This is a genomic window from Desulfatiferula olefinivorans (assembly GCF_054657895.1).
Window position 1 is genome coordinate 56,438 of the sequence record NZ_BAAHXV010000009.1, and the last position, 57,671, is coordinate 114,108.

At 56.7% G+C, this 57,671-nt stretch carries 52 protein-coding genes and 1 tRNA gene (2 of these 53 running past the window's edge); 27 read left to right on the forward strand and 26 right to left on the reverse strand.

Annotated elements, in window-relative coordinates:
* Positions 1-264, forward strand: partial view of a TetR/AcrR family transcriptional regulator gene (locus ACYQ11_RS08615; protein WP_459923370.1) — the 3' end only. The gene continues 417 nt to the left of window position 1, outside the view; the window shows 264 of its 681 coding nt (coding positions 418-681); its start codon lies off the left edge, out of view; its stop codon occupies positions 262-264.
* 331 nt (positions 265-595) lie between these two features.
* On the opposite strand, the gene pabB is transcribed toward ACYQ11_RS08615, so the two are convergent.
* The 7 genes from pabB to ACYQ11_RS08650 form a co-directional block, all read right to left on the reverse strand.
* On the reverse strand, positions 596-2,836 hold the full coding sequence (pabB, locus tag ACYQ11_RS08620; RefSeq protein WP_459923371.1) for an aminodeoxychorismate synthase component I: 2,241 nt from the start codon (positions 2,834-2,836) through the stop codon (positions 596-598).
* Positions 2,837-2,846: 10 nt separating this feature from the next.
* Entirely contained in the window at positions 2,847-3,452 is a 606-nt protein-coding gene (locus ACYQ11_RS08625; RefSeq protein WP_459923372.1) for an anthranilate synthase component II, read from the reverse strand.
* Positions 3,453-3,647: 195 nt separating this feature from the next.
* Positions 3,648-4,424 carry a FecR domain-containing protein gene (locus tag ACYQ11_RS08630; RefSeq protein WP_459923373.1) on the reverse strand — a complete coding sequence of 259 codons (777 nt, stop codon included), beginning with the start codon at positions 4,422-4,424 and terminating at the stop codon, positions 3,648-3,650.
* Between the two features lie 6 nt (positions 4,425-4,430).
* A complete protein-coding gene (locus ACYQ11_RS08635; RefSeq protein ID WP_459923374.1) occupies positions 4,431-5,153 on the reverse strand; it encodes an FHA domain-containing protein in 723 nt (240 codons plus the stop codon).
* A 188-nt stretch (positions 5,154-5,341) separates the two neighbouring features.
* Positions 5,342-6,169 carry a PP2C family protein-serine/threonine phosphatase gene (locus ACYQ11_RS08640; RefSeq protein WP_459923375.1) on the reverse strand — a complete coding sequence of 276 codons (828 nt, stop codon included), beginning with the start codon at positions 6,167-6,169 and terminating at the stop codon, positions 5,342-5,344.
* Positions 6,170-6,310: 141 nt separating this feature from the next.
* Entirely contained in the window at positions 6,311-8,857 is a 2,547-nt protein-coding gene (locus tag ACYQ11_RS08645) for a CHASE2 domain-containing serine/threonine-protein kinase (RefSeq protein WP_459923376.1), read from the reverse strand.
* Positions 8,858-9,043: 186 nt separating this feature from the next.
* A complete protein-coding gene (locus tag ACYQ11_RS08650; RefSeq protein WP_459923377.1) occupies positions 9,044-9,478 on the reverse strand; it encodes an acyl-CoA thioesterase in 435 nt (144 codons plus the stop codon).
* 270 nt (positions 9,479-9,748) lie between these two features.
* On the opposite strand from ACYQ11_RS08650, the gene ACYQ11_RS08655 reads away from it, so the two are divergent.
* Together ACYQ11_RS08655 and ACYQ11_RS08660 are read left to right on the forward strand one after the other, a co-directional pair.
* Positions 9,749-11,104: an acetyl-CoA hydrolase/transferase family protein gene (locus ACYQ11_RS08655; protein ID WP_459923378.1), complete on the forward strand. Its 1,356-nt coding sequence runs from the start codon at positions 9,749-9,751 to the stop codon at positions 11,102-11,104.
* A gap of 260 nt (positions 11,105-11,364) precedes the next feature.
* Positions 11,365-12,552, forward strand: coding sequence for a DUF362 domain-containing protein (locus ACYQ11_RS08660; protein WP_459923379.1), 1,188 nt, complete (start codon positions 11,365-11,367; stop codon positions 12,550-12,552).
* Positions 12,553-12,776: 224 nt separating this feature from the next.
* On the opposite strand, the gene ACYQ11_RS08665 is transcribed toward ACYQ11_RS08660, so the two are convergent.
* The 4 genes from ACYQ11_RS08665 to ACYQ11_RS08680 form a co-directional block, all read right to left on the reverse strand.
* Positions 12,777-13,496, reverse strand: coding sequence for a hypothetical protein (locus ACYQ11_RS08665; protein ID WP_459923380.1), 720 nt, complete (start codon positions 13,494-13,496; stop codon positions 12,777-12,779).
* A 583-nt stretch (positions 13,497-14,079) separates the two neighbouring features.
* Positions 14,080-15,444, reverse strand: coding sequence for a flavodoxin family protein (locus ACYQ11_RS08670; RefSeq protein WP_459923381.1), 1,365 nt, complete (start codon positions 15,442-15,444; stop codon positions 14,080-14,082).
* A gap of 101 nt (positions 15,445-15,545) precedes the next feature.
* Positions 15,546-16,532 carry a hypothetical protein gene (locus tag ACYQ11_RS08675; protein ID WP_459923382.1) on the reverse strand — a complete coding sequence of 329 codons (987 nt, stop codon included), beginning with the start codon at positions 16,530-16,532 and terminating at the stop codon, positions 15,546-15,548.
* Positions 16,533-16,570: 38 nt separating this feature from the next.
* Positions 16,571-18,037, reverse strand: coding sequence for an InlB B-repeat-containing protein (locus ACYQ11_RS08680; RefSeq protein WP_459923383.1), 1,467 nt, complete (start codon positions 18,035-18,037; stop codon positions 16,571-16,573).
* 92 nt (positions 18,038-18,129) lie between these two features.
* On the opposite strand from ACYQ11_RS08680, the gene ACYQ11_RS08685 reads away from it, so the two are divergent.
* The 11 genes from ACYQ11_RS08685 to tatC all read left to right on the forward strand — a co-directional run bounded on the left by ACYQ11_RS08685 (position 18,130) and on the right by tatC (position 28,964).
* Positions 18,130-18,318 carry a hypothetical protein gene (locus ACYQ11_RS08685; RefSeq protein ID WP_459923384.1) on the forward strand — a complete coding sequence of 63 codons (189 nt, stop codon included), beginning with the start codon at positions 18,130-18,132 and terminating at the stop codon, positions 18,316-18,318.
* 11 nt (positions 18,319-18,329) lie between these two features.
* Positions 18,330-19,823 (forward strand): SPFH domain-containing protein, encoded by a 1,494-nt coding sequence (locus tag ACYQ11_RS08690; protein WP_459923385.1) that lies wholly within the window; start codon positions 18,330-18,332, stop codon positions 19,821-19,823.
* 64 nt (positions 19,824-19,887) lie between these two features.
* On the forward strand, positions 19,888-20,106 hold the full coding sequence (locus tag ACYQ11_RS08695) for a hypothetical protein (protein WP_459923386.1): 219 nt from the start codon (positions 19,888-19,890) through the stop codon (positions 20,104-20,106).
* 157 nt (positions 20,107-20,263) lie between these two features.
* The gene (locus tag ACYQ11_RS08700) at positions 20,264-21,280 is read left to right on the forward strand and encodes a TRAP transporter substrate-binding protein (protein ID WP_459923387.1); all 1,017 of its coding nucleotides are present in this window, start codon (positions 20,264-20,266) and stop codon (positions 21,278-21,280) included.
* Positions 21,280-21,783 (forward strand): TRAP transporter small permease, encoded by a 504-nt coding sequence (locus ACYQ11_RS08705; protein ID WP_459923388.1) that lies wholly within the window; start codon positions 21,280-21,282, stop codon positions 21,781-21,783. Before ACYQ11_RS08700 ends, ACYQ11_RS08705 begins: the two co-directional genes overlap by 1 nt.
* Before the next feature lie 13 nt (positions 21,784-21,796).
* Positions 21,797-23,098: a TRAP transporter large permease gene (locus ACYQ11_RS08710; RefSeq protein WP_459923389.1), complete on the forward strand. Its 1,302-nt coding sequence runs from the start codon at positions 21,797-21,799 to the stop codon at positions 23,096-23,098.
* A gap of 279 nt (positions 23,099-23,377) precedes the next feature.
* Positions 23,378-25,690 carry a HAMP domain-containing methyl-accepting chemotaxis protein gene (locus tag ACYQ11_RS08715; RefSeq protein ID WP_459923390.1) on the forward strand — a complete coding sequence of 771 codons (2,313 nt, stop codon included), beginning with the start codon at positions 23,378-23,380 and terminating at the stop codon, positions 25,688-25,690.
* Between the two features lie 143 nt (positions 25,691-25,833).
* The gene (locus ACYQ11_RS08720; protein ID WP_459923391.1) at positions 25,834-26,748 is read left to right on the forward strand and encodes a DUF3786 domain-containing protein; all 915 of its coding nucleotides are present in this window, start codon (positions 25,834-25,836) and stop codon (positions 26,746-26,748) included.
* Positions 26,749-26,762: 14 nt separating this feature from the next.
* Positions 26,763-27,701, forward strand: a complete 939-nt coding sequence (locus tag ACYQ11_RS08725; protein ID WP_459923392.1) for an alpha/beta hydrolase — start codon at positions 26,763-26,765, stop codon at positions 27,699-27,701.
* Positions 27,702-27,904: 203 nt separating this feature from the next.
* Positions 27,905-28,177 (forward strand): twin-arginine translocase TatA/TatE family subunit, encoded by a 273-nt coding sequence (gene tatA, locus ACYQ11_RS08730; protein ID WP_459923393.1) that lies wholly within the window; start codon positions 27,905-27,907, stop codon positions 28,175-28,177.
* Positions 28,170-28,964 carry a twin-arginine translocase subunit TatC gene (tatC, locus tag ACYQ11_RS08735; protein WP_459923394.1) on the forward strand — a complete coding sequence of 265 codons (795 nt, stop codon included), beginning with the start codon at positions 28,170-28,172 and terminating at the stop codon, positions 28,962-28,964. Before tatA ends, tatC begins: the two co-directional genes overlap by 8 nt.
* Positions 28,965-28,971: 7 nt before the next feature.
* Here tatC and ACYQ11_RS08740 read toward each other — a convergent pair whose 3' ends face one another.
* Positions 28,972-30,747 carry a Na/Pi cotransporter family protein gene (locus ACYQ11_RS08740; protein ID WP_459923458.1) on the reverse strand — a complete coding sequence of 592 codons (1,776 nt, stop codon included), beginning with the start codon at positions 30,745-30,747 and terminating at the stop codon, positions 28,972-28,974.
* 600 nt (positions 30,748-31,347) lie between these two features.
* Between ACYQ11_RS08740 and ACYQ11_RS08745 the strand changes: the two genes are divergently transcribed.
* A complete protein-coding gene (locus ACYQ11_RS08745; RefSeq protein WP_459923395.1) occupies positions 31,348-31,941 on the forward strand; it encodes a single-stranded DNA-binding protein in 594 nt (197 codons plus the stop codon).
* A 78-nt stretch (positions 31,942-32,019) separates the two neighbouring features.
* Here ACYQ11_RS08745 and ACYQ11_RS08750 read toward each other — a convergent pair whose 3' ends face one another.
* The gene (locus tag ACYQ11_RS08750) at positions 32,020-32,769 is read right to left on the reverse strand and encodes a substrate-binding periplasmic protein (RefSeq protein WP_459923396.1); all 750 of its coding nucleotides are present in this window, start codon (positions 32,767-32,769) and stop codon (positions 32,020-32,022) included.
* Positions 32,770-32,813: 44 nt separating this feature from the next.
* A complete protein-coding gene (locus ACYQ11_RS08755) occupies positions 32,814-33,578 on the reverse strand; it encodes a TorF family putative porin (protein WP_459923397.1) in 765 nt (254 codons plus the stop codon).
* A 415-nt stretch (positions 33,579-33,993) separates the two neighbouring features.
* Here ACYQ11_RS08755 and ACYQ11_RS08760 point away from each other — a divergent pair, with 415 nt between their 5' ends.
* The 4 genes from ACYQ11_RS08760 (at position 33,994) to larB (ending at position 40,020) form a co-directional block, all read left to right on the forward strand.
* Positions 33,994-36,696 carry a response regulator gene (locus tag ACYQ11_RS08760; protein ID WP_459923398.1) on the forward strand — a complete coding sequence of 901 codons (2,703 nt, stop codon included), beginning with the start codon at positions 33,994-33,996 and terminating at the stop codon, positions 36,694-36,696.
* A 337-nt stretch (positions 36,697-37,033) separates the two neighbouring features.
* Positions 37,034-38,077 (forward strand): HD-GYP domain-containing protein, encoded by a 1,044-nt coding sequence (locus ACYQ11_RS08765; RefSeq protein WP_459923399.1) that lies wholly within the window; start codon positions 37,034-37,036, stop codon positions 38,075-38,077.
* A gap of 111 nt (positions 38,078-38,188) precedes the next feature.
* Complete coding sequence (locus ACYQ11_RS08770) at positions 38,189-39,253, forward strand: ParM/StbA family protein (RefSeq protein ID WP_459923400.1); 1,065 nt, start codon at positions 38,189-38,191, stop codon at positions 39,251-39,253.
* Positions 39,250-40,020, forward strand: coding sequence for a nickel pincer cofactor biosynthesis protein LarB (gene larB, locus ACYQ11_RS08775; RefSeq protein ID WP_459923401.1), 771 nt, complete (start codon positions 39,250-39,252; stop codon positions 40,018-40,020). Before ACYQ11_RS08770 ends, larB begins: the two co-directional genes overlap by 4 nt.
* Before the next feature lie 134 nt (positions 40,021-40,154).
* Here larB and ACYQ11_RS08780 read toward each other — a convergent pair whose 3' ends face one another.
* The 3 genes from ACYQ11_RS08780 to ACYQ11_RS08790 form a co-directional block, all read right to left on the reverse strand.
* Positions 40,155-40,436 carry an integration host factor subunit alpha gene (locus ACYQ11_RS08780; RefSeq protein ID WP_459923402.1) on the reverse strand — a complete coding sequence of 94 codons (282 nt, stop codon included), beginning with the start codon at positions 40,434-40,436 and terminating at the stop codon, positions 40,155-40,157.
* Positions 40,437-40,562: 126 nt separating this feature from the next.
* Entirely contained in the window at positions 40,563-41,867 is a 1,305-nt protein-coding gene (locus tag ACYQ11_RS08785) for a GGDEF domain-containing protein (RefSeq protein WP_459923403.1), read from the reverse strand.
* 184 nt (positions 41,868-42,051) lie between these two features.
* Positions 42,052-42,140 (reverse strand) — tRNA-Leu (locus ACYQ11_RS08790).
* Between the two features lie 298 nt (positions 42,141-42,438).
* Here ACYQ11_RS08790 and ACYQ11_RS08795 point away from each other — a divergent pair.
* The 4 genes from ACYQ11_RS08795 (at position 42,439) to ACYQ11_RS08810 (ending at position 45,352) form a co-directional block, all read left to right on the forward strand.
* Positions 42,439-43,059, forward strand: coding sequence for a Maf family protein (locus tag ACYQ11_RS08795; RefSeq protein WP_459923404.1), 621 nt, complete (start codon positions 42,439-42,441; stop codon positions 43,057-43,059).
* The gene (locus ACYQ11_RS08800) at positions 43,049-43,750 is read left to right on the forward strand and encodes a YggS family pyridoxal phosphate-dependent enzyme (protein WP_459923405.1); all 702 of its coding nucleotides are present in this window, start codon (positions 43,049-43,051) and stop codon (positions 43,748-43,750) included. Before ACYQ11_RS08795 ends, ACYQ11_RS08800 begins: the two co-directional genes overlap by 11 nt.
* Positions 43,747-44,283: an epoxyqueuosine reductase QueH gene (locus tag ACYQ11_RS08805; RefSeq protein WP_459923406.1), complete on the forward strand. Its 537-nt coding sequence runs from the start codon at positions 43,747-43,749 to the stop codon at positions 44,281-44,283. Before ACYQ11_RS08800 ends, ACYQ11_RS08805 begins: the two co-directional genes overlap by 4 nt.
* A gap of 142 nt (positions 44,284-44,425) precedes the next feature.
* A complete protein-coding gene (locus ACYQ11_RS08810; protein ID WP_459923407.1) occupies positions 44,426-45,352 on the forward strand; it encodes a transposase in 927 nt (308 codons plus the stop codon).
* 316 nt (positions 45,353-45,668) lie between these two features.
* Here the strand turns inward: ACYQ11_RS08810 and ACYQ11_RS08815 are convergent, their stop codons facing one another.
* From ACYQ11_RS08815 to ACYQ11_RS08850, 8 genes are all read right to left on the reverse strand, one after another.
* Positions 45,669-47,963, reverse strand: coding sequence for an ATPase, T2SS/T4P/T4SS family (locus ACYQ11_RS08815; protein ID WP_459923408.1), 2,295 nt, complete (start codon positions 47,961-47,963; stop codon positions 45,669-45,671).
* A 78-nt stretch (positions 47,964-48,041) separates the two neighbouring features.
* Positions 48,042-48,275, reverse strand: a complete 234-nt coding sequence (locus tag ACYQ11_RS08820; RefSeq protein WP_459923409.1) for a hypothetical protein — start codon at positions 48,273-48,275, stop codon at positions 48,042-48,044.
* An 88-nt stretch (positions 48,276-48,363) separates the two neighbouring features.
* On the reverse strand, positions 48,364-50,223 hold the full coding sequence (locus ACYQ11_RS08825) for an ABC-F family ATP-binding cassette domain-containing protein (RefSeq protein WP_459923410.1): 1,860 nt from the start codon (positions 50,221-50,223) through the stop codon (positions 48,364-48,366).
* A 199-nt stretch (positions 50,224-50,422) separates the two neighbouring features.
* Positions 50,423-50,842: a MaoC family dehydratase gene (locus tag ACYQ11_RS08830; protein WP_459923411.1), complete on the reverse strand. Its 420-nt coding sequence runs from the start codon at positions 50,840-50,842 to the stop codon at positions 50,423-50,425.
* A complete protein-coding gene (gene phaC, locus ACYQ11_RS08835; RefSeq protein ID WP_459923412.1) occupies positions 50,839-52,044 on the reverse strand; it encodes a class III poly(R)-hydroxyalkanoic acid synthase subunit PhaC in 1,206 nt (401 codons plus the stop codon). Before phaC ends, ACYQ11_RS08830 begins: the two co-directional genes overlap by 4 nt.
* Before the next feature lie 68 nt (positions 52,045-52,112).
* The gene (locus ACYQ11_RS08840) at positions 52,113-52,991 is read right to left on the reverse strand and encodes a poly(R)-hydroxyalkanoic acid synthase subunit PhaE (RefSeq protein ID WP_459923413.1); all 879 of its coding nucleotides are present in this window, start codon (positions 52,989-52,991) and stop codon (positions 52,113-52,115) included.
* A 403-nt stretch (positions 52,992-53,394) separates the two neighbouring features.
* Positions 53,395-53,826: a hypothetical protein gene (locus ACYQ11_RS08845; RefSeq protein WP_459923414.1), complete on the reverse strand. Its 432-nt coding sequence runs from the start codon at positions 53,824-53,826 to the stop codon at positions 53,395-53,397.
* A 107-nt stretch (positions 53,827-53,933) separates the two neighbouring features.
* Positions 53,934-54,536, reverse strand: a complete 603-nt coding sequence (locus ACYQ11_RS08850; protein ID WP_459923415.1) for a LysM peptidoglycan-binding domain-containing protein — start codon at positions 54,534-54,536, stop codon at positions 53,934-53,936.
* A 199-nt stretch (positions 54,537-54,735) separates the two neighbouring features.
* On the opposite strand from ACYQ11_RS08850, the gene ACYQ11_RS08855 reads away from it, so the two are divergent.
* From ACYQ11_RS08855 to queC, 4 genes are all read left to right on the forward strand, one after another.
* The gene (locus tag ACYQ11_RS08855; protein ID WP_459923416.1) at positions 54,736-55,605 is read left to right on the forward strand and encodes a formylglycine-generating enzyme family protein; all 870 of its coding nucleotides are present in this window, start codon (positions 54,736-54,738) and stop codon (positions 55,603-55,605) included.
* Between the two features lie 101 nt (positions 55,606-55,706).
* Complete coding sequence (locus ACYQ11_RS08860) at positions 55,707-55,961, forward strand: cytoplasmic protein (protein WP_459923417.1); 255 nt, start codon at positions 55,707-55,709, stop codon at positions 55,959-55,961.
* Positions 55,962-55,966: 5 nt separating this feature from the next.
* Entirely contained in the window at positions 55,967-56,611 is a 645-nt protein-coding gene (locus ACYQ11_RS08865; RefSeq protein WP_459923418.1) for a radical SAM protein, read from the forward strand.
* 39 nt (positions 56,612-56,650) lie between these two features.
* Positions 56,651-57,358 (forward strand): 7-cyano-7-deazaguanine synthase QueC, encoded by a 708-nt coding sequence (gene queC / locus ACYQ11_RS08870; protein ID WP_459923419.1) that lies wholly within the window; start codon positions 56,651-56,653, stop codon positions 57,356-57,358.
* 243 nt (positions 57,359-57,601) lie between these two features.
* Here the strand turns inward: queC and ACYQ11_RS08875 are convergent, their stop codons facing one another.
* On the reverse strand, positions 57,602-57,671 hold the end of the coding sequence (locus ACYQ11_RS08875; RefSeq protein WP_459923420.1) for a response regulator. 608 nt of this gene lie beyond the right edge of the window; the window shows 70 of its 678 coding nt (coding positions 609-678); the start codon falls outside the window, past its right edge; the stop codon is at positions 57,602-57,604.

Consider the following 57,671-nt stretch of genomic DNA (forward strand, 5'->3'; position numbering starts at 1 on the left):
AAAATCGATGCCGTCATCGAAAAGGCGGGATTTCACACCGGTAACCGACTGTTTTCCCATGTCCTTTATGCCTCGCTCAACGGCATCATGATGACCTTTCGAAACTATCCGGGACGAAGCCGGGCGGACATCGAAAAGCACGTGCATCGCCTGGCCGCCATGCTGTGCAAGATCTTCCGCTACGGGGTGGCGTCTCCGGTGTTTGACGACATCACGACCCATGTCGAAACCCAATCCGCCGACATGGCCGAACCACCCAAATAGCAAATGATTTCTTTATATTTCAGCTATATAACAACGTTCATACAAATTATCTTTGACCAATGTTGATCGCTGAAAAAGGCCGGTGCTATAATCGGATCAACCTTGAAATGATTGGGTGCCATCCTTCTTCAACATCGATGATTTAACCCTGTGCAGGCCGCCAAGGCCGCCAATGGTTAGCTTATACCAAGGGAGCTAGTGATGGCATTGATCATAAACGTCCGGATCGCAGGGGCGAATCGCCGCCCGGCGCATCCGGATGTTATCGGGTGGTTGCGGCTCAGGCCGGGCCACCCTTTTTTTTGTCTTTACACGGCGACGCCGTCAAACATCAGGGGATGTCGGCCAGAGCCCGGTTGAGCGCCGCGCAGAGGGCCGACGCGTCGGCTGTTTTCCGGCCGTCCACGGTCAGGACCGGAACGGCCCCCATCAGTGAATTGGTCAGCAGAACCTGAACCTCATCCGACAGGTCCTCCGGAAACAGCGGGCGTCGGATCACGCGGTAGCCCCTATGTGTCATCAGATCCAGCACCTGCTGCTCCATGACTCCCGCAAGAACATGGGGCGAGGCCGGACAGACCACCTCTTTTCCGCGAACCGTCAGCAGATTGGCCGTTGAGGTTTCCGACACGCTGCCGTCCGCGTTGAGGATCATGGCTTCATCTCCCCCCGCCTTCCGGGCCTCGATGCCCGCGAGATAATAATACTGATAATTCATGGACTTGTAGTCGGCGAGAAAACTGTGTCGCCGATGAGGCCAGGTGACCAGATCCAGGCCGGACTTGGACAAAGCCGCCAACCGATGGGTGTAAGGCCGGGCCGATACCACCAGATGGTCGTCCCAGGGGGCTTCGGTGCGACGGCCCCTTAGGGCCATGATCTTGACGGCGGCGCACTGCTCCGAGAGTCCGCAGGCCCGGATCACCTGATCGATAACCAGAGGCCAGGACACCTCGGGAAACGGACGGGGGAAAAAATCCCGCCAGGCCCGTTCGAGACGGGCCAGATGTCCCTCCAGATAACGGATATGGCCCGCGTCCGCCCTCAGTGTTTCAAAAAAGCCATGGCCGTACTGCACCCCGGGATCGGCCACCGGCAACAGGGCCTGATCCAAAGGTTTCAATCCCCCGTCGATCCAGACCCACGGGACCGCGGCACCGTCTTTCCCCGACGCAGACAGGGTATCTATAAGGGTTCGGCCTTTATGGAGGGTTTCGTGATATTCATCCTCGGGGTCCGAATCGTACACCACTCCCCCGCCCACGGAAAAGACCAGCCGGCCGTTGACGATCGTGGCCGTCCGGATGGCGATGGACAGGTCCAGCGTGTCGTTGAATCCGATATAGCCGATGGAGCCGGTGTAAATGTGACGCCTTCGGGTTTCCAGTTCATCGATGATTTCCATGGACCTGATTTTCGGACAGCCGGTGATGGAGCCCCCCGGAAAGGTCGCCCGGATCAGATCCACCGCATCGACCCCGGGATCGAGCACCCCGTCGACAATGGAAATCAGGTGGTAGACATTGGCATAGGCCTCCACCCGTTTATGTTCCCGGACCGTGACCGAGCCGCCCTCGCAGACCTTGCCGATATCGTTACGCATCAGATCCACGATCATGCTGAGTTCCGCGTCGTCCTTGGGACTTTCGGCCAATTCCTGCCGCAGGCGGGCATCCTCGCCGGGGTTGCCGCCCCTGGGCCGGGTCCCCTTGATGGGCCGGGTCTCCACATGCCGCCCCTTAAGCGTGATAAACCGCTCCGGCGAGGTCGACACGATCACATGGTCCCCGGCATGAACAAAGGCGAAAAACGGGGCCGGATTTTTGTGATAAAGAGCCTTGAACAAGGCAAAGGGGTCTCCCGCAAACGGGGTCTCAAAGCGCTGGGACATATTGACCTGATAGATATCGCCTGCGGCGATGTAGTCCTTGATTTTTCGAATGCAGTCCATGTAGGCGGGCGGATCAAAATTGGAACGGAAGGAGCCGTCCCCATGAAAGGCGCCACCCGGACCGCCGGTTTTCCGGCGCCCTTCATCCACATAACGCCGGGCGGCCTCACGATCCCCATCCTGACCCTGATCGAACAGTGGGACGCAAAGCCGGGTCCGCTTCTCCAGTTTGTCTTCGATGACCAGAACGGAAGGTGCCGTCATAAAAAGGGACGGCAGGCCCAGGTCATCGACGGCGGTCCGGGGCAGCCGCTCGATCCGGTCCTTGAGATCATAGGCCAGATACCCGAACAGACCGGCGGCCACCGGATCGGGCAGGGCCGGGTCGGACATCCTGAAATGGTTGAGAACCAGGCGCAAGGCATCGAAGGGATCGACCTCGATGCGGCTGGTTTGGCCCAACGCGCAAAGCTCGACGGCCGTACCCCGGGCCGACAGCGATAAAAAAGGCCGGGTGGCCAGGATATGATACCGAGCGCAGTCCAGGTCCCCCCCGCTCATCAGACAGACGGTACCCGGCCGGTCGGCAAACCGGGCGGCAAAATCGATGAAGGGTTCATTGAGAGCGAGGTCTTCCTGATGAACACCCCGAAGGGTTCCCAGTCGTTTAAGCAGATCCATGGCACATCCTTTATGGGGCTTGAGGAAGTTCGACCGTCAGGGGGCCGCTGCGCAAAAAATTCTCAATCATGGTAAATCCGTGGTCGGTCAGAAAACTCTCCGGATGAAACTGAACCCCGAACAGGGGATAGGTCTCGTGATAAAGACCCATGATCACCCGGCCCCCGTCGCAGTGGGCGTTGAACCGAAGGCCCCGGGGGTCTACCGGCGGCTCGATCATCAGGGAGTGATAACGGGCCACGGTAAAGGGCGAAGGAATCCCTTTGAACAACCCCTGACCGTCATGAGTAACGAGGCTGGTCTTGCCGTGGACGGGCACCGGGGCGCGGACGGTCTGCCCGCCGAACACCTCGCCGATGCACTGCATGCCCAGGCAAACCCCCAAAAGGGGTTTTTCCTTGTAAAAGGTGCGAATCAGGGCCTTGGAGACACCGGCCTGGGACGGGTTGCCGGGGCCGGGACTGATCAGGATGTAATCGGGGTCGATGATGTGAACCTGCCGTTCCGACACCTGGTCGCTGCGGTACACCTTGACGGCAAGATCGTACTGCCTGAACATCTGGACCAGATTAAAGGTGAACGAATCGTAGTTGTCGATCACAAGAAGGGTCGCCACCGTGTTTTTTGCCTCCCATAAATAGCAAACGCCCCCCGGAAGAGTCTGGGTGGCGTTTGCCTGTAACATAACTCAGGAAAGTAAAACTCAGATTTACGGAAACTCAGGGTTTCCGGTGTTACCGGGATACTCGAACCTGTCTATCCGAACCCAAAAACGATGTCAAGCAGGAATTGGAACCCTGAAGGGAAAACATCATTGAGCGCCCTCGGGTGCGTCATGGCGATAGGCATCGAGAAATTCTCCGGCAAAGCCCTCGAGATCCTCGAACACCGCCTTGTCTGACGGGGCCATACCCCGCTGGTCCACCCGGTTTCCCCGGATGCGGATCACCTGATCGGCCTCGAGGAGAAAGGACTTCTTGAAGGCCACATAATCATCCTTCTCCTTTTGGATAAAGGCGTCGCCTTCCTGTTTCATATCGGCAACCCCCTTCTCCATCTCGGCCTTGAAGGCTGAAAGCTCATCCTCCTCGGTCTTCCGGTGAATCTCGAAGGCGCCCTGGGGGGCCTCCACGTGGACCTTTCCCTCTTTGAGAGAAAGGGTGTCCCCGTCCTCGCCGGCATCGACCACAAAGGAGGTTGCCCTGACCCCGAACACCGCCGAGGGTGCCCGGACCATCCGGGTGGGCCCGGTATCCCGGGCAAAGGCAAAGAGAATTTTCCCCTTGAGCTGGGCGAACAAGGTGGGTTTTTCGATGCCCAGACGGCTGTTCTCGCCGATGACCGTGACGGACCCGTTGGTGAAGGTGACCACGGCCCGTCCCCCTTCATGGGTGTTGATTTCCTCATCGGTGACGGCAATGTAGTCCGACACCTCGGGCGTACGTTCCTCCCCGTTCTGACTGCGAATCAGCACCTCGCCCCGGCTTTTGACGATTTTTCCATGAAAATCCCCGGCCGGGCAGATTGAAGGTATCACAAGGGCGGCCAACAGGACCGCCAGGGTCGTTTTTCCCGTTCTGATCGTCATCGCCGTCTATCCCCTTAAAATAAATGTCGCCTTCATCGGACCGAGGGTGATGGTGTCAAACTCTTCGAGTTTCACCGATTCCTTCACGGTCTTGTCGTTGACCTTGGGCTTGGCCATGCCGCCCACATAGCTCAACTGATACCCGCCGGGCATCATGCTGATGGTGGCGGCCACCTTGCCCACGGTGAGCCCCTTGACCACGATGTCGCTGGACGGATCCTTGCCGATCTTGGTCAGTTTCTTGGCCAGGGTCAGTTCGCCTTCCCCGCCGCTCAGAAACGACAGCACACCCATCTTGCCCGCGGGCATCCGTGTCTTCATATCCGAGGCGGTCCGGGCCAGCATGTCGCGGTGCTCTTCGGTGTCCAGCACCATGGTTTTTTCCATCCAGCCTTCTTCGTCTTCCTTGCCCTCGTTGTCAGGACGTTTTTCACCTTTCACATAACCAAAAATCAGCCGGTGCTTGCCCACGGAAATGATATCCCCGTGCCTGAGGGGGTGGGTGGTGATCATTTTGTCGTTGACGAAGGTTCCGTTGGTGCTGTTCAGATCCATAATCATGAATCCGCCGCCTTCGGTGGTTTCCACCTTGGCGTGTTTGCCGGAAACGGACACGTTCTCGATGACGATATCGTTGCTTTCACGCCGGCCGATGGTCAGGCTTTTGCCCTTTTCCAGCCGGTATTTGCTGATGATCTTGTCCTTGAACTGAAGTTGAAGAATCGGCATGTCATCCTCTCTTTGAATGATATTGTATTCTTGACGGCTTCGTAAAAAGTCCGATATCTGCGTTACGCGTCAGCCCTCGTCACTGCGGCGTACCCTTTAGTACGCCTCATTCCTCGGGCTTCGCAAGCCTTGATCTCGAACATTTTACGAAGCCGTCCAAACATTGACTTTTTACGAGACCATCATTCTTACCCCTGAAGCCGTGCGCTGATTTTTTTCAACCACGTTGAAATCAGACTTCCGCGGGATGCGCGTTTCATTTTTTTCACCCGGACCACAATCACGGTGATGTTGTCGTCCCCGCCCCGTTCCTTGGCCATGTCGATCAGCCGGCGGCAGGCCCGTTCAGGATGTTCGTCCTTGACCACCAGAAGAATTTCATCGGGGCTCAGTTTGTCGCTCAGCCCGTCCGAGCAGATGACGAAGGTGTTGCCCTTGTAGCACTGGTTCTCACAGATATCGGCGTCCACCGTTTCGGCCACGCCCATGCCCCGGGTCAGCATGTGCCGGAATTTCTCGTCAATCTGGACCTCATCGTCGCCGGCCATGGACGCCTGCTCGGCCAGAACCGTATGGGGCACGGAAAGCAGTTCGATGGAATCTCCCTGAATCAGGTAGATGGGACTGTCGCCCACATTGGCCGCCACAAAGGAATCGTCGGTAAACCAGACCGCAGACACCGTGGAACCCATGCCCCGGCAGGCGTCCCTGGCTTGGGAGATGCTGAAAACACTTCGGTTGGCCAGTTGAATGGCGGCCAGCATCCGGTTGGATTCCCGGGTCAGGCCCGTGTCCGTGTCCGCCAGTTCCTCGACCTCGGCACCGTCTGCAAACCGCTCCATGTAACTTTTCATGGTTTCGATGACCACGCGGCTGGCCACTTCGCCCGCCTGGTGACCGCCCATGCCGTCGGCGACCACGTACAGTTTCAGGTCATCGCTGACAAAAAAACTGTCTTCGTTGCCCGCCCGCTTGCAGCCCACATCCGTCATCCCGGCCGATTCAACTACCACCATAAGCGTTCCCGATCATCCCGCGTTGTTTGGTTATACCCGTATGCATGATCCGCTTCGTCAAGACACCGGGAGTTTCCAGAGGGTTTGCGTGGGTCATTTTCCCCTATTTTCATTAAAAAAACAACCTTAGATCCGTCCTCGTCATTTCGAAACCTGTTTTTTGGCCATCACCGCATCGATTTTCCGTCCCAGTTCCCGCAGATGGGCGGCCATGATCCCCGCCCGGGGGTAGCGTTTTTCCCGGTCTTTGGCCAGGGCCTTGTCCAGAATGAGCACCAGGGGTTTGATGATCTTCGGGTTCAGGGTCCGGGGATCGGGATGGGGTTCGTTCAGGATGCTGTGCATCAGCGCCGCCGGGTTGTCTCCCCGGAAGGGCAGACGGCCGGTCAAAAGACGGAACATCAGGGTGCCCAGACTGAAGATGTCCGACCGCCCGTCGACTTTTTGGCCTGAAAACTGTTCGGGGGACATGTAGTGGGGCGTTCCCTTGATGACCCCGGTCATGGTCTGGGACGTGGCCGTGATCCTGGCGATGCCGAAATCGGTGATCTTGATCACCCCTGTGTCGAGCAGCATGATGTTGGCCGGCTTGATGTCCCGATGGACGATGCCTTTCTGATGGGCATAATCCAGACCGTCGGCAATGTCGGCCACCACGTCGATGACCTTGCGCATGGGCAGCAGGTGATCGGGTTTGGTGAACTGGTCAAGGTCCTTGCCTTCCAGGTACTCCATGGCGATGTAGGCGATATCCTTTTCCGTTCCGGCGTCGTAGATGGTGACGATGTTGGGGTGGGACAGGGTCCCGGCGCTTTCGGCCTCCCGGAAAAAGGTCTCGGACATTTTTTTGGCTTCCTCGGGCTCGAAATCATCGGAAAACCGCACGGTCTTGATGGCGGTGGTCCGGTTGATCCGGGGGTCCTGGCCCAGGTAGACCACGCCCATGGCACCCTTGCCCAGCTGCTTGATAATTTCGTAGCGCCCCAGGGTGGGCCGCGTCCCCGTCCCCGTGGCCGCCAGGTTCTCCGACGACGAGGAGCCTCCGCCCAGAAAACCGTCGCCGAACACCAGGGTTTCCGAAGCCAGGGTCAGTTTCTTTTTCCGCTCGACGATGTCCTTGTACCCGGCATCGTACTCGGCCATGTACTCATACACCGAGGCGGCCTTGTTCAACTGGCGTTTGCGTTCATAGTCCTGGCCCAGGTTGTACAGGACGCCCATCATCTGGTTGTCCAGGGGAACCCGCCTGAACTTGTCGAAGGCCATGTCCAGCATCCCCTGTTCCTGAAAGGAAACACCCAGCATGCGGTTGGTTTCGGCCGATTCCCCTTCGATTTTCTCCTTGCCCGCCTCGGTGAGAAAATATCGGATGCTGATCACCCCGATGTAACCGAACAGAAGAAGCAGGGCCGGGCAGGTCACCGCGATCCAGAGGCCCCGCCCGACAAACAGGTAGCCGGCTCCGAAAAGAAGACCCGTCATCAGGCCGAAGAAGGTCAAGCCCGCGGCCAGGGCTTTGATCCGCGGGAGAACAAGGGTGACGACGAGCCCCAGACCGATGATCAGAAGCAGTTCCGCCAGGGCGGCCCAGGGCGGCACCGTTATATACCGTTCGTTGAGAATGGCCCAGACGGTGTTGGCGGAAAATTCCCCCATGGGCATGCTGATGTCCGCCGGGGTGTTCAAGGGATTCATGATCCCCGAAGCCGACGGACTGATCAGGACCATCCGGTTCTTGAAAATGGACGGCGGAACCTTGCCGTGGATCACGTCATAGAAGGAATAGCGTTTGAACGCGCCCCGGGGGCCCTTGAAGCTGATGAGGAATTCCGAATAGCGGGTCAGGGGAATCTCACGGCTGCCCACGGTCAGGGAAAAACCCAACTCGGCCCGGATGCGTTCGATGGGCACGTCCAGATAGGCCGCCGCCAGCCGCAGCGGATAAGAGGGAATGTAAAGGCCCTGGAATTCATAGATCAGCCGTTCCTTACGCACCGAGCCGTCCATGTCTGCGCCGAAATTGATATGCCCGATGCCCAGGGCCGCCGATAGAAAGGCGTCGATGGGCAGAATGATTTCTCCGGCCCGGGGGCAGTCCGTTCCCGGCGGGATGGTCACATGGGCAATGCTCTGATCGGTGAGGGGATGATTCTCGTCGGCCAGGGCGTCACTGATCACGGCGGCATCTTTGAAAAACGCAGGGAGCATCACCCGCCCCGACGTCATCATGGCGTCTTTGAGTCTGCTGTCGTTGTCCAGGCGTTTCTGGGCCAGGGCCAGGGCGTCGGCGAACGCCTCACCGCTTCGACCGGTCTGCTGCCTGAGTGTCCGAGCAAACAAGGATTCCAGGTCCCTGATTTCCTTGAGGCCCGTGTTCTGTTCCGCTTCGCTGAGAATCAGGTTCAGGCCGATAACCTTGGGATCGGCGGCACTGATCGCCTCGATACCCCGGGCCACCAGGGAGCGGGGCCAGGGCCAGCGGCCGAGCTTCTCGATGGATTCGTCGTCGATGTCCACGATGACAATCTCGCTCGACGCCGCAGCGTCCCCCCGGAGCTTCATCCGGATATCGTAGTATTTCAGTTCCAGGCCGTCGAAAAAATCAAGGCCCGTCAGCCAGAACGCCAGAAAGAGAAAGGTCAGACTGAGGCCCGAAACCAGGGCCGGCTGTTTTTTGATGAATCCCATCAAGCGGTATCCCATGTCTGCGAGTTATCGATCAAGGACGGAACAGGCACACCCCAAACGGCGAAACCCGGCGCGATCCGGGCCGTTCTCCGGGACAGAATGACGGCTGCCTCCGAAAACCCCCGCCAAACCCGCATCGGATCACCCCTTTGGATGTCTTTTCGGAGTTTACACGAAAACCCCGAATTAATCACTTTTTTTTTCAAGAAGACGGATGCGCTCCGTGAGCACCTCCGGCAGGCGTGCCTTGGCGTTTTTTCGGTAATCGTACGCCACGATCAGCGCCTCGCCTTCCGCGGCCGTCAGATTCCTCGTTTGACTGACCACGATGTACTCCATGGTGAAACGATCGTCGCCGATCGTCGAAACCCGGGTCCCCACCGACACCGTGTCCGGATAGGTGAGCGGCACCTTGTAACGGCACTGGGTCGACGCCAGGATGGGCCCGATGCCCGTTTCCTCCATGAGATTCATCATGTCGAGCTTTTCGAAATAGGCGATCCGGACACTTTCAAAGTATTTGAAGTAAATCACGTTGTTGACATGGGAAAAGGCATCCATCTCTCCCCAGGCTACGGGGATCGGGATGATGACGGGGCAGGCTTTCAATAAATCGCTCATGGTTCTCCTTTGACCGGGATGGGGTTGGGGGCATAAACCGCTAACCTATGCAGAATGCGCGACTTTTGACGTGGAGTCAAGCCCATGATCGTTTACAGGTCGTCAAATCCATGGACACCCGGGCGGGGGGAAAAAACGCCCGTCCGTTCGCATTAACGCTTATTTATTTGAAATCAAACGGCAAAAAACGGCCGTCATTTCCGGCACGCCCTGTGCGATAGGGGTTCTTTCTATCGCGTTTCACCAAAAAAGGCACAGGAGACCATGACCATGACCCACCCGAACCGAAAACTCTACCTCGAAAAACGTGTCACCGCTGATGAGGCGGTTCAAAACATCCAATCCGGCAGCCGGATTTACTACGGCGAGTTCGTCCTTTTTCCGGAGGCCCTGGACCGGGCCCTGGCCCGGAAAACAGCGGACGGGAATCTTGAAAACATCACCATCGAATCGGTCTGCCTGACCCGGGTCCCCGAGGCGATGAAACACGATGAGACGGCCCCGGCCCTGTCCGTCCGGGACTGGCACTTCGGGGCCGTGTCCCGAAACCTGTATGCCAACGACCAATGCGCCTACAAACCCCTTACCTACCACCACGGCCCTCGCATCATCCGGAAATATGAGACCTACGACGCCGTATTCCTGCCCGTCTGCCCCATGGGTCCCAGGGGCAACTTCAATTTCGGCCTGTGCAACTCCTTGAGTTCGGCCGTGCTGGACAAGGCCAAAACCATCATCGTGGAGGTCAACCGGAACATTCCAAAATGCCTGGGGGGCAATCAGGAATCCATCCATATTTCCCGGGTCACCCATGTGGTCGAGGGCGAAAACCCGCCGCTTCTTGAGGTTCCTCCGGCCAGGCCCACGGACACGGACATCATGATTGCCCGGCATCTGATGAAGGAAATCGGGGACGGTTCCTGCCTGCAACTGGGCATCGGCGGTCTTCCCAACGTCATCGGCGAGATGATCGCAGACAGCGATCTCAAAGATCTGGGCCTGCACACGGAGATGATGGTGGATTCCTGTGTGGATCTCTACGAAAAAGGCCGGATCACCGGCGCCCGGAAGGTGGTGGACAAGTACAAGATGGCCTACACCTTCGCCATGGGGACCCGAAAGCTCTATGACTTTCTTGACGACAATCCGGTCTGCGCCTCCTATCCGGTCAACTACATCAACGACCCCCGCATCATCGCCCTGAACCCCAAGGTGGTGGCCATAAACAACGCCCTTGCGGTGGATCTGTTCAGTCAGGTGGCCTCGGAGTCCGTCGGCCCGCGCCATATCTCGGGGACAGGCGGCCAGCTGGATTTCATCATGGGTGCCTTCTACTCCCATGGGGGCAAGGGGATCATCGCCCTGTCCTCCACCCACACGGACCGAACGGGCAACCGAAAATCACGGATCGTGCCCACCTTAGACCCCGGCACCATCGTCACCGTGCCGCGATCCATGGTGCATTACGTGGCCACGGAATTCGGTATCGCCCAACTCAAAGGCAAATCCACCCGTCAGCGGGCCGAGGCCCTCATCGGTATCGCCCATCCCGGCTTCCGGGATGAGCTGATCGCCGAGGCCGAGCGGATGGGGCTGTGGAAACCCTCTCGCTCCAAAGGAGAGTAACCGGGGAACGCGAAAAAAATCATCGGGACAGTCAACGACACGGTGGCCCCGGCATGGTTTTTCTGATATGGAAAACGGATTCATAAGGGTCGCGGGAAAACTATTTTTCTGAGGCCCTATCATGATTTTATGACCCCATGGAGGAAAAGACGATGTCGCCCACCGTTTCATTAACGTCATACGCCCCGAACGCGCAATCACTGCAAACCGCCATCACCCGGTGTGACGGCTTCGCCCGCCTCAAACCCACGGACCGGGTGATGATCAAACCCAATCTGGTGGCCTTTGACGACCAGTTCCCCATTGCCCCCTTCGGCGTGTACACCACCACCCGCCTGGTGGAAGACCTGATTGTCTGCCTGAAGGATTTCGGCTGCTCGAACATCACCATCGGCGAAGGCTCGGTGGTCATCAAGAAGGGGATCGACACCCGGGCCGCCTATGAGGGCCTGGGCTACACGGCCCTTGCTAAAAAATACGGGGTATCCCTGGTGGATCTCAACGAAAGCGAGGCCGCCGTGTTCAACTACCATGACGGCATGGAACTCCATATCGCCAAAGACGCGGTGGAGCAGGATTTCTTCATCAATTTTCCCGTGCTGAAAACCCACGGCCAGACCAAGGTTTCTTTGGGCATGAAAAACCTCAAGGGCTGTCTGAAACTGAAATCCAAACGCCACTGCCACAACCCCGACTCCCACCTGGAGTTCGCCTTTTCCCACATTGCGGATTTCGTCAAACCGGCGCTGACCCTGGTGGACGGGATCTACGCCCTGGAAAAAGGCGCCCTTCACTTCGGCAACGCCTACCGGAAAAATGTCATCATCGCCTCCACGGACCTTCTGGCGGCGGACCTTCTGGCCGCCCGCACCATCGGTTACGCCGGTGAAGATATCGATCATTTCAGGCACTATGCCCATCGCCACGGAAGATCCCTGTCTCTGGACGACTACACCCTCTCGGGCGAGCCCATAGACGACCACATCACCCCCCTCAAGTGGGACTGGACCTGGACAGCCGATAACACAGGGCCGGGCATCTTCGCCAAGATGGGCGTCACCGGCACGGCCCTGCCCAAATACGACGAAACCCTCTGCTCCGGCTGCTCCCCCATCGCCAACATGACCAATATCCTCGTCCTGTCGGCCTTCAAGGGCCGGCCCCTGCCCAGCGTGGAAATCCTAAACGGCAAAAAAATGCAGGCCCGCCCCGGCTACGAAAAAACCGTGCTTCTGGGCAACTGCATGATCAAGGCGAACAAGGACAGCGACACCATCGCCTGCGCCGTTCCGGTCAAAGGCTGCCCCCCCTCCGAAGACGACGTGGTCGCGGCCCTGAAAAGCGTGGGCCTCGACGTCAACATCCTGGCCTATTACGGCTACATGAAACAGCAGAGTGAAAAATACACCGGCAAAGAGGGCTACGAGACGGCGTTTTATACGGCCTGAGGGGAAAAGGGAAAAGAGAAAAATCGGCCTCCGGCGGCCCTGCCGGGGGCCCTGCCGGGGGCCAACCTTTTGAAAAGGTTGCCAAACGGGTTTTTTAAGATATTTCAATGTCCACCCTGTCCACCCTGTCCACTCCGTCCACCCTGTCCACCCCGCCCGTGTAAAAACTGTTTTTTTTGGTGCAACACCGTGTGGGGCCCTGACATCATTCAGTTCAGCCGTATTCAATCGATCCGCCGGTAGCTTGCGCCGGTGGCGGTGACCACGAAGGTGGCGTGGTGCAGGGCTTCGTCGGGGTTCGCGTCCGACCTGAGCAGTAATTTCCGATCGATGTCGTCGGCGCCCGCCACGTCATACACCATGCCGAACTCCATGCGGCCCACTTCCTGCCCCCGTTGATCGACGAAAACCGTATCGCTTCGAGCTTCAGGAAGGTTCGAAAGCCTGCGTTCACACTGCTCACACCAGAGCCGCCGCACCGAATCCGGACACCCGGCGTAGTCGGAAAGGGTGATATCCTTGAAGGGCCGGGTCTGAACGCGCCCGTCCTCCCCCACCTCGATGTGGAGGCCTGCCGCACTGAATGCCACCCGCTGTGCGTCTTCTAAAGTTTCCTCGCTTGCCGGGGCAAGTTCCAGGGCTTTTCGGTAATGGGTCCAGGCGTCGTTCAGACGGTCGGCCTCCCAATGGACCAGCCCTTTGAGTTCATAGGCGATGGACAGACCCGGACAGGTTTCAAGGGCCGCATCGCAGGCAGACATCATCTGGTTTTCGCTCATCGTTGAGGTCTCGGCCACATAATCATTATAGATACCGGTGATCTCCTGATGAAGCCGTGCGCATTTTTCCTCCTGAGACGTGCAGCCGCTGATCATCAACGCATGCCCGGCCGCAACAAAAACAACCATGGCGCATCCGAAACGCCGTAACAATGCCTGCATCATGTCCTCCTCCTCATGTGATGAACTCGTAAAAAGCATTTCCAGGCCCAATAAGGCCCCATATCCGAAAGGAAGTGTGTTAAATCGCTTTGTTGCAAGATTGAATAAACGACCCCGCCGCAAGCTGCCGGTGCATTGGGACCAGGCAACCGCAGGTAGCATTCGTTCACGTGCATGTTCACGTTCACGAGCACGAGCACGACAGGCCGAGACCGGTTCGACCGCCATCGTGAACGTGATCGTGGCCGTAAACGTGAACGGCATTATTCCGTCACGCAGGATAGGCCCATGTGTTTATAGACCATACATGCGATTGGATAGTGGGCCGTCTTTGAAAAAACGTAGACGCTTTTTTGCGCCCCAAGGGGCGGGGTATTAAACCCGCAGCTGCGCAATCAAGCACCGTGGCGCGATGGGACATGCCGGGCCATGGAAAAACGGCCCGCAACACCCTCCGCGCCATCCGTCCACCCTGTCCACCCTGTCCACATTGTCCACGCCGTCCACTCTGTCCACCCCCCCACCTGCCAAACCACCGGCGCCCAAAAAGCAAACTCCCCCTATCTTTTTCTTCGTGACCGCCTCCTCATTTGGTTTCGACGACCTTCTGATGGGGTTTGACCATTTCGGACTTGAGCATCTTCCGTATGGCGTCCCGCATCTGGGGATCTTCGGTCAGTTCGAACATGGTTTTGTTGGTTTCCATGGCCCGCTTGTCGTCATGGGGGAAATCGTAAAGACCATGGCTCTCGAAATAGGCGTGATCGGCCTGGAACACAAACCGGTGCCGTCCGAACACATCGTCCCTGAACACCTTCATTCCGGCCCGGCCCAGAAAGGTCGCAGGCGCCACATAAGATGCCCCGGCCAGGGTCAGACATCGGTCTGCGGCGTTTTGGATCAGGGCGTCGATGGCGGCACTGTCCACCCCTTCGTCTGTGACGATATCCACCAGGTTGGCGCCCTGCCATTCGGTGAAGGCCTCGATCACCTCGCGCAGGGGAAACACCTGGGAAAGGGGGCCTGAAACAAGGAAACACAGCTGCTTGCCGGTCATGGTGGGGGTATGGGTGTTGTAAAAGCCACGGTCAAAAAACCGTTTCCATGTCGACGACAGAAAGCGGTCCCTGATCTCTCCGGCCATGACGATGATATCCGCCGGTTTGACGCGGGTTTCATAAAGGGCGATCAGATCGTCCTTGTCCGCGTACACGCACTGGTGGTCAAACCCGCACTGCACACAGCCCAGACAGCCTCCGCTGACCCGCACCTCGGACAGGTCGATCACCTCGGCCCCCGCAATACGGTCCGCAAAGGCCCGGGCCATGGCCGGGACATTCGAGCCGCTGCGTTTTTCATCGATCATGACAATGACCTTCTTGTCCGTGGGTTGGGCTGCCGAAGATCCTGGCCGGTAGGCGAAATCACGGCGGACGACCGGCATAAAAGCCTTCGCGCAGGGCCGCTTCGAGACCGCGGTATCGATGGCCTGATCGGCAAAGGCCAGAAGCCGGGACCGTTCACCTTCGGCCAGCAGATCGTAGGAATCGGCGGAAAAGGATCCGGCAACGTGCATGCCCAGATCCTCACACACCGCCCGCAGGTAGGTGTGGGCGCAATGGTCGAAAAAATGGATGGAGGTGGTCAGTAAAGCCGCGTATTTTCCCTTGAAGGACGAAGGATTGTCCCAGATGATTTCGATGAACCGCTTGAACTGCGAGGGCACGTTGAACACATAGACCGGACAGGCCAGAATCACCAGGTCCGCCCGGGCCACCCGCGCCATCACATCGGCGAGCTTATCCGGATCCTTTTCAAGGGCCTTGATGTCCCGGCCCACATGAACGATGTCGACGGCATGGTCCGGCCGATGTTTGGCGATGTAATGCACGGATTGAAGGGTGACGGACAGCTCCCCCTTGGGGCTTCCGCTGAGCACGCAGATCTTCATGATGACTCCTTGTCGGGATGGGGGGTACGGGTTTACAAAAAACAATGATGCATACAAACTAAATGAAACGGCCGTTTTCTTCAACCTTCATTTCATGTTTTTCACGATTTGATACTGCGTATCAGTTCGTCGTAGATCCGGCCCAGGTCGATGAAGGCCTCGTGGGTGCCGCCCCGGTCCGGGTGCAGCTCGGCGGCTTTTTTACGGTACAGGCGCTGGATGTCCCTGCGGCCCATGGCCTTGAGGACCGAGGCCGACAGGCCGAACACGGCGGCGGCATCGGCCATGACCGCATCCGCGGGGCGATCGGTCTGACGGTGGTAGCGGCGACGGTTGAACCTTGCGAACTCCAGGTTTTCAAACAGGCGGGAGGCCTGGTATTCGAAATCGAAAAACATCAGAAGGTAACGGATCAGATAGGGATGAAGCGACGCGGTCATGTCCATGCCCGCCCAGAACGACGGATCACCGTTCAGCCCGCACAAATCGTCGAGCAGATGGTCCTCGACCTTGTCCTGGTCCAGACCCTGGGGCATTTCCCGGGCGATCAGGGCGGTGAAATGGCGCTGGATGTCGAAAATCACGTAAACATAAGCCTTGATCTCTTTGGATGACAATGCGGCCTCGTCGCGTATGAAGGCCTGTTCCAGCTCGTCCCGTGATTTGGCAACCAGAGGACGGAACAGGGCCGCCGGTGCCTTGTCGATGTGGCGCTGGTTCATGCAGCCCGTGCGGAGGAAGGACATCCGGCGCTTGTCGAACACATGGACGGCGGACACGTCGGGTTTGACGCCGTCGCCGCTCCGGCGGGACCGGGGCCCGGCATAAAGACGACGGATCTCCGGGCGGACAAAGGGCCAGAACATCTCGTCCAGGTCATCGGGATTGACCGGCCCCACGGCCGCCCGCAGGGTGTCCTCGACCACGGAATCAATATAATAGGACCGCCCGTGGGGATAATGGACGAACCTTCGGGGGTCCGGCCCCAGATCCATCAGCCGGCGACTGCGGTACACCCCGCCGTCGGCATAGGACTCCCGGATCGAAAACCGGTTTTCTCCCTTATGGACGGACCTTGCGATATACACCCTCGTTCCTTTTCATCTTAGCCGATGCAATCCCGCCATCATTCCAGGGTCCCGTCCCAACCGGCGATGCGTGCCCAGAGCCACCAGGCCGCGTAGGCTCTCCGGTTGCCGGTGATATGCTGGGCATAGGCGGGATTATCATCGGTATGGGCCGGATAATCCACATTGCCCGTCACCCAGTTCCGGCAGGCAAACCAGTCCTCGCCTTCGGTGTGGGACTGCTGATAGTTGAAATGCTGCACGTTGGCGTTGCCGCTTTCCGTGGGCTTATAGGTATCATCACCGTAATCGTAGACATCCTGGCTCCAGTAATCCAGACAGAAATAGCCGTTGGCCCGGCAGTGGTCCACGATGGCTTTATGATTGACATAGGGCGAGCGGGAGGCGTCGGGGTCGTCCCCGTCCGACCCCCTGGCATAGCCGGTCATCCACACGAAGGTCACCGCGTTGTCGTCCGTCCGGCCCTTGCTGCCCCCGGCGCGGTACATGGCCGTCAGCTCGTCGAAGTTGTCGAGATAGATCGACACGTCGTGGCCCTCGATGCTGCACCAGGACCACATGACGACGTTGACGTCGGCGTGGGTGTCCAGATAGGACACGGTGCCGTTGAAATAACCGGTGTGACCGCTGCCGTCCACGCCGTCATTGCTCAGATCCGTGCCGTTTGCACCACGATAGTGAATATCCAGCTTGCCGGCCACCTTGGTTCCGTCGGTGGTGAAGTCGAAGCGGGCGGCGTCACCGGCTTTGTATTGCGTCAGCCCCGCCATACCCTCCATGACCTGCTGGGAATGGGAGGTACCGCAGTACAGAATATGCAGATTGTCCCGGGCCGCCGAAAGCGCCGACTCGGGAATACGCCGAAGCACGCTCTCTTTGGCGATGGTCTGATCGGCCACGTACAGTTCGGTCACCTGCGCCGCCTCCACCCATCGTGCGTAGAGGGTCACGTCGGAAGTACCCATGGCAAAGGTCTGGCTTTGGGTATACACCGTTCCGGTTCCCGAAGCGTTGAGGCACCATCCTGAAAACACATGGTCCGAAAGGGTCAACCCTCCCCCGTTGCCCAGCACCGTCACGGCCTGCCCCTGTTCGTAGGCCGCCGAAGATGCCGGCACCGCACCGTCATCAGCGCCGTTGCCGTCATAGATCACTGTCCAGGTGGGGCTTTCGGTCCATTGGGCATAAAGGACCACATCGTCGGCGCCCATGGTGAAGGTCTGGGCCTCCTGAAATGCATCACCACCTCCCCCGGATTCGGTGTTCCAGCCTATGAACGAAAACCCCGTCCGAACCAGATCGCCGGTGTTTCCGAGAACCGCCACGGTCTGTCCGTCGGCATAATCGGTATCATCGATCGGTTCTTCACCGCCGTCGGCACCGTTGCCGTCATATATGACCGCATAGGTGACAGTTCCCCGGTTGCTGGTGTCATCTCCGCACCCCGCAAGCACCATCACCGCCATCATCAGAGGCATCCATAGCCTCAGCCTGCCGTTTCTCATCGCCTGCTCCCTGCTTTGATTGTCCGAAACACTGTGCGTTCCAAGGGGCTCAAGCCCGTGGAAGGATCTTATAACGGGCCAAGGACTGCATAATGCCTGCCAACATTGCCTGTTTTCCAAAAAAACAGCCCCGGATCACAGATATGCCGGCCGCCTTCGAGCTTGAAACGACCTCGGCTATCGTTTATACTAAGTTCGTTTTCATTTCAATCATCATCGCATTCGCCCCTCGGGAGCCATCCCGCGTCGGCGATTCAAGCCCTTTGACCATTGCAGATTGAAAGGATAAGCCATGCTCTGGATCGTATTGTGTATCCTGACCGTCATACTGATGATCGTGCTGACCATCCTCAAGACCAGGCACGACGCCCGGGTCATTGAAAAAAAGCTCATCGCGCAAAAAGAGGGCATGGACCCCGGAGCCTTTGAGGCCACTCACCGGTTCCCCATTCCCCAGGTCCTCCGGAATCTGTTATCGGTTGCCGCCGCCGTATTCCTCTGCCTGGGCTTGTTCAACAAGGTGTTTTTTTATGCCGAGCCCGGATTCGTCTATCACGTCAGGACCATTCTGGGACAGGAGCGGATCATTGACGACGTGGGGTACAGCATGTATCTTTTCGGCCGTGTCAATGCCTGGAAAAAAGCCATGACCGTTCTGGCCGATGACACCACCATCGACGGGGTCAATGCCGAAGGCGAACAATCCACGGCCAGCGCCAGCCTGCCGCCCCAGAACATCATGTTCCTCGATCAGGTCGACGCCAACGCCATGGCCATGGCCCGTTTCCGCCTGCCGTCCGACCGCGAGACCTTTCTCAAAATGGCCCATGAGTACAGGACACCCGAGAATCTCTTGCGGGTGGCCCTGATCCCCTCGTTCATGGAAACCCTCCAGGCCACGGCGTCCCTGATGAGCGCCGAGGATTATTATTCCGGTGGCCGCACCGAGTTCATCACCGAGTTCGAAAACCAGATGCAAAACGGAATCTACCTGGTCAAACGCCGGGAGGTAAGCCGGACGTCCCAGAAAAAACAGACCTCCGAGGCCGATGCCTCCGCGCCTTTGAGCCAGGACCTTTATGGCGATCAGATCCAGACGGTTTTCGTTGTCGAAAAGCAGCTCGACAACACGGGTCTTCCGTTGAGAAAAATCCAGAAATTCACCCTTTACGGCATTTCCGTCCATGAGGCCCGAGTGACCGACATGAAACCCAACGCCAAATTCGTGGAACGCATGCAACTCAAACAGAAAGCGTCCGCAGACCGGGCCATCGCCAGAGAACAGAAAATCCAGGAAGAAGAGCAGCGACTGCTTGCCATTGCCCGAGGGGACCGGGAAGTGGCCGAGCGCCAGGCCAAAATGAAGGTCGATCAGATCGAAATCACCACCAAGGCTGAAAGCACCAAAAAACAGGCGCTCATCGAAGCCAGCCGCCTGAAGGAGCAGGCCAAGATTCAAGAGGAGACATCCATGATTCTCCTGTCCAAGGCCAAGATCGATGCCGAAGCCGTGATGGTCCAGGCCGATGCCGAAGCCTACAAGAAGAAAAAGATCCTGACGGCGGACAACGCCCTTGCCCAAAAGCTCGATGCGGAAATCCAGATCCAGAAGATCTGGGCGGAGGCCTTTGCCAAACGTCAGGTCCCGGCTTACGTCTTCGGTGCGTCCGGGGAAACACCCGTGGGGTCGGACATGGAAGTGAAGCAGTTCATGCAGATGATGACCCTCGATGCCGCCAAACGCCTGAACTACGACCGTGGCCTTAATCTTCCGGACAAGCCATGACCCGTATCTGCCATGGAGGCGGCCCGACGGACACCTCCGTGCACCTCTCAATTCAAGGACACCCATGAACACCCTCATCATGAACCGGGCCATCTTACAGGTCAAGGCCCTGCTCGCCCCCATGGGCGACATCTGCGGCATCTGTTATAAAAACAAAGCCGAGTTCGGGCCTGACGCAGCCATCGAGGTGATGGGCATTGAGACGGCCGTCGGTCTTTGTGTCTGCCGGACCTGTTTTGACAACATCAGGATCGCCTTGGGTGAGATTTCCCAGGAATATTGAATCCCTTACAGGGAATGGTGTAAATAAAAACACTTGACAGACGATAAGAAAAAGCGTTTTTATGGCACCTTAAAACGGCCCTGATACGACATGACCATGCCGGAACGGGGCGTTCGGACCGTCGGATTGCCATCACCAAATAATACGGAGATCGAGTATGAAAAAATCAAATCTGTTCTCACTGATCCTGTCCGGCCTTGCCCTGTTTGTGTTTGCCGTTGTTCCGGGCCATGCCGATGTCAAGCCCATCAAACTTTCGTACAGCATTTTCTTTCCGCCGTCCCACGGCCAGTGCAAAGCCGGGGAATCCTGGGCCAAGGAAATTGAAACGCGCACCGGCGGCCGGGTGAAAATCAATGTCTACCCCGGCGGAACCCTGACCAAGGCCAACACCTGTTACGACGGGGTGGTTACCGGCATCTCCGATATCGGCATGAGCTGTTTCGCATACACCCGCGGTCGATTTCCCGTGATGGAAGCGGCAGACCTGCCCCTGGGTTACCCCAACGGCCTCACCGCCACCCGGGCGGTCAACGGCTATTATGAAAAAACCAGGCCCAAGGAACTGGACGACGTGAAGGTTCTTTACCTCCACGCACACGGCCCCGGCCTGCTTCACACCAAAAAACCCGTCAGCACCCTTGACGATCTGTCCCGGATGAAAATCCGTTCCACCGGCCTCAGCGCCAAGGTTGTCGAGGCCCTGGGCGCCGTGCCCGTGGCCATGGACCAGGGGTCCACCTACGAATCCCTCCAGAAAGGCGTGGTCGAAGGCACCATCGGTCCCGTGGAGGTGCTCAAGGGATGGCGTCAGGCCGAAGTGATCAAGTCCACCACCGACTGCAACGCCATCGGCTACACCACCACCATGTTCGTTGTGATGAACAAGGATGCCTGGAACCGGCTGCCTGAGGACGTACAGACGATTTTTGAAGCCGTGAGCAAGGAATGGATCGACGTCCACGGCAAGCAGTGGGATGAGGACGACAATCAGGGCAAGGCTTACAGTCAAAGCCTGGGCAACGGGCTGATCACCCTCGCCGCCGACCAGGAAGCCGCCTGGAAAAAAGCCGTGGAGCCCGTCATCGCCGACTATGAAAAAGCCGCCGCAGAAAAAGGGATCGACGGCAAGGCTTGCGTAACCACACTTTCCACCCTGATCAACGAGCCATAATGGTTTTTTTAAAAAACATCTTCCGCCTGGTCCGTCACACGGCCCAGGCGCTGAACATCCTTTCCGGCCTCTGCGTCGTGGCCATGATGACCCTGACCTGTGCCGACGTCGTTCTCAGACTGTTCCGTTACCCCATCCCCGGGACCTATGAGCTGGTGGGGTTTCTCGGCGCACTGGCCGCGTCCTTCGCCCTGGCCAAAACCTCGCTGGAGCGGGGGCACATTGCCGTGGGCTTTCTCATCGAACGTCTTCCCGACGGCATCCGGACCCAGGTGGACCGGATCAACAACCTGATCCTGTCCGGCCTGTTCGGCATGATCGCCTGGCATGCGTTGATCGAGGCCCATACCTCCCGCCATAACCAGGAAGTGTCCATGACCCTTCAAATGCCGATCCATCCTTTCATCAACGGCATCGCGGCGGGTTTTTCCATCCTTTTTCTCATTTCCGTCCTGCGGCTCGTGCTTTCCTTCGAGCGATCCGACGACGACGGACCCCGCTGACCAGGAGTTGTTCATGTCTGTCACCCTCGTGGGCATCATCGGAATCATCGCCCTGTTTGTCCTGATTTTCTCCCGCATTCCCGTGGGATTCGTCATGGCCCTGATCGGCGCCGTGGGGTTCGCCTGCCTGAGAAACACGGACGCGGCCATGAGCGTGATGGTCAAGGACATTTTCGATGTGTTCGGCTCTTACAACCTGACGGTGATCCCCCTGTTCATTCTCATGGGACAGATCGCCTTCCACGCCGGCATCAGCAGCCGGCTGTTCCGGGTGGCCCACAAGCTGATCGGCCACTGGCCCGGGGGCATGGCCATCGCCACCATCGGCGCCTGCGCGGGGTTCTCGGCCATCTGCGGATCGACCAACGCCACCGCCGCCACCATGGCCTCGGTGACCCTGCCGGAAATGAAGAAATACGGTTACAAGGACAGCATGGCCACCGGCGTGGTGGCTGCCGGGGGCGGCCTGGGCATCCTCATCCCTCCCAGTGTGGTCTTCATCGTCTACGGCATCATGACCGAGCAGTCCATCGGCAAGCTCTTCATGGCGGGCATCCTGCCGGGCATCCTGTTGACGGTGCTGTTTATGGCGGTCATCATGATCTGGGCCCTGCTTCGGCCCGACATGGCGCCCCGGGGGGAGCGGGCCACGTTCCGGGAAAAAATCCGCTCGTTCACCGGCCTGATCGAGACCCTGATCCTGTTCGTCCTGGTCATGGGCGGCCTGTTTTTCGGCCTGTTCACCCCCACCGAGGCCGGAGGCGTGGGCGCTTTCGGCACCCTTGTCATCGCCCTGGTCAAGCGGAACATCACCTTTGGCGGCTTTTCCCAGGCCCTTCTGGAAACCACCCGGATCTCCTGCATGATTCTCGTCATCGTGGCGGGGGCCACCGTCTTCGGCCACTTTCTGGCCATCACCCGCATTCCCTTTGACATCGCCCAGGCCGTCAGCGCCATCGATCTGCCCGTTTACGCCGTCATCGGCCTGATCATCCTGGTCTACCTTCTGGGCGGCTGTTTTATCGACTCGCTGGCCCTGATCATGCTCACCGTGCCGATCTTCTACCCCGTGGTTGTGGCCATGGGATTCGACCCGTTGTGGTTCGGTGTCCTGATCGTTCTGGTCACCCAGATCGGCGTCATCACGCCGCCTGTGGGCATCAACGTTTACGTGGTCCAAAGCGTGGTTCCCGACGTGTCTCTGGGCGTGATTTTCAAAGGGGTTCTCCCCCTGCTGGTCGCCTTGATCCTGGCCACCCTGGCCCTTTTGGCCTGGCCGAGCCTGGCGCTCTACCTGCCCGGCCTGATGCGATGATCTCGACGGCATAATCGTTTTTTTCTCAACCCTAAAGTTTCACAGCGACATTTACGATATCAAAATCAGACAGGATCTGCTATTATGGCTCATCTGTCTGTCAACCAATCGCCTTCAGGGCCGTAAACACGTGCCTTGACGAAACATCAACGACGAGCAGCAGCAGCGATCACCCCGGATCGTCATGAACACGTTGTGCCGCTCTCCTGTCTTATATCGCGGCCCTCACCGTGTAGAACGTTCCGGTTCGCCGACTGCCGGCACAGGGAGAACACGGCTTTGAATGAACACACCCGACGAATCATCGCAGCCTTCACGAACATGCCCGCAACCCTCACCCGATCATTCGGGAACCTGAAAATTGTCGTCAAGCTCGTTGGCGGTTTCGGCCTGGTCATGTTCCTCATCGTCGGGGTCATCGCCATGTATCACGGCACGGTGAAATCGTCGGCCGTCAACTTCAAAAACCTGATGGAGGTGCATGTCACCCTGGCCGATGAAGCCTCGATGATCAACGCCCTGATGAAACAGTGCCGCATCGACGAAAAGGATTTTCTGTCCACCCTGGACAGATCCTATCTTGCCCGCCTGGAAAAAAACATCGCCCTGCTCAAGGAAAAGGCGGCCGTCATCGTGTCCATGGCCGATCGTGCGCAGAGCGGCGACATGATCCGGCTGGCCTCGGACATCGACGGCCAGGTGAGCCGTTATGCAAAGACCTTCCAGGACCTGGTTGCGGCCTATGAGACACGGGGTCTGGACATTCATTCGGGCATCCGGGGCGATTTTTCCAAAACCGCCGACCGGTTCATGTACGAAATGAAATTCGTCGACTGCGCCGACATTTACGCCCACATGCTTCAGATCGCCCACATGCAAAACGAATTGTCCTTCACCCGGGACAGGGATCTTGAAAAAAATCTCAAACATCTGGTTGACACCTTCGCACCGGTCATCGAGCGGTCTGAGGCCGATGACACCATCGTCAAGACCGCCACCCGGGATATGCTCGAGGGCTACCGGGAGGTAATGGGCGCCATGATCGCAGCCGGGGACTGGGAGACGAAAACCGAACTCCTCTCCCAGATGCGGGAAATCCTCACCGAAATGAAAGGCGTTCTCGACATCGTCTACCTGCCCAATTCCAAGGGATACATTCTCAAAATCCGAAGCACTGAAAAGGATTACCTGCTGTTCGGCGGAGAAACCTACGTCAAAAAAGTGCACGACGCTCTGGCCGCAATGGCCGAAGCCATCCCGGCCTCTCCGATGAACGATGACTACAAGGAGCACGCCCTCAACTACATCGGAATTTACAAAAAGGCCTTCGACGCCCTGGCCGACGCGGACATGAAAATTTCCGGCCTGTATTCCGCCATGAGCGACGCGGCCCGGGACATCGAAACCGCCGTGGAGAAGGTTTACAGCGGAGCCCGGAGCGGATCGACCGAACGCACGAAAATCGTAAACGACATGGCCTCCAGGCGATCCGGCCTGGCCCTGACCATGGGCCTTGTCGCCATCGCCCTGGGATTCGCCCTGTCGTATTTCATCACCCGTCAGATCACCATCCCGATCATCAAGGCCGTGATCTTTTCAAAAAAAATGTCCCGGGGGGATTTCACCTCACGGCTTGACATCGACCAGAAGGACGAAGTGGGTATCCTGGCCGGCGCCCTCAACGGGATCGTCACCAACGTGGGAGGCATCATCCGTCATATCACCGAAGAGGTGGGCACGCTCAGCCGGTCGTCGGAGCACCTGAAAACCCTGTCCGACCAGATGGCCCGGGGGGCCGACGATGCGGCCTGCAAATCGAACACCGTGGCGGGAGCCGCCGAGGAGATGAACGTCAGCCTGAGCTCGGTGGCCGCGGCCATCGAGGAAACCTCGGTCAATTTTACCTCTGTGGCGGCGGCCACCGAGGAAAACAGCGCCACCATGGGCGAAATCGCCGCCAAGACCGACGAGGCCCGGGATATCACCAACGAGGCCGTAACCCAGGCCCGGCAGGCCTCCGACGACATGGCCCTGATGAGCCGGGCGGCCGGTGATATCGGTGTCGTGACCGAAACCATCACCAAAATATCCGAGCAGACCAATCTTCTGGCCCTGAACGCCACCATCGAAGCGGCGCGGGCCGGGGAAGCGGGCCGGGGCTTTGCGGTGGTTGCCAACGAAATCAAGGAACTGGCCCGACAAACGGCCCAGGCCACCCAGGAAATCAAATCCCGGATCACGGGCATCCAGAGCACCACGGCAAGCACCCTCTCCGGTATTGAAAAAATCACCCGCACCATCGATCAGGTCAACGGCATTGTCTCGACCATTGCCGAGACCATCGGCGACCAGTCCGTCGCCACCCGGGAAATCGGCACCAACATCGCCCATGCCTCCCAGGGTATTCAGGAAGTCAACACAAACGTGGCCCAATGCTCTCTTGTGTCCAACGAAATCACCAAGGACATCGCCGGAATCAACGACGAGGCCGGGCACATGTCAAGCCGCAGCACCCACCTGAACAAGAGCGCCGAAGAACTGGCGGGCATGGCTGACAAGCTCCGGGAGATGCTCGGACAGTTTCAGGTCTGATCGGGCCATCCCCCCGAACTTAGCTGTTGCATATCGTCCCTGTTCTGATACAATCGGCCCTGATTCTAATCGGACCCGTCAACATGACACGCCCCTGATCTTTCCCTGAAAGGGAGCCGAATTCCTGTCAAGGAGAACGCACCATGGCCACAGGCGCATGTGGAATCAACTGCGATGTCTGCAAATTAAACCTGAACGGGACCTGTTCGTCCTGCGGCCCGGGTCGAAGTACCGAAGCCGTCTCCAAACTGGCGGCCCAGAAAAATCTTTTCGGCGCCGGATGCCCCATCCTGGAATGCGCCCAGCTCAACGGCATCGACCACTGCATGAGGGACTGCGACCTGTTCCCCTGCGAAAACTTCCGGATGGGTCCCTACCCGTTCAGCGCAGGGTTTCTGGACATGCAGAAACGCCGACTGTCCCAGAATCCCCCGGCCCTGACGCCCCAGGGCAACGACATCCTGATCCCCGAAGCTTACTGGGACAGCCTCGTTAAGAGGGATATCACGGCCCTTTGCAATTTTACGCTGGCGGAACCCCGTGAAAACGGGCTGATCTTTCCGTTCATGACCAGGAGCATCCTCATCGACTTCAACGATAAATCCCTGAAAACCGGCGCGGGGGATCGCTGGGAGACCCTGAACGATCCCCTGCTCGAACTGATCACCCTGATCTACTTCAACCGTGTCGCGTCACTCACCCCCCTGGGCAAACAGCTGGTCAGCACTCGGGACCTTAAAGAGGGGCATTTTTTCAAAGGCCCCCACGCCCTGAATCTGGGGCCTCTGGTCCAGCGGTTTCAGGATCACCTTGACGATTTCGCCGATGCCGCCCGAAGCCTGGGTGCCGAATCCGTGGATATGGCCGACGTGGCCTTCCGGTTCATGCCCTACCCCCGGATTCCCCTGTACTACCTGTTCTGGGAAAAAGACCCGGAATTCGACGCAGGCGTGGACGTGCTGTTCGATCCGTCCATCGAACAGTGCCTGGACGCCGCCGGCATCTGGGGACTGGTCAACCTGGTGACCCGCTGCATTCTCCAGATCAACAACAACTGATAGCGACTAAAACCATGACTCACCTGTCAGACAAAAAAATTGCCGAAACCCGGGCGGCCTTAGACGGAGCGCGGACCCAGGAGGAACGCCGCCTGATTTTAATGGGCGCCCTCCGGCTCACCCCCTTCATTGAAAAACGAAAGAACCTCCTTTTGGGCGACGTTCCCATCCACTGCGAGGTTTACCCGGCAAGGCGGGATGATCCGGTGATCGTGTTCATTCCCGGCATCGGGACCTATTCGGAAATGTATTGTGAATTCCTTCACAAGCTGTCGACCTGGGGGTTCAACGTGGTGGGTGTGGATCTGCGCGGTCACGGCTATTCGGGCGGACAACGCGGCGCCTACACCGTGGCCGAGGTGATCGCGGACCTTGCCGCGGTCGTGGACCTGGCCTGCGACTCGTTCAACGACCGCATCGGCTTTCTGGGCTGCTCCATCGGCGCGCCCCTGGCCCGCGCCTGCGCTGAAAAGGATCCCCGGATACGGGCCCTGCTCTGTCACACCCTGTTCCTCACCGAATATCCCCCGGATTTCTTCACCTTTTCCGGCTGGAACATGCTGCACCTGTCCCGCCTGTTCGTCCCCGATTTCACGATCGACTTCCGCTCGTTCATCGACGTGGACGCCCTGTTGAGCGGCAACGTCTTCGCCGATTTCATCGATTACGACGACCTCATCGTCTGGGAATACTCGGTCAGAACCCTGTCGGACATCTATTCGGACCGCACCCGCCTGATCGACGAGGCCATGAATTTCAAAGCCGCCATCATCACCGGCGAAAACGACGAAGTGATCAGCCTGGACTACATGCGCTACATCATCGACAAAATGACCCACCCCTTCGACCTGATCACCATCCCCCGCGCCCGTCACATGCTGCCCTTCCTCCATGTCAAGGATACCGTTCTGGCCTGCCGGGACTGGTTCAACACCAACCTCCGAACACCCTGAAACCGGTTGACCGAAGGTGCGCCGGTCTTTTTGTTTTCTCACCAGGGCACCAGGGGACAGACATGCCCTGAACCCTGCCCGGAGTTGATCTTGACACCTGCGGTCAAAATAAGTACAAATCACCTGCACAAAACAAGGGACCTCCGGGTCCGCCCTGACTGTCGTGTGAAGACGATGGTCGTTCTTTCAGTGAGGAGACCGATATGTTTGGAATGGGTATGCCGGAAATACTGCTGATCCTGGCGATCGCGCTGATCGTCATCGGCCCGAAGAAACTGCCGGATATCGCCAAGGCCCTGGGAAAGGCCATGGGGGAATTCAAACGGGCCACGGCGGAGCTGAAGGAAACCATCTCGCTGGACGACCCGCCGCCGCCGCGAAAGCCCCTGGACATTCTGATGAACGACACCGATACCTTGAAAAAAAAGGACGGCGACACGAAACCCGATCGGTCCGAGGGGGATTCCCATGACTGAATCCGATGACCGCCCCGACGACAAAGCCCTTCCCTTCACCGCCCACCTTGAAGAACTGCGGACCCGGATGATCCGGTCTTTTGTGGCCATCGTCATCGGCGCCTCGGCGGCATACGCCTTCAAGGAAAAACTTTTCGACGTGCTGACCCGCCCGCTGATCGAGGTCATGGGCCGTGACGGCAAGATCATTTTCACCGGACTGCCCGAAGCCTTTTTCACCTATCTCAAGGTCTCCCTGCTGGCAGGCGTGTTTCTCGCGGCGCCGGTCATTCTGTTCGAATTCTGGATGTTCGTGGCCCCGGGCCTTTATAAAAAAGAACGACGCCTTTTGGGCCCGGTGATCATGCTGTCCACGTTGTTTTTCGTGGGCGGCGCCCTGTTCGGCTATTTTTTCGTCTTTCCCTGGGGCTTCAAATTCTTTTTGGGATTTGCCTCGGAGACCCTGACGGCCCTGCCGTCCATGAAGGAATACCTGGGGTTTGTGTCCAAGCTTCTGATCGCCTTCGGCATTGCCTTCGAACTGCCGATCATCATCACCTGCCTGGCGGCATTAGGCCTGGTGTCCACGGCCTTTCTGAGAAAAAACCGTAAATACGCCGTGGTAATCTTCTTCATCGTGGGCGCCATCCTGACTCCCCCGGACGTGGTCACCCAGATCATGATGGCCCTGCCCCTGATCGTTTTGTATGAACTGAGTATCGTCGGCGCCATGATTTTCGGCCGGAAGAAGGAAGCGGTCGCGGAAAACGACGCGGACTCCCCCGATCCGGAGACGCCTGCGGGCTGATGCCGTATCAGAGCAGAAGCGGCCGGTCCTCGACCTGGGTCTGCATGAAGGTCTTGGCGATGTTCGACGAATAAACAATGATCTGGCTCATCAGGTTCATCAGCTCCATATGGACTTCGTGGGTTTCCAGGGATTCGATGCGCCGGCAGACCAGCCGGTCCAGGTGACGGATCCGGTACTGAAGTTCCAGATCCAGATATTTCCGTTCCGCGGCCATGATGGTCTGTGCTTTTTCCGGATTTTTTTCCGCAAAGGCCTCCTTGAGCAGACGAATCTGCTTGCACACCTTCTGATGGTAGATGGTCAGTTCCTCGCGCCCTTCCGCTGAAAAATCATGCTTCAGTTCGTTCTTTTTTTCAATGAGGGGAATCACGTTCCGGTGAACGATATCGCCGATGCTTTCCATATCCTTGACGATGGAAATCATCGAATAGGCGATGCGGGTTTCCTGGGCTCCTCCGCCCATCTGGGCCACCCGGACCAGATAGGACACGATTTTTTCTTCGAGGAAGTCCAGCTCCTCTTCGAGCAGGTCCACCCCCTGCAGGAGGGTCAGTTCGGGATGAACCTTGTCCCGTTTGACGGCCCGGGTCACAAAGGGCACGGCGATGGCCCGGAGCATGCGTTCCAGGGCGCCGGCCATGCGGGAAATTTCCGCCCGGGCCAGATCGATGGCCAGGGCCGGGGAAAGAATCTTGCTTTCATCGAGAAAGGTGGTCTTAGGTTCAAGGGAACGGTCCACCGGTTTATCAGGCATCAGCCGCATGATCAGCCGGGCGTACTGGGTGGTAAACGGCAGAAAGAGAAGAGCCAGGGCCACATTGAACAGGGTATGGACATTGGCGATCTGACGGGCGATGCCCGACCCCACATACCGGTCCATGCCCCGGACCAGGGCCGAAAACTCAGGCACCCAGCCGATGATCAGGGCAACGCCCATCACCCGGAACAGCACATTGGCCAGGGCCACCCGTTTGGCGTCCCGGTTGGCGCCGATGCCGGCCAGCCCCGCCGTGATGCAGGTGCCGATATTGGCTCCGAGGAGCATGGGGATCAGGGTGTCCAAATCGGAAATCATCCCGCTGGTCCCCATGATGATCAGAATGCCGATGAAGGCGGTGCTGCTCTGGATGAGGGCGGTGAGCCCGGTCCCCACCGCAAGACCAATCCAGGGATTGGCCAGCCCCTTGAGCAGGTCCACCACCTCGGGGCTGCGGCTCAAGGGGGCCATGGACTGGCCCATCAGATGCAGCCCGTAGAAGAGAACCCCGAAGCCCAGAAGGATTTCCGAAGCGTTTTTCATGGTTTCGCGTTTGGTGGTCATGCGGATCAGAATGGCCAGGGCGATGAAGGCCAGGGCGTAATCGGTGACTTTGAATGCGATCAGCTGGGCCGTGACCGTCATGCCGATGCCGGCGCCGATCAGGACCCCGATGGTCTGGGTAAAGGCCATGAGTCCGGCCTGAACAAAGCTGACCAGCATCACCGAGGTGGCGCTGCCCGACTGAATGATCATGGTGATCAGCATGCCCAGCACCATGCCCCGGAACCGGTTTTCGGTGAGGGTGGCCAGGATATGACGCATGCGGCTCCCGGCGGCGGTTTTCATGCCGTGACTCATCAGTTCCATGCCGAACAGAAAAAACGCCAGCCCTCCCAGAAGGCCGATCATCTGCATGGTCCAGGAAAAGGACGGAGCCGTTTCGGTCATATCCGCCAGTGCGGAAACGCACAAAACAAAAAAAACACACAGACCCAGAAGAAGGGTTCGAATCATGACCATCACGCGAAACACATCCTTAATATCAGCACGGTTTTTCAATGCCGGCCCCTATCGCAAAAAAAACCGCCTGAAAACGGCAGCGGCTGTGGAATCCCGGCGACTTTATGGTCATTAAACCCGAAAACCGTTGAAAAGACAATTCTTTTTTCTGATGATACCCCTGGGCTATGCGATTGCCCTGACCGATCCTGCAGGGCAATCGCATGTCATGACAGAAAAGAGCCGGTGCTCTTTTCCTTCGTGATCTTCGTGAGCTTCGTGGTCAATCCATTCAACCACCCGGTCGCTGCGCTCCCTGAAGAACACGAAAAGCACGAAGGAAGCATGGTTTGTCACAGCCCGGCACAACCATCGTGAACGTGCTCGTGACCGTAAACGTGAACGGCATGAATCGATGAGGCCCATGTGTTTTAATGAACAGATATGCGTTTTTGCCCTGACCGATCCTGCGCCGCCGATTGACAGATCGGTTTTTATCCTGTATCTATCAAATCCATATTCTGTGACCAGCACCCCGGTATCATACTGTCCGGCTCAACACCAAACGCTTCGGGACCGCCTTGAACGTTTTGATATTTCTTGTGAAGGAGGATCATCTTAATGGCCAGTTTAAACAAAGTCATGCTCATCGGCAACCTTGGACGGGACCCTGAAGTCAGCTATACCCCTTCGGGCATGGCCGTGGCCAGGTTCAGCATCGCCACCACCGATGTCTGGAACGACAAGGCCTCGGGCGAAAAAAAGGAAAAAACCGAATGGCACCGCATCGTGGCCTTCGCCAAACTGGCCGAGACCTGCGGCCGCTACCTGACCAAAGGCAAACAGGTTTATATTGAAGGCCGCCTTCAGACCACGTCCTATGAAAAAGACGGTATCACCCGCTACTCCACGGACATCATCGCAAGTACCATGCAATTTTTAGGACAAAAAGGCGACGGCGGGTTCCAGGGCCAGAACGCCGGCGGCGGCGGTTTCCAGCAGAACAGCGGGTTCCAGGGCGGCGGACAGGGGTTCCAGGGCGGCGGGGGATTTCAGAATCCCAACGCCGGATTCCAGAACACGTCCGGAGGGTTCCAGCAGCCCAACCGTCCGGCCCAGGGCAGCGGATTCAACCAGCCCCCCCAGCCCGACTACGATCCCTTCGGCGGAGACCCGGGCTTCCAGCCGCCGCCCGACGACGAGATTCCGTTCTAAATCACGGCCAACGACCCGTGAATCCGCCGGCAGGTCAACCTCCGGCGGATTCGGGGGCATCAGGGAGCAAGCCCCTTCTCATTTCCCGCCAAAACCGTGTTTGGCAAGAATCCTGTCCACCGTGCCGTCCTCCTTCATCTTCCGGTAATTCTCGTTGAACACCTTCATTTTCAGGGTATGCCCCGAGGCTTTTTTGGAGATACACAGAAAAAGATCTTTTGTCTCCAACGGCGGCGAAATGAATTCGACAAGATTCAAGGCGTCGGGCATATGGTTCTTGATCGTATAAATGCCCACATACTGATCGGAAACAACCAGATCCACCCGCTTTTTAAGCAATTTCTTGAAATTCTGAAGATCGTCGGTGGCTTCGTCTTTATTCAGGTAATCGGCGGCATCGAACTCGGCGGTGTTGATATAACCCCGAACCACACCGATTCGAAAGGGTTTGAGATCCTCAAGGCCCTTAAACGGAATCACGCTTTCCTTGCGTTTGAACAGGCCCAGAGGCCCCCCCGGAAGGGGGTCGGACACGAGGAATTTCTCGTTCAGGCTGTCGGAATAATACTCGGGAAGATACCCGTCATACACGCCGTCTTCGGACAGCTTGACCACCCTCGCCCACGGGAGATAGGTGATTTCAACGTCAAAACCGGATCGCTTGAACGCTTCGCTGACCAGTTCGGCGACATAGCCCTGACTTGTAAGGCTTTCACCGATGTAGGGTTCCCAATTCAGGGACGCCAGCTTGATCGGTTCGGCGCAGTACGCCGGGCTGACCGACATCATGACGAATAGGACTGCAATCGAAAAAAACGTTTGTTTCATGATCAGGGCTCCTTTGCTTAAAAAAAGATTATCAAAACAACACATCATAAGCTGCGGGACAGAGAGAAAACCACACGGGCATCTCCGGCATCGCCAAGATAATCATGCTCTCCGGTGTCATGATAACTGATGTCAACGGTAAACCCTTTTATCTCCTTGGAGACCCCGACTTTCCAATGGATGTAATCATAACCGTCATCGCCATCCATGCCTGCACCACCGCCGGTGGATTTATCGCCCTCAACCGTTTTGTAGCCGATGAGGGTATTCAGGGTCAGACCCAGGGGCAGGGACCAATCCACTGAACCGCTGACATAATGAAACAAGCCGTCCTCTCCGCTGTATTCCGGAGAAAAATAGTATTCAAACCCAAGGGCGGGCTTTAACGGGACATCTTCGATGGTGTGATACAGGCCGCCTGAAAATTCCCAGTAATCGAATTCGAACCCATCATCCTCAGCGCCCGGATACTGATAATACGTCGCCCAGACAGAGTAGGTCATTTTACCAAGACTCCCCCCATACCCGGCATAATAGCCCAGCTCGATATCATTGGAATATCCCGCATCATCCCAACTGCTGCCCCATATGCCTGCAAAAAAACCACCGGGATGGGCGTAATCAAAGGTACCCTGAATGGCCGGGTCTTCATCCGAAAAGGAAACACCCCTTGAAACATAATCGGTCGTAAGTGTCATCGTCGCGCTGAAGTTTTCATCATCCCATGGTCCTCCCTCTGCAAAGGCACCTGGGCCAAATCCGAGCACTAACATACAGAACAAAGCTGCTGCCGCAATACAGTGTTTCATACGTATCTCCTTCAATTGTTGGGTTAAACGGGACGCGGTGACGGGCATTCCCTCAAACAAGGGGATCTTTAAAATGGAATATCCAGTCTTCAGAATAAACATTAATTTAATCGGCAGACGTATCCGATTCCTGAATCATTTTTATATTAGTTTCTTGTTAGTGCCTTTTAACCCGCTCTCTTTTTCATCAGGCCCAGCACCTGAACGACCAAATTTTTTCGAACAACGTTCACAAGAAGAAACAAATTCGATTAATTACTCTTCCTTTTTTGATCCCGCTACGATAAAGTCGGCATAATCGACAGGGTAATACCGGGGCCAACGCCGCCCGGTATCCGAAGGGATCAACCGTTACATTCACACCGGGGGAGGGTTTTGTTTGTCCACACGTTCCTCACGTTCCGTCGGGGGGGGAATGCCGTCCCTGCCCCATGATCTGTGCAGCCGGATCCTCGAGCACGCCGACCAGGGGATCATCGTCCTTGCAGGCGACCGGCCGGTATACTGCAACCAGACGGTCCTTGATTATCTGGCATGCGGCCCCGCCGATTTTCTGTCCATGGCGTTGTGGGACCGTCTGCACCCCGACGACGCCCCGGCCCTGAAAAAACGCCTGAGCGCCCGGTCGTCCACGGCGGCGAACGTCAAGGCCACCTTCCGCATCATGCGGAAGCCCGACGATGTGAGGTGGATCGAACTGTACACACGCCCCATCCTCTGGGAAAACAACGACGCCGTCGTCTGTTTCCTGTCCGACATCACCCAGCATTATACCCACAAGAAAAAACTGGAAGAGGCCCGGATCTTTCTGGAAAAACGGGTCGAGGAGCGCACTGCCGAGCTGCTCGCGGCCAAAGAGGTCGCCGACCAGTCCGCCCAGGCGAAAACGGAATTTCTGGCCAACATGAGCCACGAGATCCGGACGCCCTTAAACGCCATCATCGGCATGTCCGACCTTCTGATGAAAACCGGAAATCCGGCCAAGCAGAAGGAATACCTGCGTATCATCCGGTCCTCGTCCACGTCCCTTTTGGACCTGGTCAACGACATTCTGGATTTTTCCAAAATCGATTCGGGCAACATCGATTTCAAGGACGTTCAGTTCAATCTCCAGGACGTGGTCGACGCGCTGGCGGACATGTTTCTCGAAAAAAACATGTCCAAGGATCTGGAACTGATCATCGACATCCACAGTCGTGTTCCGGATATTCTGATCGGCGATCCCATCCGCCTGAGGCAGGTGTTGGCCAATCTGGTATCCAACGCCTTCAAGTTTACCGAAAAAGGCGAAATCTGCATCCGGGCCGAGGTGCGATCCATGGACGGCAACCGGGTGGAGATCCTGTTCTGCATCAAAGACACGGGCATCGGCATCGACACCGCCTCCTTCAAGAACCGCAACCGCGACCTGTTCGACGCCTTCGCCCAGGCCGACGGCTCGTCCACCCGCAAATACGGCGGCACCGGCCTTGGCCTGGCCATCTGCCGCAAGATCGTCGGCCTCATGGGCGGCGACATCTGGGTGGAAAGCAGCCCCGGCAAAGGCAGTTCCTTTTATTTCACCTGCCATTTCAAGCATTACATCCGCAAGGAACGCCCGCGCCCCCGGCTTCCGTCCACCATGGTCGACAACCGGGCGCTTTTGGTCGAAGACAACCCTTCTACCCTGATGGTCATCAAACGCTACATGGAATCCTTCGGGTTCCGTACGGTTCTGGCCACGTCGGCGGAGGAAGCCCTGACCTTCTTCGAAGACGCCCTTTCCGGCGACCCCTTCAACCTGATCCTCATGGACATCCGGCTGCCGGGCATCGACGGCATTACGGCGGCCGAAACCATCAAACGCAATCATCCCGACCACGCGCCGCCCATCATCATGGTCAGCGCCCTGGGGCATGAAAAAGACATCGAGCGGGCCCGGAGCGCCGGAGTCGAGAGCTTTTTGATGAAACCCATCAAACCCTCGCTCCTGTTCGACACCATCATGGAAATCTACGGCTATGCCTCACAGACCGCAACCGGCGAGACGGACACGGCCGCACCCCCCCAGAATTTTTCGGACATCCGCCTTCTCCTCGTCGAAGACAATACCATCAATCAGATGGTCGTCCTGGAAATGCTAAAAATCCCTGGAATCATTATCGATGTGGCCGGCAACGGCCTCGAAGCCCTGAAGAGACTCAAACAAACATCCTACGACGCCGTGCTGATGGATGTCCAGATGCCCGAGATGGACGGCATCGAAACCACCAAGGCCATCCGCGGCAAACTGGGCCTGACCCGACTGCCCATCATTGCCATGACGGCCCACGCCATGTACGGGGACCGTGAAAAATGCATCGCCGCAGGCATGAACGACTACATTCCCAAGCCTGTGGATCGGGACCGGCTTCTGGCCCTTCTCCAGCAGACCCTGAACAACCCGGCCCTGGCCTCCTCACGCCGCAAGTCCTCGATTTCCCTTGACACGAAGGGGGCCCCGATGCCGCATCTTCCGGGTCTGGATCTGGACGAGGGACTCAGACGGTTCGGTGGAGCCGTCGCCCGTTACATGAAAATTTTGACCAGCTTCAGCCACGGATTCATCGATTTCTCCGACACCGTCCGAAAAGCCATAGACAGCGATAAGCTGGACGACGCCCTGATTCAGGCCCATTCCCTCAAAGGAACCGCCGGAAACATCGCCGCCAAACGGCTCTATCAGGCCTCCGAAGCCCTGGAAAAAGCCGTCCGGAACCGGGACGAACACGCCATAAGCAGCGCCTTTGAACGGGTGGACGGCGAGCTCAGGCTGGTTCTTGAATCCATTCACCGCTTGACCTTCTCGGATTCGGCCCTTTCGAAAAAACAGACGGCCGAGCCTGCGGCAGCCCCGCGGCCCCTGCGTCCCGACACGATCCTGCCCCTGATCCCAGGGTTGATGAGGACCATCAAGGACTTCGATCCCGTGGAATCCGAACGGCGCCTGGAAGCCCTTAAACAGTTTTTCCCCGGCGACGCCGGCTCCCCCGAACTGGACCGGCTGGTTCAAGACCTGGAAACCCAGGTGAGCAATTACAACTTCGACGAAGCCGCAGGTATCCTCGAAATCCTGAACCGGCGTCTGAAAGCCTTGTAGTCCAACACGGGATATTTACATGCGTTTACCCTGAGTCAAACCTTGATGATCTCGTAAAAAACAAGTTTTTGGACGGCTTCGTAAAATGTTCGAGATCAAGGCTTGCGAATCCGCAAGGATGAGGCGTACTTAGGGTACGCCGCAGTGACGAGGGATGACGCGTAACGCAGAGATCGGACATTTTACGAAGCCGTCAAACCTTGACTTTTCTACCATATATTGTATTCATAAATAACGCCGCCGGACAAAATCAGCGCTCACATGGGGACCGGAGCCCCAGTCCGTCGCTGTTTGCGGCGTTAGCGAACACATCAACCGACGAGGTTTCCCAATCCCCATGAGCGGACTTTTGAACAGAAGAATTCTTCTGGTAGACGATACCAAGGCCAATATCGACATCCTGGTCCAGACCCTCAAGGAGGATTACAAACTGGGCGTGGCCCTGAACGGTCCCAAGGCCATCGAATACACCAAAGCCAACCGGCTGGACCTGATCCTGCTGGACATCCTCATGCCCGAGATGGACGGATTCGAAGTCTGCCAGCGCCTCAAGGAAAACCCGGTAACCCGGACGGTGCCCATCATCTTCATCACCGCCGTGGACGATCCCCAGCACAAACGCAAGGGCCTTGAAATCGGCGCCGTGGATTACATCACCAAGCCCTTTGACATTTCCGAAGTCAGGGCCCGGGTCAAAACCCATCTGAGTCTCAAAATCACCCAGGAAGAACTGGCCAACCGGAACCTGATCCTCGAGGAAAAAATCCGGGAACGCACACGGGAGCTCAAGGAAACCCAGGTGGAGATCATCAAACGCCTGAGTCTGGCCTCCAAATACAGAGACAACGGCACCGGACAGAATGTGGCCCGGATCAGCCGCATGGCCGAACTGCTGGGACTGGCATCGGGCCTCTCTCCCGCGGAAGCGGAAACCCTGGCCCTGTCGAGCATGCTGCACGATGCCGGCAAAATCGGCATTTCCGACTCCATCCTTCTGAAAAAAGGCAAGCTCACCGCGGAAGAATGGCAGATCATGAAAGGTCACACCACCATCGGCTCCAAGCTGTTGTCCGGAAGCCGGTCCAAGCTGATCCAGGATGCGGAAACCATTGCCCTTACCCATCATGAAAAATGGGACGGTTCCGGCTACAACATGGGCCTCAAGGGAGAAGAGATCCCCCTGATCAGCCGCATTGTCGGCATCTGCGATGTTTTCGACGCCCTGATTTCAGATCGGCCTTACAAAAAAGCCTGGCCCGTACCCAGGGCATTCCAGGAAATCGAACGAAAAAGCGGCACGGATTTCGACCCGAGGCTGGTCAGACTCTTCCTTGGGCTCGAGGCCGAACTGATGAAGATTATCAATGAAACGGCCATGTGAAAGGGGTTGCCTTCGCCCTGGGTGCCGTCACCTTCAAATACATTCACACGTCACACACACTTTTGACATCGGATCATCGGCCCGGCCGATCATCCCCCAGTGGAGGAGAACATGAGATCAATCGGTATCGATGTGGGCTTCGGATTCACCAAGGCCACCGTGGGCAATGAAAACGTCATTTTCAAATCCCTGCTCGGGGATTCCAATGACATCCAGTTCCGCTCGGCCTTCGGCGACAACTCCCTGACCAAGAACCTCCATGTCACCATCGGTGACAAAAGCTTTTTCATCGGAGATTTTGCCGAGCAGCAGTCCACGGTCCGCCAGTTCACCCTGGACCAGGACAAACTGCTCACCGAATATGTGAAAACCCTGGCCCTGACCGCAGCCGGGCTGTGCTCGGATTCGGACACGTCCTTCAACGTGGTGTCCGGCCTGCCGGTGGGGTATCTGAAACGGGATTACAAGCGGTTCACCGACATCATCGCCGGCCACCACGCCGTCACCTTCCACATGCCCGACGGGGAAAAGGTGTCCAAGAAGATTTACATCAACAAGGTCAAGATGATGCCCCAGCCCCTGGGAAGCGTGTTCAACCTGATCATGGACGAAAACGGCAAGATCGCCGACATCGACATGACCCGTAAAAAAATCGGCGTGGTGGACATCGGCTTTCGAACCACGGACTTCACCATTATCAACAACATGCAGTACGTGGAGAGAGGCAGCAGCACCATGGACACGGGCATTTCCAAGAGTTTTTCCGTGATCGCCAACAAGCTGCGCAAAGAAAGCGGCGTCAACGTGGAAATCTACCGGCTGTTCGACGCCATTGACAGCGGCTCCATCAAAATCAGGGGCAAGGAATACAACATCACCAACCTCAGGGACAAGGTCTTCGCTCATTCGGCCAGTTCCATCGCCAACGACATCAACCGGCTCTGGGCCGAGGACTGGGACATCGACTGCGTGGTCCTGACCGGCGGCGGGGCCATGGAAATGGCCAAGCACCTCCAGCCCCTGATCGAAGGCAACGTGATCCCCGTTAACAAAAGTATCGACGCCCGCCTGAACAACGTCCAGGGCTACCTGAAATTCGCCCGGTCATTGTGGAACAGCCAGGTGGTTCCCCCGGTCCTGCCCAAAGACAAGGACGAAGAGAGAAAAGCCCATTGAATCACGACACACTGACCGAACTGTTGACCGCCGTGGCCCAGGGCCGAAGGAGCGTGGACCAGGCCGCCGACATCCTGAAACACCTGGCCAGTGAGGATATCGACTTCGCCCACATCGATCACCACCGCTGCCTGCGCAAGGGCTTTCCCGAAGTGATCTTCGGCGAAGGCAAGACCCCGGGGCAGATCATCGGTATCATGGAACGCATGCTGATCCAGGAACAGGTGGTGCTGGCCACCCGGGTGGACGCCGAAAAGGCCGGCGCCGTTCTCTGCCGTTTTCCGGAGGCCGCCTACGACACCGACGCCCGGATGATCATTTTGAAAAAAGAAGACCCCCCCGTCACCGGAAACGGCACCGTCCTGATCCTGTCTGCGGGGACGTCGGACATCCCCGTGGCCCGGGAAGCCTATCTCACGGCTAAAATGATGGGGAATCGTGTTGAATCGGTGTTCGACGTGGGCGTGGCGGGCATCCACCGCCTGTTCCGGCACCGAAGCCTGATCGAGAAGGCGGCGGTGCTCGTGGTGGTGGCGGGCATGGAAGGGGCGTTGCCCAGTGTGGTGGCCGGCATGGTTCGGGCCCCTGTCATCGCCGTACCCACCAGCGTCGGATACGGCATCAGCATGAAAGGCATCACCGCCCTGTTCGCCATGCTCAACAGTTGCAGTTCCAATGTGGCCGTGGTCAACATCGATAACGGCTTCGGAGCCGGTTACATGGCCTCGTCGATCAACCACATCACCATTCCCTCAGCGACCAGGTAAACAGGACCCCGCACGGTTCCCGCGCAGGCCCGTTCAGGGGCCGGCTTCGGCCGATAGCGCCGAAAACCGGCATGCCAAAATAAAAAGCGCCTGGAATCAGACGCTTGTCGAAATCGATGATAAGAAAACGGGGCTCAGAGGTTGACCTTGTCACGGAGAACGGAAGAGCATTTGAAGGTCACGACTTTCCGGCCGCTGAGCATCATGTCTTCACCGGTGGCGGGATTGCGTCCCTTCCGGACGCCTTTTTCCTTGACACAGAATTTCCCGAATCCACTGATCAGGACGTCATCCCCCTTCTCGATGGTGCCCTTGATGATTTCAATGAGGTTTTCGACGAGATCGGTACTTTTTTTCCGTGAGAAGCCGATGCGCTCCTGAACGGAATCGACGATCTGAGTTTTGGTTAGTGCCATAACGGACGCTCCTGAAATAAAAATAACATGATTGCATGTCTGGTGTTTCAATCCCGATTGACAAAAACTCTATATACGGACAATTCGTCAAAAAATCAAGAGTGTTACAATCATTTTTTCATTTTTCTAAGAAGCGTCCGGCCAGAAGGCCACCCGGTTTCGACCCTCGCGTTTGGCCCGTTCCAGGGCTTTGTCGGCGCAGGCCAACACATCCTGGGGCTTTTTCGTCGGTGATCCAAAGGCGGCCCCGACACTGACCGTAAGGGGAGCACTGCGGACCCGGTCCTGTTTTTTCGGGCCGCCGATCGCAAGGCCCATCCGGGTGACGGGAACGAGAAACGGAAAGGATTCGATGGTGCGCCGAAAGGTTTCAAGCAAAATTTCCGCTTCGGCAGCCTGGGGCTCGGGAAAGACCACCAGGAACTCCTCACCGCCGTAACGGAAAGCCCGGACACCGCGAAAAAGATCGGCCAGCTTGTCTCCGATGATCTTCAGGGCCGCATCCCCGGCGTCAGGGCCGAAATCGTCATTGAACCGTCCGAACTGATCCAGATCCACCAGTGCCAGGGCATAGTGCCCCTTGAGCGTCCGAAGCCGGGCACCAAGACGTTTCCGGGCATCAAGTCCGGTCAAGGAATCCTTGTCGTTCATGGCATAGGATCCTTCGATGGCGGCGATAATCACCAGGGAGCCGGAAGCGAAAAACAGGATCCCCGTGCCGGCCGGCGAATGCGCCGTCAGAAGCCCCGCCATGGCTGTGGCAAGAATCATGGAAAACGCCGCAAGCCCCATATCCCGAAGATACACGTACCTCACAAAAAGAAACACCAGGGCCCATAGAAGCACAAGCACGCCGGAAAGACGGCCCAGGTCGTTCAGAAACCGCGTCAGGGACAGCGACAGAGCGAAGACCCCGTCGGAAAGTGCCTGTGAATAGCCGGCAAGGACGATTCGGCTCTGGACGGCAAGCAGACCGTAGGGATTGCAAAAAATTCCCACAGCCAGAATTTCCAGACCAAACAGAAACAGGTACAGGCTGCCCAGAGACGAAAAAATCCGGCGTTTGATCAAAAACGAAAAACCTATAAGGTTCACGGGAAAAAGAAACAGGGCTGCCTTGCCCACGGCGGGACTGGCCACCGGCCGATCGTAGATCGGAGCCCCGTGGGTCTGAACGGAAAGATACACGAGAATCAGGGCAAAGGCCGTCAGCACCAGCCCCGTGTTGTTAAAACGCCTGGCCGTGAAAACACCCCCCACCATCACCGTGTAGGGCAGGTAGGAAAATCCTTCGAGCACCTGATACATGGCGGGAGAAAGCCTCAGATGATCAGCGGCGACGATGGAAAAAACGGCCAGGGAAAAGGCCGCGGCCATCACTCCCAAGGGAAGCGCTATCCCCTCACGGATCTGTGTCATACCGTCATTCATGGCGATTCCAGATGGATTGAAGGCGTTTTTCAGGAAGGCCTTGGCCCGGATGAAACGACATGCGCCATTATAAAAGACATTCCGTCGGAAGGTAAAGGAATAAATAAGGGGGAGTTAGCACGAATTGAATAATCGGGTCCAAAAACGAAAAAGCCCGGTCAAAGAAACGGGCTTTCCCTGTGCGTGGTACCTGGGACGAGACTTGAACTCGTACAGCCATCAAAGGCCGAGGGATTTTAAGTCCCTTGTGTCTACCACTTCCACCACCCAGGCAAAATCTACAATTTCAATGTCTTACCTGAATCATACCGCAGGACGATTCATGTTTCGCGTATCGGATGAGAACACGTCTAAGCAAGAAAATCCATGATTCAGTGCCGGCGCATGTTTATGCCGAGGTATTTATATGGGATCGATTTGGAAAATTCAACAAAAAAGGCAGAACCGGCACGATCACCCTTTTTTTTATCTGCCCGTTCTGCGCCCAAGTCTTTCTTGAGAAACAACGATCAAGACAGACTTGGGCTTGATAATCGCCGGGCCTTCTGATAAAAAATCGTCCATGGAAACCATGCGAAATACCCCAAAAAGCCGATTGATCCTGGCATCCCGGTCTCCCCGGAGAAAATACCTTCTCAAGCAGGCCGGCCTTGCCTTCGACGTGATACCGTCCACCGTGGACGAAAACGAGATCACCGTCACCGAACCGGACCATTACGTTCGTTATCTGGCGGAAATCAAAGCCCGTGACGTGGCGGAAAACTATCCGTCAAGCTGGGTCCTCGGCGCGGATACCATCGTCCTGATCGACGGCATGATCTTGGGCAAACCGCTGTGCCGGGACGACGCCAGGAAGATGCTCAAACGCCTGAGCGGCCGCACCCATGTGGTCTATACCGGGTTCTGCCTGACCTGCGTGGACAGAGGACGTCTGATCTCCCGGACCGTGAGTACCAACGTCCGGTTCAAAGACCTGACCGACCACGAAATCGACTGGTACATCCACACACCCGAGCCTTTCGACAAGGCCGGAGCATACGCCATTCAGGGCCTGGGCACCTTTCTGGTGAAAAGCATCGACGGGTCCTACACCAATGTGGTGGGACTCCCGGTCTGTGAAGTCATCGAAACCCTTCTGGCCGAAGGCGTCATCGGCCAGACCATCGGAGAGGCGGGATACAGTGAGCCCTGATCAGACCTTAGGCGAAAGGATCCGAACGATCCGACAACGCATCGACCAGGCGGCCCGGGCCTGCGGGCGAGACCCCGAAACCGTGCGCCTGGTGGCCGTCAGCAAGACCAAACCCGCCGAAGCCGTCAGAAGAGCGGCCGCCGAAGGCCAGATTATCTTCGGCGAAAACTACATCCAGGAAGCCGCAGACAAACTCGAATCACTCCGGGATCTGGACATTTCTTTCCATTTCATCGGTCATCTCCAGAGCAACAAGGCCCGATTCGCCGTGGCGATGTTCGACCTGATCCACTCGGTCGACAGCCTGAAGCTGGCCGAGGCCATCGACAGGCAGGCGGCGAAAATCAACAAGATTCAGCCCATTCTCATCCAGGTCAACATCAGCATGGAAGACAGCAAATCCGGCGTATCCGAAACGGACGCCGTCGACCTGGTCCGGGCCGTCAGCCGCCTTGATCATGTCTCGATCCGAGGCCTGATGACCCTGCCGCCGTTTTACGACGAACCGGACCGGGTCCGTCCCTATTTCCATGCTTTGCGCAATCTGGCGGAACGAATCCGGGCCCTGTCGTTGCCGACGGTCCGGATGGATGAACTGTCCATGGGCATGAGCGGTGATTTTGAAGCCGCCATTGCCGAAGGAGCCACCCTTGTCCGCATTGGAACAGCCCTGTTCGGAGAGCGGTCATGAAACTTCTTCTTCACACCTGCTGCGGCCCCTGTACCATCTACCCTCTGACCGTCCTGCAGACGGAAGGCCACGAGGTTATGGGCTACTTTCACCGGAGCAACATCCACCCGTTTCAGGAATGCATGAAACGTGAAGACACCCTGAAAACCTACGCCGAAGACGTCGGACTCAAACTGATCATCCAGACAGGCTACGACCTCGAAGGTTTTCTGCAAGCCGCGGCTTTCCGCGAAAAAAAACGCTGCCTCACCTGTTACCACGACCGCCTTCTGACCACGGCGCTTCTGGCAAAACGCGGCCGTTTCGAGGCCTTCTCATCCACCCTTCTGTACAGCCGCCACCAGAACCACGAACTCATCCGATCCGTGGGCGAATCCGTCGCCGCCCAGACAGGCGTGACCTTTCACTACCGCGATTTCCGCGACGGCTGGAAAACAGGTATCGACGAATCCAAACAGCGCGGCATGTACCGCCAATCTTACTGCGGCTGCATCTACAGCGAAAAAGACCGCTATTTCAAAAACATCAACTAATTGCGCCATGCGCTCAACGCTGCCGCCCTTCGTTCATTAGGGACAGGCAAACTATACATTTTTCAGCTTTACAACCCCATGCCCCTTCTGATATCATTATTCCACTTGACCATCGATGCCAATTCATAAAGGAGCCTCTGTGATGCCGCGTACAACCCGCATGCTGATCAAAGACCAGAAAAGTGTGTACCATGTGATCACCCGTACAGCCCTCGACGGCCTGCCCTTCGGTCCTGTGGAAAAAGACCGCTTCGTATCCATCCTCAAACGCTTTTCGCGAATTTATTTCACGGAAATCCTCGGGTATTCGGTGATGGACAACCATGTGCACATTCTAGTCAAAATGCTGCCGGAACGCCACTATTCCGATGACGAGATCAGGTCCCGCTATACCTTGAATTATGGCGGTGATGCCGTGTTCCCTGAGGGGCGTATCGGTCATTTTCGTACCAAGTGGGCCAATCTTTCCGAATTCATTCGCGAGGTCAAGCAAACCTTTTCCCGCTACTACAACAAGGCCAAGGGCCGTCGTGGCACGCTGTGGGGGGAACGTTTCAAAAGCGTGATCGTCGAAAAGGGCGAAACCCTGATCAACTGCCTGGCTTACATCGAACTGAACGCCGTCAGGGCGGGCATCGTCAAACGGCCAGAAAATTATCGCTGGTGTTCCCTTGGCTACCACAGCCAGACCGGCAATACGGACGATTTTCTATCCACGGATTTCGGGCTGGTTGAATTCGGACATCTGGATGAAGCCGAACGATTCCGGCGTTATCGCCGTCATGTGTATGAAGCGGGCGCTCTGGACCGAAGCGGAACCCGGCGGGAAAAGGTCATCGAACCGGTCATTGTCGAAGCGGAACGCAAGAAAAATTACGACATCACACCGGTCGACCGATTTATGAATCGAACCCGCTACTTCACCGATTCGGGCATCATTGGCTCCCGGGCCTTTGTGGCCGAGCATTACCAGATGTTCAAACACGTTTTTCATTGCCGACACGAGAAGAAGCCCACGCCCATCAAAGGGTTGGAACGAATGTATTCCCTCAAGCGACTGACTTCCTGAATCCCCCCCTGTTCCGATCATCGCCGCAATGGTCCGGCGAAAGAGAAAAGCAGAGCTGAACCTTTGACAAAAAGATTGTGTTTTTTTATCGATCATCGTCACAATCCATGGTCAACCGCCGTTTTTTCATAGGGCCACAGCATGATCGGACCTGTGAGAACGACTTACCGGTCCTGTTGTGACGAGAAAAAAGAAGACGGTGAAGGGGGTCATCTTGTTGACACAAATAATTTGCATGTCCCAATTTGAAATTTGCATGTCCCCATTTGAACGGCTCCGGCTGCATCGTCGGGTAAACGATCTCTTTTTTATTTTTTTATTTGATGCAGACTTTACGGACCTGAAGGAGATCGCATTTGCCGGCAAAGATTTTGGCGATACCGTCCTGCTTGAGGGTGGTCATGCCGTCTTTCACGGCCTGGTCGCGCAGGTCCTCCATCTTGGCCTTGTTCTGGATGAGTTTTTTCATCTCGTCGGAGCCCATCAGCAATTCGTGCAGGCCCATTCGTCCGCGGTAACCGGTGTTGTTGCACTGGTCGCACCCCTCGGGACGATAAAGCATCAGATCATCGGTATAGGGGATATGAAGGAAACGTTCGAACTCTTCGGCGCCGTATTCCCTGACCAGTTCGTCGTATTCCTCCCGGGTGGGGTGGTATTCTTTCTTGCAGGTTGAGCACAGGGTCCGAACCAGGCGCTGGGCCAGGATACACAAAATCGCGTCGGCGAAGTTGAACGGGTCCATGCCCATGTCGAGAAGTCGGGTGATGCTTTCCGGCGCGCTGTTGGTATGCAGGGTGGAAAACACCAGATGGCCGGTAAGGGAGGCTTCAATACCGATGTGGGTGGTTTCCTTGTCACGCATTTCACCGACCATGATCACGTCGGGGTCGGCCCGAAGGAAAGCGCGCATGGCCGCAGCGAAGTCAAAGCCGATCTTGGGTTTCACCTGAACCTGACGGAGGCCCTTTTGAGTGATTTCAACGGGGTCTTCGGCGGTCCAGATCTTGATATCGTCCTTGTTGATGTAACCCAGGGCCGAATGCAGGGTGGTGGTTTTACCGGAACCGGTCGGCCCGCAGACGAAAATAATGCCGTAGGGTTTGGTGATGCAGCTGACGAAGTTGTCAAAATTGCTCTGGGAAAATCCCATTTTGTCCAGGGGGATAGGCTCTCCGGCCGCCAGGATACGCATGACAACATCTTCCAGGCCGCCCTGGGTCGGCACGGTGGCCACACGAAGCTCGATGTCCAGCCCCCCGTATTTTTTGAACTTGATCTTGCCGTCCTGGGGTTTCCGGCGTTCGGCGATATCCAGATCCGACATGATCTTGAGCCGGGAGACGATGGCATTGCGGAACTGGTACGGCAGGGTTTGATACACGGTGCAGGATCCGTCACAGCGGATACGGACCTTGGTGTTTTCCTTGCCGGGAAAGGGCTCGATGTGAATATCCGAGGCGTTCCGGTTGTAGGCGTCGATGATCACCTTGTTGACCAACTGGACCACGGCGCTGCTTTCCTCACTGACCCCGGACTCGGTTTCGATGATTTCCTCTTCCTCATCCTCGAGTTTGGACAGGATGTCATCGATCGAACTCTGTTCTTTCTCGTCCTGGGTGAACAGCTTGATGTAATCGAGGATATCCTCCCGAAGCGATACGAAAATCTTGAGTTTCCGTTTGGGGAAAAGGGTCTGGATTTCTCCGATTTTCTGACCGTCGTGGGGGTTGTCCACCGCGATGACCACCTCGTCCCCCTCGGACCGGATCGGCACCCAGAAGTTGTTTTTCATGAAGGGGACCTTAAGGTTGGTCAACAGTTCCCCGGGAATGGGCAGGCTTTTGTTAAATTCGATGAACGGCACCTTGTAGTATTTGCTCAGGGCGTCACCAATATCTTTCTTCGGAATTTTCAGATCCTCGAGCAGGACGTTCTCAATGGGCTCGTTCTTGGTCCGGGCATCGGAGACGGCCTTGTTCAATTCTTTCTGGGTCATGATATGATTTTCCAGAAGATGATCGAACTTGCCCGAACGGGTTTTGGCCATGCGCTTCTGATTGTACATGGCGATGCCCATGATTTTCGCCAGCTCCGTCACGTAGCCTTCTTCGGTTTTCGTGAAGGCCGATCCCCCTTTGCGGTTGATCAGCTGGATGGCGCCCAGCAGAAAGGTCTTATACAAAATGGGGACCACCAGAACCTGCGTGGTCCGAAACCCGGTTTTCCGGTCCCAGCTGCTGTCGAACTCCAGCATGGGGTCGATGCGTTTGAGCTCCATTTTGTCGTACACATCGGCAATGTTCACCAGTTTCTTGGTGTGCACCGAATACCCTGCGATGCTTGTCGGAGAAATGGGAACGCGAATCTCGTTGATTTCGTTGCCGGACTTGAACCGGGAGACGATTTCACGCTTGACCCCGTCCACATAGTAAATGGTCAGTCGTTCGGCTGCAAACAGACCGGTGATCTCGTCCTTGAGGTTAATGATGATTTCATCGAGATTCAAAGCTGCATAAATTTTGCTGCATATTTCCTGGAGCTTGGTCCGATATTCCACTTCGGACTTGAGGCTCTGCACTTCCAGATTGGAAATCTTGTTGTTATTCATTCGAAAACCCCTGCTCGGGATGGTGCGCGTGTTGAATCGGGATCCGTCCGCCTATGGCCTGCGGCTCGTCACAAGCCGTCACGACTCGGGGTCGTCTTTCCCGGTCTTGCGGGTATGTTCATAGATCTTCCTGCCGCCGCCGATCATCAGAAAAACGCTGATCACGTAAAAACCGAACCGAAGTCCCGGAATATAGCGGCCGGCGTCCTGGATTTCACGAACCCGTCCGGGAATGGTCACAAACATGAGAAAACCCGCCGCAAACAGAAGAATACCCCAGATCAAACGTCGTATGTGTGTGTGGTCAGCCATTGGTCAATCCTGTGAAAAGAAACCTAAAACATTGAAAACTATACCCGTGACCCTGACGGTTGTCAATTTCTAATCACGAATCGTTCCATCAGGGCTCACTGTCCAGGGCGGCCAGTTCCTGATCGTAACGGGCCCTTATGTCATCACCGCGGTCGGATAAGTCCTGAAGCCGGTCAAAAAGGTCATCCACGGCCTTTTGGCGATCATGAAGGCACTTGGCCAGTTCGGCGATTTTTTTTCCATCCCCGGCCCCGGAAACCTCAAGCAGCCTGACATTCACATCGGCGATCTCTTTTTCAAGGCGTTCGATCTCCTGCTCCACGAACGCCATATCACGCTCGACGGGTTTCATCTCCCGGGACCGTTTCTGAATGATTTCCGACCGGATTTTCCGGAGTTCTTTTTTCCCGAGCCTGGCGCCCTCGTCCGAAGGCGGTGACGCGTCCTGATCGTTTCCGGAACCAGTTTCTTCATCCCAGCCTTCCTTGGCCAGAAAATCGGCATAACTGCCTTCGAACACCGTGATCGCGTCATGTTTGAACACGATCAGCCTTTCGGCCAGGGCATGGAGAAACATTTCGTTATGGGTGACCATCACCACGGCCCCGTTGAAATTGTCCAGCGCACTGAGCAGGGAATCACAGGCTTCCATGTCCAGATGGTTGGTCGGTTCGTCGAGCAGCAGAAGATTCAGCGGCGTGACCAGAAGCTTGCCCAGCATGACCCGGCTTTTTTCCCCACCGGACAGCACGCTGACCTTTTTTAACGCCAGATCGCCTTCGAACATCATGGCCCCGCAGATGTTCCGGGCCTGCTGGCGATCCACATCGGGATCGGAGTAAAGAATCTCCTCCTCCACCGTGCGGCTGTCCACCAGACTCTTCACGTTGGTCTGTTCGTAAAAGCCGGCTTCGACCCCGGGATGCACCGTGATAACCCCCGAGTCCTTTTCGAGTTCACCGGCCAGCAGTTTGAGAAGGGTGGTTTTGCCCTTGCCGTTCTTGCCGACAATACAGATCCGGTCCCCGGAAAGGACGGTCAGATTCACCCCCTGGATAAACGGATTCTGATCATAAGAAAAACTCAGGTTTTCGGCCTGGAACATCAGTTTGGCGGCAAAGGGCCGGTTCCGGAAGGAAAATTCAAGGGTGCTGTCCGCCTCGAGTTTTTCCTTCTTTTCCATGCGGCCCAGGGTTTTCACCCGGGATTGAACCATGTTGGCCAGTCGGGCCTTGGCCCTGAATCGGGTGATGAACAGCTCCAATTCCTTGCGGCGTTTTTCATCGTTCTGCCGCGTCTTTTCGTAAATTTCTTCGTCCTGGGCGATCTGGGCGTAATATTTTTCGGTGTTCCCCTTGATTTTCCTGATTTTTTTCCGATGGATTCCGGCGGTATGGGTCACCACGGCGTCCATGAAGCTGCGATCGTGGGTGATCAGCAAAAGCTCACGGGGCCACTGGTTGAGGAATCGTTCCATCCAACGGATCGAGGTGATGTCCAGGTAGTTGGTCGGCTCATCGAGCAGAAGCAGATCCGGTTCGGCCACCAGGGCCTTGATCAGATTCAGCCGGACCTGATACCCTCCTGAAAATTCCCTGGGGTTCCGGTGAAAATCCTGCCTGTTGAATCCCAGACCGTCGAGGAGCTTTTCGACCTTCCAGTGCTGGTCCCGCTCATGCTCCTGCAGGCCCAAAATCCCTTCCTTGAGGATCGTGTCCTGCGTAAAATCAAGCTGCTGTCGGACATGGCCCAGGCGGTAATTTGCCGGAACGATCACCTGGCCCGCATCCGGATGCTCCTCGCCGAGAAGGATCTTCATCAGGGTGGTTTTCCCGTGACCGTTCCGACCCACCAGCCCCACCCGTTCCCTGGGATTGATCTTGAGGCCGACCTGATCGAGAAGGTCCTGCCCGCCGAAACTTTTTGAGAGGTTGTCAATACTGATCATGACGTTTTGTTTTCCTGTTCGTTTTCCGGCGCCGATTCCCGAACGATGCGTGGACATGGCCGGTCTGATACGCACGGGGATCACCCATGCCCGGGAACTATAATGGAAGGGCTTTTTGAAGTCAATCGGAAGACGTAAGGGAAAAACAGACCACGCCGGCCTGTGCCGGCGTGGGCGGTTGGAGGGAAGCCGGAAGCAATCAGGCCTTTCGGGGACTCATCATGGCCGAGCCGTCGATGACGAGAGTCCCGTCCTGGTTGGTGCAGGTGGTTCTCAGCACCACCCTGTTTTTTTCCGGGATCAGCTCGGTCACCTCGACCCGTGCAGTGATGGTGTCGCCGATATAGACCGGCGCAAGAAAGGCGATTTCCTGCTTCATGTAAATGGCTCCGGCGCCGGGAAGCTTTGTCCCTAAAACGTTGGAGATAAATCCCGCGCTCAGCATACCGTGGGCGATTCGCTTCTTGAAATGGGTTTTTGCGGCGAAAGTCTCGTCAATGTGAGCCGGGTTGAAATCGCCCGACACCCCGGCAAACAAATAAACATCCGTTTCCGTCACCGTCTTGCTGAATTCAGCACTGTCACCGATGGTTATCTCATGAATGGTTTTCCCGCTCACACCTGCTCCTTCTCACGCCTGGAGGTTATCGCCGTCTCGTCATCACCTGCGGCGCGTTTGACGATCGTATCCGGGTTCTTTTTGTTCTTCAAGCTTTTTTTCGAAGACCGTCCGGTGGTTTTCACGGGTTGGGGTGCGGCAGCATCTCCGTCGCGGTCCTTAAGCCACTGGGATATCCTTGGGGCGAACTCCTTCTGGCACTTGGAACTGACATAGATCCCGATGTGGCCGGTGTTGATGCACACATCCTCGACGTCGCTGCCGCCCACCGCCTTGGTCAGCTGCTCACAGGCTGCCGGAGGGACCAGATGATCGTACTGGCCGTAGATATTCAAAAGAGGCATGGTGACGTTTTTCAAATCGACGGTCCTGCCGCCAAGCACCAGTTGATTGCGGATCAGTTTGTTTTCCTGGTAGCACTCTTTGACGAATTCACGAAAGGTTTCACCGGGCACGTCGGGGCTGTCGAAAATCCACTTTTCCATACGAACGAAATTTTCGACGAAATCCTTGCTGTTCATGTTTTCCATGAACGACAGGTACTTGTCGATCATCAGCCGGGCCGGGTTCAGCAGCAGAAAACCGAAATTCATCAGATCGCCGGGCATGTTGCCCAGGGTATCCATCATCCGATCCACGTTGACCGACCTCATCCAGCTGTGCAAAAGCCCCTGATCCGTATCGAAACTGGTCGGAGCCACGGTGGTGACCAGGTTTTTTATTTTTTCAGGGTGCAGGGCAGAGTACATCACGCAGAAGGTGCCGCCCATGCAGATGCCCATCAGGTTGATCTTGTCGATCTGTTCACGCTCCCGAATGAAATCGACCACATCGTCCATGTATCCGTTCACATGGTCGTCAATACCCATGAACCGGTCCTTGCGGGTGGGGTAGCCCCAGTCGATCATGTAGATGTCCATCCCGCTGTCGAGAAAGGTCTGAACCACGCTTCGGCCGGGCTGAAGATCCAGCATGGTTTCACGGTTGATCAGGGCGTAGGTGATCAGAAGCGGGGTTTTCATTTTCGTTTTTGCCTCGGATCTGTAGTATTTCACCTTGACCCGGTCCTGCCGGTACACCACCTCGTAAGGCGTCGAGGCGATTTCGGTGTCCAGGTCGCCAAGAAGAACATCGGCGGCGTCATCGACGAAATCCCACATCATTTCGTTCTGCTCCGCCACGGCACTCATTGTCCGATTCATTTGCCCCATCACGTTGAACATAAAAACCTCCCGATATCATTCATAGCCGTATCCGCCATGGTTTGGTTTCAATTGGATGCCGACCCTTTTTCAAGAGCGCGGATGCGTTTCTTGAGCAGGTAAATGTCCTTGTAAAGTTCATCCATGTCCTTTTCAACCGGAACGCCGAAGGACTTGAAGGTGTCCTGGACAATCTGCTGCCGGGCTGCGATGAAGTCGCTCATGGCATCGATCACCTGCCCCAAAGCATCGGTATACTCCTTGGACCTGAACATGGACATGTAATGATCTTCGAGCTGTCGGACCCACATCTTGTAGTAATCCTTGGCGTCCTCGGGCAGGCTGCCTTCGTCGGCCATGGCCGCCAGGGCATCCTGAACGACCTGGAAAGACTTTTCGAAGGGAATGTAGAGAAAATATAAAAATTCCATAAACTTGACATGGAAGATATTGGACTTGTCAATCACCTGCTGCAGTTTGGCCTGGTACTGCCGCGACAGGCCCAGAGGCGGCACGCTGAGAAATTTGCTGAATTCCTTCTGGTACAAATCGGTGAACATATCGAACATCTCTGTTCCGCCCAGGCCCGACGTCAGCTGGTGACTTTGAAAGACATCCTGAATATTCCGGGCGCTCTCGAAAAAACGTTTCTGGAAAAACGAGTAGCCCTCAAGCCCCGACTTTAACATTTTATGGAAATTCTCCATCCCGGCTTTGTTTCCCTCCACAATTGAATCGATCATCTCTTTTTTGTTGATGGTTTCAGCAAATTCATTCCATTTTTTCAATGCAGGTTCCCAGGCCCGGTAAGCCTCTTTCGTTTTGTCCGGACCGGCAGCGGCCTCTGCGCCCTGCGTTACGAGATTTTCCCATATGTTCGCCGCATTGTTCATCCAGCTTGTGATAATTCTCTCCGAATCAATTGACTGTTCAAAGGTCTTTTCCATAATGTCCTCCTGAAGGTGGAATGTAATCGATCACCGTCTTGTCTGCACCATTCCCCCCGGATCGCGGATTGACCGTAGCGGTTTCCGCAGTCCTTTCCCCGAATGTGTCTTACGCCTTTGACATAGGATACGGCATGCACGCATGCCGGACTATTTTCATGGTTCGTTTTTTAAAGATATGCGGTTTGATTGCGTTGCGGTGGTCGACAGACAACCATGTTAAAACAAGCTAAGACATATCGAATCAGATGCAAGCCGTCTATAGGAAAAAACCCTCATTTTCCCGGGTAAAATTCCTGAACCCGCCCGGAAATATTCCCTGTGCGATGACCATGGCCCGAAGATTGAATCAATGGGCTCCGATGATCAGAACAATAGCCCGCGACCGCGGGAGAAAGCCCTGCTATTCGGATGGGGGGTCACTTTTTTTTTCAAGGTCATCGAACAGGCGTTTGCGCTCGTCATCGGAGGATCGGAGGATGGCGTTGAAGGTCCGGACAAGAAACTCCAGTTCTTCATCGGTAAAGGTTCTGTCGGAAGGATGCGAGACATAGACGTCCTGCCCGGCAGACCCGGGCGGAGAGGCTTCCGTTTCCGGGAGGCCCAGGGCATCGATGCGATCGATGGCCTGATCCAGGGCGTCAAGAACGGATTTCACGTTTCGGGTCATGGCATCGAGCGGGGACACCACCGTATAAAGTTTTTTGGACGGCGTGCCGGAGGCGGGCACGATATCCGTATCACCGGATTCACCGGGACGTGAAGACTCATAGGCGGCCTGCACTTTGTCGATGTAGCTCTTGAACCGCTTTGTCAGCGCGTCGATGTCGTCCATGCGTTCCGCCGTTGGGGCGCCCCCGATTTTTAACCGTTCGTCTGTATTTGAATTGGGGCCACTATAAGATCAATTCCCGATCATTGTCAATCATTTTTCTCAGACTTTCACGGTGACACAATGACTTTCTGGCCAGGATAAATAATCGTTTTTTCATTAAAATGATTGAGTTCCCTCAATCGTTTCAGTGTCATTCCATAGCGTCTGCTGATACTGTAAAAGGTATCCCCCTTTTCAACCACATGATAGCGGGGAGACGCCTTGACCGATTGTTTCGGCGGGACTTGGGCAGGCGTGGGAACAAAAGGGGCCGCCACGTTCTTTTTCGGGGGAGTTTCGGTCCGTCGGTTTTTTTCCTCGCGGACCAGGGTTTCCAGGGTATTTATCCGTTCGGCCAGAAGATTGGACTTCAGCGTCAATGAGGCTTCAAGCCTCTGACAGGAGGTATTGAGACCCTCCAGCCGGCTGCCCGGCGAATCGAGGCCCTTGAGCCCTTCTACAGCAGCAGACAGATCGGCCACCTGTTTTTCCAGCAGAGCCACACGTTCATCGAGGATGCCGACGTAGTCGCGGTCCTTTACCCCTCCCCGGTCCGAAACCCCGTAGATCAGAAGCAAAACGACCAGAAGCAGGCTCACCCCCAGCGCCACCAGAAAAATCTGTCGCCTGATGGTGGGTCGTTTCACCCGAAAGTTTGCGTTCGCTGTCATGACGATATCCTTTCACGTCCGGTTCGACAATTCTCAGGCATGACCAACGGTCACCGATCACTTAATATCAAACGCAGACAAATATCAAGGCCAAACCCATAAAAGGTTTGACCTTTGACCGACGGGACGGTAGATTTGGTTGAACACGGACACATTGTCCCAGACATCAACGACAACACCCGGATACAGCCTTAAAACCATGCGTAAGAACCCCATATCCGTTTCCCTGTCAGGAAAAATCGGTTTCGTGGTGCTCTGGGCCATTCTGGCGGCGGCCCACCCGGCCCGACCCGAGGCTTCCGTCGTCAACGGCATCGGCATGCGATTCACAAGAATCCCCGCCGGAAGCTTCATCATGGGCAGTCCGGATTCCGAACCGGGACGCAAGTGGGATGAAACGCGGCATCAGGTCATGTTGACCCGCTCCTTTTTCATGTCGACGACCGAAGTGACCCAGGGCCAGTGGATCGCCGTCATGGGAGACAATCCTTCTTTCTTTCAGGAATGCGGTCTGGACTGCCCGGTGGAAACCGTGTCCTTCGATCAATGTCTTGCGTTCATCGCGGCACTTAACCGGATGGAAAAAACCGAAACCTACCGCCTTCCCACCGAAGCCGAATGGGAATACGCCTGTCGGGCAGGCAGCGTCGACGCCTTCAACCTGGGTCCCATCACCGCCGGGCGATGCGATCTCGATCCCATTCTGGATCAGGCGGGATGGTACTGCGGAAACTCCGGTGTCCGCAAACCCGTGATTCATAAACTTGAGCCCCATGGCGTCGGCCGGAAAAAACCCAACGCCTGGGGACTGTACGACATGCACGGCAATGTGCACGAATGGGTCATGGACGCCTGTAAACCCAGGGGCCTGCTGCGCACCGGCGTCGTCAACGACACCTACGACCGTCGCACCGTCACCGATCCCTTGTCCGTCTCAGGTCCAAACCGGATCTTTCGGGGCGGCGCCTGGAATTCCGCCACCCGGCACTGCAGGTCCGCCAACCGCGGATCATTCAAGCCCTCGGCCAAACGCAGCTACATCGGATTCCGGGTGGTCCGGTCACCCTGACGCGCCGCCGTTCGGCCGTTTTTCCTGTTTTTATTTGTCGCCCGCTGTGATAAAGGCTTACCGTTCGTAATCATACAAACCACTTGGAAAACAGGGGCATTATGGGAAAACACAGTCATCGTTTTGTTGAGAGCTATAACGGGATCGGGGCCTTCGGATGGGATCGTCAAACCGATGAAGACACCCTGAAATTCTACCTGCAGAAATTTTCAGACGACCATTTCATGGACATCCTGATTCCCAAACTCAGCGACGGGGAGATGGAAGACCTTTACATGATGATCAACGGCCTGCTTCAGAAGCATCTGAGCGAAGGCCAGTATCACCGCCATTTTCTCAAGGACGGAACCCACTGACCGCCATGGCCCTGATCGTCAACGAAATTTTCCACAGCATTCAGGGTGAATCGATCCATGCCGGTCGTCCCTGCGTGTTTGTCCGGCTGACCGGATGCAACCTGCGCTGTCGTTACTGCGACACGGCTTATGCCTACGACGAGGGGCGTCTGCTGCCCCTTGAACAGATTGTGGATCAGGTATCCTCCTTCGGTTGCGGCCTGGTGGAAATCACCGGGGGCGAACCCCTGCTCCAGACGGAAACGCCCCGGCTTGCCGCCCGGCTTCTCGATCTGGGGTACGAGGTACTGATCGAAACCAACGGCAGCCGGGATATCGGATCGCTGGATTCTCGCTGCGTCCGCATTGTCGACATGAAATGTCCGTCAAGCGGTGAGGAACCCCGAAACGACTACGGAAACCTGTCCCGGCTGACGCCCCGGGATCAACTGAAATTCGTGATGGCCGACGCGGCGGATTACGCCTATGCCCGAAAAATCCTCCGGGAGCGACGCCCGGCCGTCCCGCCGTCGCAGATTCTTTTTTCCCCCGTGACCGGTGTGCTAAACCCGGCGTTATTGGCCCGCTGGATCCTTACAGACGGCCTTGACGTGCGCCTGCACCTGCAACTCCACGCCGTCATCTGGCCGGATGCGACCCGGGGGGTATGACGTGCCAAACACCCTGTCGCATCACAAAAGGGGGCTGATATGAACGACCCGAAAAAAGCCGTTGTGCTGTCCAGCGGCGGCCTGGATTCCACCACCGTCATCGCCGTCGCATTGAGCCGGGGTTACGAGGTGTACAGCCTGAGCTTTTCTTACGGCCAGCGCCATGTGTTTGAGCTGGAAGCGGCCCGCACGGTGGCCGAAACCATGGGGGTCAGCCGTCATCTGGTGGTCGCGCTGAACATGAACGACATCGGCGGGTCGGCCCTGACATCGGACATCGCCGTTCCCAAATCCCGCAGCGAGGGCGACATGAGCCGGGGCATTCCCGTTACCTATGTTCCGGCACGCAACACGATCTTTCTGTCCATTGCCCTGGGCTGGGCCGAAGTTCTCGAGGCCCCGGACATCTTCATCGGCGTCAACGCCGTGGATTACAGCGGTTATCCCGACTGTCGCCCGGAATTCATCCGGGCCTTCGAGACCATGGCCAATCTGGCCACCCGGGTCGGCATCGAACACCCGGGGCGTATCCGGATCCTGACGCCGCTGATGCACATGAGCAAGGCGGAGATTATCCGCACGGGCCTCGCGCTGGGCGTGGATTACAGTCTGACCCACAGTTGCTACGACCCCTCGCCCGCCGGCCTGGCCTGCGGGTTGTGCGACAGCTGCCTTCTCCGGAAAAAAGGCTTCCTCGATGCCGGGGTGCCGGACCCCACGCGCTACCAGAGCCCTGCCGGCTCCTGATCCAAACAAAAAAGCAATGTCATTAATTTAAGACACTGATGGGCACGCTGCGCTTTGCCCATCAGGTTAAACAGCAAAATCACTCGTTAAGTTAATAACATTGAACAAAAAAGGCTTCGCACCCGGCGAAGCCTTTTGGCCATCATGTTTCAACGGTTTTCGGGCACGTGTTTTTGCCCATCCGGGTTTCAAGCCCATGACATTGCATCATACCTTATTATATAGGGGTTGGGTGAGGCCTCCCTATTCCTTCCACAGGTCCACGTCGATGAGCCCTAAACGGGCGGCGTAGCGAACCAGTTCCATGGTACTG

Excerpts from the sequence above, each read along its gene's own strand:
- ACYQ11_RS08725 (WP_459923392.1), top strand. The coding sequence starts at position 26,763 with ATGACTCACCTGTCAGACAAAAAAATTGCCGAAACCCGGGCGGCCTTA.
- ACYQ11_RS08740 (WP_459923458.1), bottom strand. The coding sequence starts at position 30,747 with ATGGTCATGATTCGAACCCTTCTTCTGGGTCTGTGTGTTTTTTTTGTT.
- ACYQ11_RS08765 (WP_459923399.1), top strand. The coding sequence starts at position 37,034 with ATGAGCGGACTTTTGAACAGAAGAATTCTTCTGGTAGACGATACCAAG.
- tatA (WP_459923393.1), top strand. The coding sequence starts at position 27,905 with ATGTTTGGAATGGGTATGCCGGAAATACTGCTGATCCTGGCGATCGCG.
- ACYQ11_RS08845 (WP_459923414.1), bottom strand. The coding sequence starts at position 53,826 with ATGGACGACATCGACGCGCTGACAAAGCGGTTCAAGAGCTACATCGAC.
- ACYQ11_RS08795 (WP_459923404.1), top strand. The coding sequence starts at position 42,439 with ATGCGAAATACCCCAAAAAGCCGATTGATCCTGGCATCCCGGTCTCCC.
- ACYQ11_RS08850 (WP_459923415.1), bottom strand. The coding sequence starts at position 54,536 with ATGACAGCGAACGCAAACTTTCGGGTGAAACGACCCACCATCAGGCGA.
- ACYQ11_RS08700 (WP_459923387.1), top strand. The coding sequence starts at position 20,264 with ATGAAAAAATCAAATCTGTTCTCACTGATCCTGTCCGGCCTTGCCCTG.
- ACYQ11_RS08720 (WP_459923391.1), top strand. The coding sequence starts at position 25,834 with ATGGCCACAGGCGCATGTGGAATCAACTGCGATGTCTGCAAATTAAAC.
- ACYQ11_RS08825 (WP_459923410.1), bottom strand. The coding sequence starts at position 50,223 with ATGATCAGTATTGACAACCTCTCAAAAAGTTTCGGCGGGCAGGACCTT.
- ACYQ11_RS08820 (WP_459923409.1), bottom strand. The coding sequence starts at position 48,275 with ATGGCTGACCACACACACATACGACGTTTGATCTGGGGTATTCTTCTG.
- ACYQ11_RS08685 (WP_459923384.1), top strand. The coding sequence starts at position 18,130 with ATGCCTGCCAACATTGCCTGTTTTCCAAAAAAACAGCCCCGGATCACA.
- ACYQ11_RS08780 (WP_459923402.1), bottom strand. The coding sequence starts at position 40,436 with ATGGCACTAACCAAAACTCAGATCGTCGATTCCGTTCAGGAGCGCATC.
- ACYQ11_RS08705 (WP_459923388.1), top strand. The coding sequence starts at position 21,280 with ATGGTTTTTTTAAAAAACATCTTCCGCCTGGTCCGTCACACGGCCCAG.
- ACYQ11_RS08745 (WP_459923395.1), top strand. The coding sequence starts at position 31,348 with ATGGCCAGTTTAAACAAAGTCATGCTCATCGGCAACCTTGGACGGGAC.
- ACYQ11_RS08660 (WP_459923379.1), top strand. The coding sequence starts at position 11,365 with ATGATCAAACCCAATCTGGTGGCCTTTGACGACCAGTTCCCCATTGCC.
- ACYQ11_RS08755 (WP_459923397.1), bottom strand. The coding sequence starts at position 33,578 with ATGAAACACTGTATTGCGGCAGCAGCTTTGTTCTGTATGTTAGTGCTC.
- ACYQ11_RS08805 (WP_459923406.1), top strand. The coding sequence starts at position 43,747 with ATGAAACTTCTTCTTCACACCTGCTGCGGCCCCTGTACCATCTACCCT.
- ACYQ11_RS08695 (WP_459923386.1), top strand. The coding sequence starts at position 19,888 with ATGAACACCCTCATCATGAACCGGGCCATCTTACAGGTCAAGGCCCTG.
- ACYQ11_RS08865 (WP_459923418.1), top strand. The coding sequence starts at position 55,967 with ATGGCCCTGATCGTCAACGAAATTTTCCACAGCATTCAGGGTGAATCG.
- ACYQ11_RS08760 (WP_459923398.1), top strand. The coding sequence starts at position 33,994 with ATGCCGTCCCTGCCCCATGATCTGTGCAGCCGGATCCTCGAGCACGCC.
- ACYQ11_RS08710 (WP_459923389.1), top strand. The coding sequence starts at position 21,797 with ATGTCTGTCACCCTCGTGGGCATCATCGGAATCATCGCCCTGTTTGTC.
- ACYQ11_RS08650 (WP_459923377.1), bottom strand. The coding sequence starts at position 9,478 with ATGAGCGATTTATTGAAAGCCTGCCCCGTCATCATCCCGATCCCCGTA.
- ACYQ11_RS08840 (WP_459923413.1), bottom strand. The coding sequence starts at position 52,991 with ATGGAAAAGACCTTTGAACAGTCAATTGATTCGGAGAGAATTATCACA.
- phaC (WP_459923412.1), bottom strand. The coding sequence starts at position 52,044 with ATGAATCGGACAATGAGTGCCGTGGCGGAGCAGAACGAAATGATGTGG.
- queC (WP_459923419.1), top strand. The coding sequence starts at position 56,651 with ATGAACGACCCGAAAAAAGCCGTTGTGCTGTCCAGCGGCGGCCTGGAT.
- ACYQ11_RS08815 (WP_459923408.1), bottom strand. The coding sequence starts at position 47,963 with ATGAATAACAACAAGATTTCCAATCTGGAAGTGCAGAGCCTCAAGTCC.
- ACYQ11_RS08855 (WP_459923416.1), top strand. The coding sequence starts at position 54,736 with ATGCGTAAGAACCCCATATCCGTTTCCCTGTCAGGAAAAATCGGTTTC.
- tatC (WP_459923394.1), top strand. The coding sequence starts at position 28,170 with ATGACTGAATCCGATGACCGCCCCGACGACAAAGCCCTTCCCTTCACC.
- ACYQ11_RS08645 (WP_459923376.1), bottom strand. The coding sequence starts at position 8,857 with ATGGGATTCATCAAAAAACAGCCGGCCCTGGTTTCGGGCCTCAGTCTG.
- ACYQ11_RS08770 (WP_459923400.1), top strand. The coding sequence starts at position 38,189 with ATGAGATCAATCGGTATCGATGTGGGCTTCGGATTCACCAAGGCCACC.
- ACYQ11_RS08635 (WP_459923374.1), bottom strand. The coding sequence starts at position 5,153 with ATGCCGATTCTTCAACTTCAGTTCAAGGACAAGATCATCAGCAAATAC.
- pabB (WP_459923371.1), bottom strand. The coding sequence starts at position 2,836 with ATGGATCTGCTTAAACGACTGGGAACCCTTCGGGGTGTTCATCAGGAA.
- ACYQ11_RS08680 (WP_459923383.1), bottom strand. The coding sequence starts at position 18,037 with ATGAGAAACGGCAGGCTGAGGCTATGGATGCCTCTGATGATGGCGGTG.
- ACYQ11_RS08640 (WP_459923375.1), bottom strand. The coding sequence starts at position 6,169 with ATGGTGGTAGTTGAATCGGCCGGGATGACGGATGTGGGCTGCAAGCGG.
- ACYQ11_RS08860 (WP_459923417.1), top strand. The coding sequence starts at position 55,707 with ATGGGAAAACACAGTCATCGTTTTGTTGAGAGCTATAACGGGATCGGG.
- ACYQ11_RS08630 (WP_459923373.1), bottom strand. The coding sequence starts at position 4,424 with ATGACGATCAGAACGGGAAAAACGACCCTGGCGGTCCTGTTGGCCGCC.
- ACYQ11_RS08750 (WP_459923396.1), bottom strand. The coding sequence starts at position 32,769 with ATGAAACAAACGTTTTTTTCGATTGCAGTCCTATTCGTCATGATGTCG.
- ACYQ11_RS08665 (WP_459923380.1), bottom strand. The coding sequence starts at position 13,496 with ATGATGCAGGCATTGTTACGGCGTTTCGGATGCGCCATGGTTGTTTTT.
- ACYQ11_RS08655 (WP_459923378.1), top strand. The coding sequence starts at position 9,749 with ATGACCCACCCGAACCGAAAACTCTACCTCGAAAAACGTGTCACCGCT.
- ACYQ11_RS08670 (WP_459923381.1), bottom strand. The coding sequence starts at position 15,444 with ATGAAGATCTGCGTGCTCAGCGGAAGCCCCAAGGGGGAGCTGTCCGTC.
- ACYQ11_RS08785 (WP_459923403.1), bottom strand. The coding sequence starts at position 41,867 with ATGAATGACGGTATGACACAGATCCGTGAGGGGATAGCGCTTCCCTTG.
- ACYQ11_RS08810 (WP_459923407.1), top strand. The coding sequence starts at position 44,426 with ATGCCGCGTACAACCCGCATGCTGATCAAAGACCAGAAAAGTGTGTAC.
- ACYQ11_RS08690 (WP_459923385.1), top strand. The coding sequence starts at position 18,330 with ATGCTCTGGATCGTATTGTGTATCCTGACCGTCATACTGATGATCGTG.